The sequence below is a fragment of the Geobacillus jurassicus NBRC 107829 genome (assembly GCF_001544315.1).
GTDB classification, from domain to species: Bacteria; Bacillota; Bacilli; order Bacillales; family Anoxybacillaceae; genus Geobacillus; species Geobacillus jurassicus.
The window spans coordinates 1-53939 of the sequence record NZ_BCQG01000013.1; the positions used below are offsets into that span (position 1 = coordinate 1).

Annotated in this window: 67 protein-coding genes and 1 other RNA gene (1 of these 68 running past the window's edge); 15 read left to right on the plus strand and 53 right to left on the minus strand. The window is 54.6% G+C overall.

Annotation, left to right across the window (positions count from 1 at the left end; all coding sequences use genetic code 11):
• The first annotated feature begins 85 nt into the window (after positions 1-85).
• Positions 86-1378 carry a sensor histidine kinase gene (locus GJ1_RS04940; protein WP_066229289.1) on the plus strand — a complete coding sequence of 431 codons (1293 nt, stop codon included), beginning with the start codon at positions 86-88 and terminating at the stop codon, positions 1376-1378.
• Between the two features lie 56 nt (positions 1379-1434).
• Here GJ1_RS04940 and GJ1_RS04945 read toward each other — a convergent pair whose 3' ends face one another.
• Entirely contained in the window at positions 1435-1641 is a 207-nt protein-coding gene (locus tag GJ1_RS04945; protein ID WP_011231108.1) for a DUF6501 family protein, read from the minus strand.
• Between the two features lie 171 nt (positions 1642-1812).
• On the opposite strand from GJ1_RS04945, the gene GJ1_RS04950 reads away from it, so the two are divergent.
• The gene (locus tag GJ1_RS04950; RefSeq protein ID WP_011231107.1) at positions 1813-2586 is read left to right on the plus strand and encodes an SDR family NAD(P)-dependent oxidoreductase; all 774 of its coding nucleotides are present in this window, start codon (positions 1813-1815) and stop codon (positions 2584-2586) included.
• Positions 2587-2652: 66 nt separating this feature from the next.
• A complete protein-coding gene (locus tag GJ1_RS04955) occupies positions 2653-2829 on the plus strand; it encodes a hypothetical protein (RefSeq protein WP_173400022.1) in 177 nt (58 codons plus the stop codon).
• A 182-nt stretch (positions 2830-3011) separates the two neighbouring features.
• Here GJ1_RS04955 and GJ1_RS04960 read toward each other — a convergent pair whose 3' ends face one another.
• The 15 genes from GJ1_RS04960 to GJ1_RS05025 form a co-directional block, all read right to left on the minus strand.
• Entirely contained in the window at positions 3012-3206 is a 195-nt protein-coding gene (locus GJ1_RS04960) for an NETI motif-containing protein (protein ID WP_015374752.1), read from the minus strand.
• A 124-nt stretch (positions 3207-3330) separates the two neighbouring features.
• Complete coding sequence (locus GJ1_RS17655) at positions 3331-3480, minus strand: YflJ family protein (protein ID WP_011231104.1); 150 nt, start codon at positions 3478-3480, stop codon at positions 3331-3333.
• An 82-nt stretch (positions 3481-3562) separates the two neighbouring features.
• Positions 3563-5587: a transglycosylase domain-containing protein gene (locus GJ1_RS04965; protein ID WP_231584426.1), complete on the minus strand. Its 2025-nt coding sequence runs from the start codon at positions 5585-5587 to the stop codon at positions 3563-3565.
• Between the two features lie 141 nt (positions 5588-5728).
• Entirely contained in the window at positions 5729-7441 is a 1713-nt protein-coding gene (locus GJ1_RS04970; protein ID WP_066229292.1) for a DHA2 family efflux MFS transporter permease subunit, read from the minus strand.
• Between the two features lie 10 nt (positions 7442-7451).
• The gene (locus tag GJ1_RS04975) at positions 7452-8090 is read right to left on the minus strand and encodes an HlyD family secretion protein (protein WP_066229297.1); all 639 of its coding nucleotides are present in this window, start codon (positions 8088-8090) and stop codon (positions 7452-7454) included.
• Between the two features lie 3 nt (positions 8091-8093).
• Entirely contained in the window at positions 8094-8534 is a 441-nt protein-coding gene (locus GJ1_RS04980; RefSeq protein ID WP_066229300.1) for a MarR family winged helix-turn-helix transcriptional regulator, read from the minus strand.
• A 192-nt stretch (positions 8535-8726) separates the two neighbouring features.
• A non-coding RNA gene (gene ssrS / locus GJ1_RS04985) (6S RNA) lies at positions 8727-8916 on the minus strand.
• A gap of 62 nt (positions 8917-8978) precedes the next feature.
• Positions 8979-10532, minus strand: a complete 1554-nt coding sequence (locus GJ1_RS04990) for an acyl-CoA carboxylase subunit beta (RefSeq protein WP_066229303.1) — start codon at positions 10530-10532, stop codon at positions 8979-8981.
• Positions 10533-10720: 188 nt separating this feature from the next.
• Positions 10721-11503, minus strand: coding sequence for an enoyl-CoA hydratase (locus GJ1_RS04995; RefSeq protein ID WP_066229306.1), 783 nt, complete (start codon positions 11501-11503; stop codon positions 10721-10723).
• A 17-nt stretch (positions 11504-11520) separates the two neighbouring features.
• Positions 11521-12420: a hydroxymethylglutaryl-CoA lyase gene (locus tag GJ1_RS05000; RefSeq protein WP_066229308.1), complete on the minus strand. Its 900-nt coding sequence runs from the start codon at positions 12418-12420 to the stop codon at positions 11521-11523.
• A 15-nt stretch (positions 12421-12435) separates the two neighbouring features.
• A complete protein-coding gene (locus GJ1_RS18985; protein WP_066229311.1) occupies positions 12436-12648 on the minus strand; it encodes an acetyl-CoA carboxylase biotin carboxyl carrier protein subunit in 213 nt (70 codons plus the stop codon).
• A 15-nt stretch (positions 12649-12663) separates the two neighbouring features.
• On the minus strand, positions 12664-14016 hold the full coding sequence (gene accC / locus GJ1_RS05010; protein WP_066229314.1) for an acetyl-CoA carboxylase biotin carboxylase subunit: 1353 nt from the start codon (positions 14014-14016) through the stop codon (positions 12664-12666).
• Positions 14017-14081: 65 nt separating this feature from the next.
• Positions 14082-15716 (minus strand): AMP-binding protein, encoded by a 1635-nt coding sequence (locus tag GJ1_RS05015; RefSeq protein WP_066229316.1) that lies wholly within the window; start codon positions 15714-15716, stop codon positions 14082-14084.
• A 59-nt stretch (positions 15717-15775) separates the two neighbouring features.
• Positions 15776-16918: an acyl-CoA dehydrogenase gene (locus GJ1_RS05020; protein ID WP_066229319.1), complete on the minus strand. Its 1143-nt coding sequence runs from the start codon at positions 16916-16918 to the stop codon at positions 15776-15778.
• Positions 16919-17036: 118 nt separating this feature from the next.
• Positions 17037-17663, minus strand: coding sequence for a TetR/AcrR family transcriptional regulator (locus GJ1_RS05025; RefSeq protein WP_066229321.1), 627 nt, complete (start codon positions 17661-17663; stop codon positions 17037-17039).
• Positions 17664-17922: 259 nt separating this feature from the next.
• On the opposite strand from GJ1_RS05025, the gene GJ1_RS05030 reads away from it, so the two are divergent.
• On the plus strand, positions 17923-18171 hold the full coding sequence (locus GJ1_RS05030) for a DNA alkylation repair protein (protein WP_066229326.1): 249 nt from the start codon (positions 17923-17925) through the stop codon (positions 18169-18171).
• Between the two features lie 5 nt (positions 18172-18176).
• Positions 18177-18311: a hypothetical protein gene (locus tag GJ1_RS19235; protein WP_281176913.1), complete on the plus strand. Its 135-nt coding sequence runs from the start codon at positions 18177-18179 to the stop codon at positions 18309-18311.
• Positions 18312-18397: 86 nt separating this feature from the next.
• Here GJ1_RS19235 and GJ1_RS05035 read toward each other — a convergent pair whose 3' ends face one another.
• Positions 18398-19186 carry a GNAT family N-acetyltransferase gene (locus GJ1_RS05035; RefSeq protein ID WP_066229329.1) on the minus strand — a complete coding sequence of 263 codons (789 nt, stop codon included), beginning with the start codon at positions 19184-19186 and terminating at the stop codon, positions 18398-18400.
• A 165-nt stretch (positions 19187-19351) separates the two neighbouring features.
• Between GJ1_RS05035 and GJ1_RS05040 the strand changes: the two genes are divergently transcribed.
• Positions 19352-19609, plus strand: coding sequence for a DUF6154 family protein (locus GJ1_RS05040; protein ID WP_083509946.1), 258 nt, complete (start codon positions 19352-19354; stop codon positions 19607-19609).
• Between the two features lie 270 nt (positions 19610-19879).
• Here GJ1_RS05040 and GJ1_RS05045 read toward each other — a convergent pair whose 3' ends face one another.
• Positions 19880-20296: a Uma2 family endonuclease gene (locus GJ1_RS05045; RefSeq protein ID WP_306302405.1), complete on the minus strand. Its 417-nt coding sequence runs from the start codon at positions 20294-20296 to the stop codon at positions 19880-19882.
• Between the two features lie 119 nt (positions 20297-20415).
• Positions 20416-21624, minus strand: coding sequence for a threonine ammonia-lyase (gene ilvA / locus GJ1_RS05050; protein WP_066229332.1), 1209 nt, complete (start codon positions 21622-21624; stop codon positions 20416-20418).
• Positions 21625-21992: 368 nt separating this feature from the next.
• On the opposite strand from ilvA, the gene GJ1_RS05055 reads away from it, so the two are divergent.
• From GJ1_RS05055 to GJ1_RS05065, 3 genes are all read left to right on the plus strand, one after another.
• The gene (locus GJ1_RS05055) at positions 21993-23174 is read left to right on the plus strand and encodes an alanyl-tRNA editing protein (protein WP_066229446.1); all 1182 of its coding nucleotides are present in this window, start codon (positions 21993-21995) and stop codon (positions 23172-23174) included.
• A 131-nt stretch (positions 23175-23305) separates the two neighbouring features.
• The gene (locus GJ1_RS05060) at positions 23306-24568 is read left to right on the plus strand and encodes a two-component system sensor histidine kinase NtrB (RefSeq protein ID WP_066229334.1); all 1263 of its coding nucleotides are present in this window, start codon (positions 23306-23308) and stop codon (positions 24566-24568) included.
• 99 nt (positions 24569-24667) lie between these two features.
• Positions 24668-26035, plus strand: a complete 1368-nt coding sequence (locus GJ1_RS05065; RefSeq protein ID WP_066229336.1) for an MATE family efflux transporter — start codon at positions 24668-24670, stop codon at positions 26033-26035.
• A gap of 126 nt (positions 26036-26161) precedes the next feature.
• Here the strand turns inward: GJ1_RS05065 and GJ1_RS05070 are convergent, their stop codons facing one another.
• From GJ1_RS05070 to GJ1_RS05085, 7 genes are all read right to left on the minus strand, one after another.
• Positions 26162-27055, minus strand: coding sequence for a DUF1028 domain-containing protein (locus GJ1_RS05070; RefSeq protein WP_066229449.1), 894 nt, complete (start codon positions 27053-27055; stop codon positions 26162-26164).
• 140 nt (positions 27056-27195) lie between these two features.
• The gene (locus GJ1_RS17660) at positions 27196-27333 is read right to left on the minus strand and encodes a YjcZ family sporulation protein (RefSeq protein ID WP_083509945.1); all 138 of its coding nucleotides are present in this window, start codon (positions 27331-27333) and stop codon (positions 27196-27198) included.
• 33 nt (positions 27334-27366) lie between these two features.
• Positions 27367-27465 carry a YjcZ family sporulation protein gene (locus tag GJ1_RS17665; protein WP_013145429.1) on the minus strand — a complete coding sequence of 33 codons (99 nt, stop codon included), beginning with the start codon at positions 27463-27465 and terminating at the stop codon, positions 27367-27369.
• A 131-nt stretch (positions 27466-27596) separates the two neighbouring features.
• On the minus strand, positions 27597-28526 hold the full coding sequence (gene rarD / locus GJ1_RS05075; protein ID WP_066229339.1) for an EamA family transporter RarD: 930 nt from the start codon (positions 28524-28526) through the stop codon (positions 27597-27599).
• 179 nt (positions 28527-28705) lie between these two features.
• Positions 28706-28795, minus strand: coding sequence for a sporulation protein YjcZ (yjcZ, locus tag GJ1_RS17670; RefSeq protein WP_245629336.1), 90 nt, complete (start codon positions 28793-28795; stop codon positions 28706-28708).
• 90 nt (positions 28796-28885) lie between these two features.
• On the minus strand, positions 28886-29842 hold the full coding sequence (corA, locus tag GJ1_RS05080) for a magnesium/cobalt transporter CorA (RefSeq protein ID WP_066229342.1): 957 nt from the start codon (positions 29840-29842) through the stop codon (positions 28886-28888).
• A 209-nt stretch (positions 29843-30051) separates the two neighbouring features.
• Positions 30052-30939, minus strand: a complete 888-nt coding sequence (locus GJ1_RS05085) for a cation diffusion facilitator family transporter (RefSeq protein ID WP_066229345.1) — start codon at positions 30937-30939, stop codon at positions 30052-30054.
• Between the two features lie 168 nt (positions 30940-31107).
• Here GJ1_RS05085 and GJ1_RS05090 point away from each other — a divergent pair, with 168 nt between their 5' ends.
• Positions 31108-31806: a class I SAM-dependent methyltransferase gene (locus GJ1_RS05090; RefSeq protein ID WP_066229348.1), complete on the plus strand. Its 699-nt coding sequence runs from the start codon at positions 31108-31110 to the stop codon at positions 31804-31806.
• Positions 31807-31843: 37 nt separating this feature from the next.
• On the opposite strand, the gene GJ1_RS05095 is transcribed toward GJ1_RS05090, so the two are convergent.
• The 3 genes from GJ1_RS05095 to GJ1_RS05105 all read right to left on the minus strand — a co-directional run bounded on the left by GJ1_RS05095 (position 31844) and on the right by GJ1_RS05105 (position 34115).
• Positions 31844-32662 (minus strand): M15 family metallopeptidase, encoded by an 819-nt coding sequence (locus tag GJ1_RS05095; protein WP_066229353.1) that lies wholly within the window; start codon positions 32660-32662, stop codon positions 31844-31846.
• Between the two features lie 49 nt (positions 32663-32711).
• A complete protein-coding gene (gene deoD, locus GJ1_RS05100; RefSeq protein WP_066229355.1) occupies positions 32712-33422 on the minus strand; it encodes a purine-nucleoside phosphorylase in 711 nt (236 codons plus the stop codon).
• 285 nt (positions 33423-33707) lie between these two features.
• Positions 33708-34115, minus strand: a complete 408-nt coding sequence (locus GJ1_RS05105; protein ID WP_066229453.1) for a hypothetical protein — start codon at positions 34113-34115, stop codon at positions 33708-33710.
• Positions 34116-34242: 127 nt separating this feature from the next.
• On the opposite strand from GJ1_RS05105, the gene yoyE reads away from it, so the two are divergent.
• The gene (gene yoyE / locus GJ1_RS18580) at positions 34243-34401 is read left to right on the plus strand and encodes a protein YoyE (RefSeq protein WP_008879283.1); all 159 of its coding nucleotides are present in this window, start codon (positions 34243-34245) and stop codon (positions 34399-34401) included.
• 35 nt (positions 34402-34436) lie between these two features.
• On the opposite strand, the gene GJ1_RS18585 is transcribed toward yoyE, so the two are convergent.
• Both GJ1_RS18585 and GJ1_RS05110 read right to left on the minus strand, forming a co-directional pair.
• Positions 34437-34601 carry a hypothetical protein gene (locus tag GJ1_RS18585; RefSeq protein WP_167346090.1) on the minus strand — a complete coding sequence of 55 codons (165 nt, stop codon included), beginning with the start codon at positions 34599-34601 and terminating at the stop codon, positions 34437-34439.
• A 107-nt stretch (positions 34602-34708) separates the two neighbouring features.
• The gene (locus tag GJ1_RS05110; protein WP_066229357.1) at positions 34709-35026 is read right to left on the minus strand and encodes a hypothetical protein; all 318 of its coding nucleotides are present in this window, start codon (positions 35024-35026) and stop codon (positions 34709-34711) included.
• Positions 35027-35253: 227 nt separating this feature from the next.
• Here GJ1_RS05110 and GJ1_RS05115 point away from each other — a divergent pair, with 227 nt between their 5' ends.
• Entirely contained in the window at positions 35254-36375 is a 1122-nt protein-coding gene (locus GJ1_RS05115) for a DUF2515 domain-containing protein (protein ID WP_066229359.1), read from the plus strand.
• An 11-nt stretch (positions 36376-36386) separates the two neighbouring features.
• Here GJ1_RS05115 and GJ1_RS05120 read toward each other — a convergent pair whose 3' ends face one another.
• The gene (locus tag GJ1_RS05120) at positions 36387-36566 is read right to left on the minus strand and encodes a YozD family protein (protein WP_066229361.1); all 180 of its coding nucleotides are present in this window, start codon (positions 36564-36566) and stop codon (positions 36387-36389) included.
• 129 nt (positions 36567-36695) lie between these two features.
• Between GJ1_RS05120 and GJ1_RS18590 the strand changes: the two genes are divergently transcribed.
• Entirely contained in the window at positions 36696-36818 is a 123-nt protein-coding gene (locus GJ1_RS18590) for a DUF3930 family protein (RefSeq protein ID WP_167346091.1), read from the plus strand.
• Here the strand turns inward: GJ1_RS18590 and yodN are convergent.
• From yodN to GJ1_RS05140, 4 genes are all read right to left on the minus strand, one after another.
• Positions 36800-37444 (minus strand): germination protein YodN, encoded by a 645-nt coding sequence (gene yodN, locus GJ1_RS05125; RefSeq protein WP_066229363.1) that lies wholly within the window; start codon positions 37442-37444, stop codon positions 36800-36802. The genes GJ1_RS18590 and yodN overlap by 19 nt on opposite strands.
• Before the next feature lie 131 nt (positions 37445-37575).
• Entirely contained in the window at positions 37576-37794 is a 219-nt protein-coding gene (locus tag GJ1_RS05130) for a YozE family protein (protein ID WP_066229456.1), read from the minus strand.
• A gap of 343 nt (positions 37795-38137) precedes the next feature.
• Positions 38138-39136 carry a biotin synthase BioB gene (gene bioB / locus GJ1_RS05135; RefSeq protein ID WP_066229365.1) on the minus strand — a complete coding sequence of 333 codons (999 nt, stop codon included), beginning with the start codon at positions 39134-39136 and terminating at the stop codon, positions 38138-38140.
• Positions 39137-39292: 156 nt separating this feature from the next.
• On the minus strand, positions 39293-40732 hold the full coding sequence (locus tag GJ1_RS05140) for an NAD(P)/FAD-dependent oxidoreductase (protein WP_066229367.1): 1440 nt from the start codon (positions 40730-40732) through the stop codon (positions 39293-39295).
• Positions 40733-40914: 182 nt separating this feature from the next.
• Between GJ1_RS05140 and GJ1_RS05145 the strand changes: the two genes are divergently transcribed.
• Positions 40915-41508 carry a DUF502 domain-containing protein gene (locus GJ1_RS05145; protein ID WP_066229370.1) on the plus strand — a complete coding sequence of 198 codons (594 nt, stop codon included), beginning with the start codon at positions 40915-40917 and terminating at the stop codon, positions 41506-41508.
• A 44-nt stretch (positions 41509-41552) separates the two neighbouring features.
• Here the strand turns inward: GJ1_RS05145 and GJ1_RS05150 are convergent, their stop codons facing one another.
• Both GJ1_RS05150 and GJ1_RS18595 read right to left on the minus strand, forming a co-directional pair.
• Positions 41553-42491 (minus strand): magnesium transporter CorA family protein, encoded by a 939-nt coding sequence (locus GJ1_RS05150; protein WP_066229373.1) that lies wholly within the window; start codon positions 42489-42491, stop codon positions 41553-41555.
• Positions 42492-42754: 263 nt separating this feature from the next.
• Positions 42755-42907, minus strand: a complete 153-nt coding sequence (locus GJ1_RS18595) for a hypothetical protein (RefSeq protein ID WP_167346092.1) — start codon at positions 42905-42907, stop codon at positions 42755-42757.
• 182 nt (positions 42908-43089) lie between these two features.
• Here GJ1_RS18595 and GJ1_RS05155 point away from each other — a divergent pair, with 182 nt between their 5' ends.
• Positions 43090-43380, plus strand: a complete 291-nt coding sequence (locus GJ1_RS05155) for a HesB/YadR/YfhF family protein (protein ID WP_066229376.1) — start codon at positions 43090-43092, stop codon at positions 43378-43380.
• Positions 43381-43415: 35 nt separating this feature from the next.
• On the opposite strand, the gene GJ1_RS05160 is transcribed toward GJ1_RS05155, so the two are convergent.
• The 15 genes from GJ1_RS05160 to GJ1_RS05220 all read right to left on the minus strand — a co-directional run.
• Entirely contained in the window at positions 43416-43823 is a 408-nt protein-coding gene (locus GJ1_RS05160; RefSeq protein ID WP_066229459.1) for a hotdog fold thioesterase, read from the minus strand.
• Complete coding sequence (locus GJ1_RS05165) at positions 43823-44137, minus strand: hypothetical protein (RefSeq protein WP_066229379.1); 315 nt, start codon at positions 44135-44137, stop codon at positions 43823-43825. Before GJ1_RS05165 ends, GJ1_RS05160 begins: the two co-directional genes overlap by 1 nt.
• Positions 44138-44151: 14 nt before the next feature.
• Positions 44152-44568, minus strand: a complete 417-nt coding sequence (locus GJ1_RS05170) for an acyl-CoA thioesterase (protein ID WP_066229382.1) — start codon at positions 44566-44568, stop codon at positions 44152-44154.
• 123 nt (positions 44569-44691) lie between these two features.
• Positions 44692-44919, minus strand: coding sequence for a small acid-soluble spore protein Tlp (gene tlp, locus GJ1_RS05175; RefSeq protein ID WP_013523665.1), 228 nt, complete (start codon positions 44917-44919; stop codon positions 44692-44694).
• Positions 44920-44949: 30 nt separating this feature from the next.
• Positions 44950-45093: an acid-soluble spore protein N gene (locus tag GJ1_RS05180; protein ID WP_011231056.1), complete on the minus strand. Its 144-nt coding sequence runs from the start codon at positions 45091-45093 to the stop codon at positions 44950-44952.
• A 55-nt stretch (positions 45094-45148) separates the two neighbouring features.
• Positions 45149-45280 carry an FbpB family small basic protein gene (locus tag GJ1_RS17675; protein ID WP_011231055.1) on the minus strand — a complete coding sequence of 44 codons (132 nt, stop codon included), beginning with the start codon at positions 45278-45280 and terminating at the stop codon, positions 45149-45151.
• A gap of 120 nt (positions 45281-45400) precedes the next feature.
• On the minus strand, positions 45401-45922 hold the full coding sequence (locus tag GJ1_RS05185) for a TlpA family protein disulfide reductase (protein WP_066229385.1): 522 nt from the start codon (positions 45920-45922) through the stop codon (positions 45401-45403).
• Positions 45923-46036: 114 nt separating this feature from the next.
• A complete protein-coding gene (gene ypzF, locus GJ1_RS18600) occupies positions 46037-46186 on the minus strand; it encodes a protein YpzF (RefSeq protein ID WP_008879304.1) in 150 nt (49 codons plus the stop codon).
• A gap of 268 nt (positions 46187-46454) precedes the next feature.
• Positions 46455-47303 carry a sulfurtransferase gene (locus tag GJ1_RS05190; RefSeq protein WP_066229387.1) on the minus strand — a complete coding sequence of 283 codons (849 nt, stop codon included), beginning with the start codon at positions 47301-47303 and terminating at the stop codon, positions 46455-46457.
• Positions 47304-47422: 119 nt separating this feature from the next.
• Entirely contained in the window at positions 47423-47698 is a 276-nt protein-coding gene (locus tag GJ1_RS05195) for a YpbS family protein (protein WP_066229390.1), read from the minus strand.
• A complete protein-coding gene (locus GJ1_RS05200) occupies positions 47695-47883 on the minus strand; it encodes a hypothetical protein (RefSeq protein ID WP_066229393.1) in 189 nt (62 codons plus the stop codon). The genes GJ1_RS05195 and GJ1_RS05200 overlap by 4 nt, the downstream gene beginning before the upstream one ends.
• Positions 47880-51632 (minus strand): dynamin family protein, encoded by a 3753-nt coding sequence (locus GJ1_RS05205; RefSeq protein WP_066229396.1) that lies wholly within the window; start codon positions 51630-51632, stop codon positions 47880-47882. Before GJ1_RS05205 ends, GJ1_RS05200 begins: the two co-directional genes overlap by 4 nt.
• Positions 51633-51821: 189 nt before the next feature.
• Entirely contained in the window at positions 51822-52412 is a 591-nt protein-coding gene (locus GJ1_RS05210) for an isoprenylcysteine carboxyl methyltransferase family protein (protein ID WP_066229399.1), read from the minus strand.
• Positions 52357-53475: a type III polyketide synthase gene (locus GJ1_RS05215; protein WP_066229401.1), complete on the minus strand. Its 1119-nt coding sequence runs from the start codon at positions 53473-53475 to the stop codon at positions 52357-52359. Before GJ1_RS05215 ends, GJ1_RS05210 begins: the two co-directional genes overlap by 56 nt.
• A 231-nt stretch (positions 53476-53706) precedes the next feature.
• On the minus strand, positions 53707-53939 hold the final stretch of the coding sequence (locus GJ1_RS05220) for a hypothetical protein (RefSeq protein WP_066229403.1). 235 nt of this gene lie beyond the right edge of the window; 233 of the gene's 468 nt are visible here — the last part of the coding sequence; its start codon lies beyond the right edge, outside the window; its stop codon occupies positions 53707-53709.

Genomic DNA, 53939 nt, shown 5'->3' on the forward strand with positions numbered 1-53939 from the left:
CTAAGCAACAAATCTATTTTTCTTTCAACCTTTTCCGAGTTATAATGGAAAACGATGATGTTCATTTAATTAGGAGATTTTTTGTATGGCGGGTTTATACATTAACCAGCACGTCCTAAACAACTTATTTTATATTTTAGTCACTATCTTTGCCTTTTCCTTTATTTATGACCATAGTCGAGCGATCCGGCAGCGCCCGCTCTATGGCCAGGCGCTGCTTGGGGCTTGTTTGGCGTTGGCGGCCGTTTTGTGCATGAAATTTCCGATTTACATTGATCCGCTGTGCGTCCATGATTTCCGGCAAATTCCGTTTTTGCTTGGGACATTGTATGGCGGCGGCGCGGTCGGGGCGGTGCTGTTTGTTGTCTTGATGCTGGCACGCACCGTTTTGTACGGATTTCAGCCGCTCACGTTGATCGTTTACGCCATCATGTTTGCCATAGCGGCGGCCGCTTCGCCGCTGTTTCGCAAGCTGCCGCGGCCAAGCAAGCTCGTTATGTCGCTTTGGCTGACGTTTTTGCTCGCAGTGCTTACGACGTTTGCGGCCATCATCGTCGCTGATTTTCCAGTGACAAGACCGTATATCGTGTATTTTCTTCTCATGCCGCCGTTTGTCATGATGTTCGCTGTCTATTTGATGGAGACGCTTCATGAGGCGCAGCTCGCTCGGGCAGAGCTGATGAAGATGGAAAAAATGCAGATCGTCAGCCAAATGGCAGCCAGCATTTCCCATGAAATCCGCAACCCGCTCACCGTCGTCAAAGGATTCATCCAGCTGCTGCAAACTGGTCGGCTGCCGCGCGAAACCGAAGAGCGGTACATTCGCATCGCCTTAGAGGAACTCGAGCGGGCGGAAGCCATCATCCGCGACTATTTGACGTTTGCCAAACCGGCGCCAAAAGAGACCGAGCCGATTGATGTCGCCACCCAGCTTCAGAAAGTGCTGCAAATGATTACGCCAATGGCGCATATGCATTCGATCCATGTATCCTCTTCCCTCGAACATGGCGTTGTCATCGGAAACGCACAATATTTCCAACAGTGTTTTCTCAACTTGTTGAAAAACAGCATTGAGGCAATGCCAAACGGCGGCACGCTCCATGTTGCGGCCGAGAACCGGGGAACATCAGTCGTCATCACCATTTCCGACAACGGCGTTGGCATGACGAAAGAACAAGTGCGCCGCTTCGGCGAGCCATACTTCAGCACAAAAGAAAAAGGCACCGGGCTTGGTGCGATGGTCGCCGTCAAAATCATCGAACAAATGGGAGGAACGTGGACGATCGAAAGCACCGTACAAAAAGGGACGACGTTGACGATCACGCTGCCGGCAAGCCGGGTGCGGCCGCCGACGGCAGAACAAAGCGCCGTCGGCTGAACGAAAAAACGGATGCCCTGTTTTGGACATCCGTTTTTTCTTGGTGATTGGCGCGATCATTTGACTTCCTCAAAATAATCTTTGTAAAACCCGCCGACTTTTCCGCTGTTGTCGATGACAAAATAAAACTCGTCCGTTTCGCTTTTCACTTCATATACTTTGCCCGGCGTCAACACATTGCTGACCATGTACTTTTCCGCGTTCGTGTGAACGCACTTTACTTTTTTGATCGTCGGCCGGGTCGCCCATGTGTGATGAATCATGGCGTCATCCCCTTATCTAGATGGTGTTCTCTTTTTTATTGTAGCGGGACGGCGCGCCGGCTGCAACTTGGAATTCCCGCTTCCTGCCAAACAGCGATGCCAATGATTGGCTGCAACAGGGGATCATGCTATCATGAGGATGTACCGACGATTCTGAAAGGGGAGATTTCGATGTTTTTGCCTTCGTTTCGCTTGGACGGAAAAACGGCGTTAGTGACGGGAGCCGGACGCGGCATCGGCCGGGCGATCGCGATCGGGTTCGCTGAAGCCGGGGCCGATGTGGCGCTCATCGCCCGCACGGAAGCTGATTTGCAAGAAACGGCAAGCCATATCGAACAGTTCGGCCGGAAAGCGTACATATATCCGCTTGATGTCATCGACCGGAAAGCCGTGCATGACGCCGTCGCCAATGTCAAACAACAAGCCGGATCACTTGATATCGTTGTCAACAACGCTGGCATGAACATCCGCACCCCGGCTTTGGATGTGACGGATCATGAGTGGGAAACGATTATGAACACCAACTTAAAGTCGGCGTTTCTCGTCTCACAAGAAGCCGGTCGCGTCATGAAAGAACAAAAGCAAGGCGGAAACATCATCAACATCGCTTCCGTCGCCGGCCATGTCGCCTTGCGCACCGGGGTTGTGTATGCGGCGACAAAAGCGGCGCTCATCCAAATGACGAAAGTGCTGGCGTTTGAGTGGGGGCGCTACGGCATACGCGTCAACGCGATCGGCCCATGGTATTTCCGGACGCCGCTCACCAAAACGCTGCTTGAGGACGAAGCGTATGTGAACGACATTTTGGCCGTCACGCCGCTCAAGCGGATTGGCGAGCTGCCTGAGCTCGTCGGCCCGGCTGTGTTCCTCGCCTCCGATGCGTCAAGCTATATAACCGGCCAAACGCTATTCGTCGATGGCGGCATGACGATCCACGGCTTTTGAGTAAAACACGCCTTGATGACGCACCCTATAAACGCAGCAGTCCATATCCACAAGGGGGTACCAATGATGGATGAGCAAGAAAGCAAACGGCAATTTCAAGACGATCTGGACCAATACCGAATGGACAACGTCATACACGCCCCGAAGCACTATGTGTACCAAGTCGGCTACGAAGCATCAAGCGGCAACCCGACCGGCGGCCATCGAGACGCGAAAAAAACGCGCGAATGGCCGCACAGCTAGACCGGGAAGGAACTCCCTTTCCGGTTTTTTTGGCTGGCCGATCTCCCCGCTTTGTATAGGCGGCGATCGTTGGGAAAAGAACTTCCTTCGCAATTTTTTGATGAATTCTCTTGCCCCTATAACCAGAGCCCGTCGAATCTGCGGCCGCGCCTTCAGCCTAAGGTGGAGCCAACAACCGCCCGTTATGGCTCATCGCGCACACCCTCAAATTCGATGATGCGCCCGCACGGCTCAACCATCGTTTCGCCGTTCGTTTCCACTTCGCGGAAAATCGGCTGCTCGATGCGGCGGACAGGGCGGTAGCCTTCCTGTTTCATTCGCGCTAAACAGGCGGCGATCGTTTCCCCTTCCGCTACAGTAAACCGTTTTTTCTTCATCGCTTTCCTGGCCAAAGAGGCGCGCCCTCCCTCCTCCCACTAGAAATGTTGACATATCAAGGCTTCACGGCCTTTCCTTATAACTATTGTACCCCAAAAAAGAAGCCGGATCGCTTCATCCGGTTCAGCATGTTTTCTGCACATATTTTCGGTACAGCCCGTACAGCTCCGCCGCCTTGTACGTTTCAATTTTTTTCCGTCCAACCGGATGACGGGCGATGCCCGCCTTTTTCAACTCAGCCACAAGCCATCCTTTCGAGCCGAAATGCGCCATGGGCGCTCCCCCTCCTTTTTCGTGCGGCTTGTCTTTATATATATGCGCCTAAACAGGGGATAAGAACGCCTTTGGCAACAGCTTATTCATGCTTGCCGCCATGCCCTTTTCCGTGCTTTTTTTCTTTTTTCTCTTTTTTGTTTTTTCCTTTTTCATGGCCGGGCGTACGCGGTTTTTCCTTCACCTTTGGCGGCACGGATTCAGGCGCCTTTGGCTCACGTTTTTTGTGTTCTCGTTCCGCTTGTTTCACAAGCGGCAGCGAGAAGCGGACGACAGGCTCGTCGGCCAGCGCTTTTTCCATCATATGGCGGAAAATGATGGCCGCCGTTTCCCCGCTCGTCGTCGTCAAATAATGTGTTTCGTCCGGCCGGTCATAGCCGAGCCAAAGCGCACCGACCAGCTGCGGCGTATAGCCGACCATCCATTGGTCTTTCACCCCGTCGATGCCGGGGATCGTCATTTCGGTCGACCCGGTTTTGCCCGCAAGCTCCCGCCCCGGGATGGCAGCGCGCTTCCCGGTCCCTTCGCGGATGACGCCTTCGAGCAAAAACGTCATTTGCTGCGCCACTTTCTTGGACGTGACAACCGTTCGCCGCGGCTTCCACTCCGCTACCTTGCGGCCGTAAGCATCAACGATTTTTGTAATGAGATGGCCGTCCAAACGGACGCCGTCATTGGCGAATACGGCGTACGCTTCCGCCATCTCGAGCGGCGAGACGCCGCGGGACATGCCGCCGAGCGCGATGCCGAGCTGGCGGTCCTCTTTTTCCAACGGCAAACCAAACCGGTGCAGCGCCTCCATCCCTTTGTCAAGGCCGATTTCGTTTAACAGCCAGACGGCCGGCACATTGAGCGAATGGATGATCGCCTCATACATCGTCACCGTGCCGCGGTGCGTGTGGTCGTAGTTTTGCGGGCGGTAGCCGCCGAGATTAAGCGGCTCGTCTTTGAGCAGCGAAAACGGCCCGTACCCTTGTTCGAGCGCCGGCGTGTACACGGCGAGCGGCTTGAGCGTTGACCCCGGTTGACGCCTGAGCTCTGTGGCGCGATTGAAACCGCGGAACACATGGCGGCCGCGGCCGCCGACAAGCGCCTTCACCCCGCCCGTTTTCGGGTCGAGCAGCACTGCTCCGCTTTGGACAGGCACACCGTCCGGGCTTGATGGAAACAGCGAATCATTCGCATACACGGCTTCAAGCGCTTGTTGCATGTTCGGGTCAAGCTCCGTGTAAATGCGGAGCCCCCCGGAAAGGACATCGCTTTGCGTCAGGCCGTATTGTGCAATCGCTTCGTGGATTAGTTCATCGACGTAGTACGGATATTTTCCGGCATACGGGTCGCGTTTTGGTTCCTGTTGAATGGCAATGTGCTCGTTTTTCGCGGCGATCCACTCTTGATCATCGATATAGCCTTGTTCTTTCATGAGCGACAAGACGACATTGCGCCGGGCGACCGCCTTATCGTAATGACGGACCGGCGATAAAGCGGACGGTGCTTTGATGAGACCAGCCAACATGGCGGATTCGCTTAGCGTCAACTCAGAAACGTCTTTGCCAAAGTACGTTTTCGCCGCGCTGGCCACCCCCCACGCCCCCGCACCGAAATAAATGCGATTGATGTACATTTCTAAAATTTCTTGTTTGCTGTACGTGCGCTCAATTTTTTGTGCGATCAACCATTCCTTCCATTTGCGTGTCAACGTTTTTTCATTCGTTAAAAAGACGTTTTTCGCCAGCTGTTGAGTGATCGTGCTGCCGCCCTCGACCCACGCCCCGGCGCGAATGTTGCGCCACATCGCGCGCAAAAGCCCATAATAATCGACGCCATCATGCTCGTAAAAGCGGCGGTCTTCCGTCGCGACGATGGCCTCAAGAAAATAGTTGGGCACCCTGTCGATCGGCACTTCTTCGATGTTTGCCGCCGCGAGCTTGCTCGCGATGCGGCCGTGTTCATCATAAATGATTGTCGCTGCCGGCAACGGTGTTTCCAAGGCGGCAATGTTTTGTCGATCAATCGCCCACTCGAGCGCAGCAACAACGGCGGCCAAAGCCAAGGCGGCGACAACGAGCGCCTGCAGCCAACACCGTCTTCGTCTTGTTTGTCTCATTTGCTGCCTGCTTTGCGCCTCCACAATGTTCCCCCCTGTCTCTTCGTCACGATTATACGATTCGCAGCCGGCCGCCCGTTTTCGTCTCTTTTCCATGGCTCAAAACAAAAAAGAAGCGGCCGTGTGCGCCGCTTCCCTTGTTTACGCCGATGGCGATTTCTGCTTTTTTCCTTTTAAGAAAAACGCCATGACGAGCGCCACCACCGTTAAGCCAGTAGCGACGAAAAAGGCGTCGTTGATCCCCTCGACCGTTGACCGTTGCTGCACAAGTCCATACAACAGCTGAGCGATCGCCTCATCACTTGGGATGGCCTGTTTCAGTTGGCCGACAAGGCTCATGAACAACGGATTGTTTTCCGTCATTTCATTGCGATAAGCTTCCACATGGAATTTCGTCCGGTTGGACATGATCGTCACCAAGAACGCCGTCCCGAGCGAAGCAGCCACTTGACGAATCGTATTCGACATCGCCGTGCCGTGGCTGTACAAATGGCGCGGCAAGGCGTTTAACCCTTCGGTCATAATCGGCATTCCGAGCATCGACATGCCGAACATGCGGAAAATGTAAAGCCAAATTAAATGGCTATACGGGGTGTCAAGTGTCAGCTTGCTGAACTCCCATGTCGTCACAGCGGTGATGATCAAACCGACAATAGCGAGCATCCGCGCGCCGATGCGGTCAAACACCCAACCAGAGATCGGCGACATGACCGCCATCACAATCGCCCCCGGCAGCAACAGCAAACCGGCATCGAGCGGCGTAAAGCCGCGCAAGTTTTGCAAATACACCGGAAGCAAGACCATGGCGGCAAACATCGCCATGTTAATGACCGAACCGATGACGGTCGCCAACGTAAACACTGGGTAGCGGAACACACGGAAATTGAGCACCGGATGCTCCGAGCGCAGCGAACGCCATGTGAACATGATGAGGAACAAGGCGCCGATGACAAGCGAAACAACCACTTCCGTCTCGCCCCATCCTTTGCTTCCGGCCTCGCTGAAGCCATACAGAACGCCGCCAAACCCGATCGTGGAGTAGACCGCCCCTTGCACGTCCAGCACTGGATTGCCTTTACGCGGCGTATGTTTCAGCCAGACGGAGGCAAGCACAATGTCTAAAATCGCGATCGGCAACACGACGTAAAACAACAGCCGCCATGTATAATGTTCAACGATCCAGCCAGACAGCGTCGGCCCGACCGCCGGCGCAAACATCATGGCGATTCCGACCGTTCCCATGGCCACCCCGCGGCGTTCCGGCGGGAAAATCGACAACATAATGACCATCATCAGCTGCATAATAATGCCGGCCCCGACCGCTTGCGTCAGCCGCCCTGTGAGCATGACGGCAAACGACGGAGCGATCGAGCAGACAAACGCGCCGATGGCGAAAAACGACATGCCCGATAAAAACAACCGTTTCGCTGGAAACTTGGCGATTAAAAACGGGCTGATCGGGATGAGCACCCCGTTGACGAGCATATAGCCGGTCACGAGCCATTGAATCGTCGACGTTTCCACGTTGAAATCTTGCATCATATGCGGCAAGGCGACGTTGATCAACGTTTGATTCAAAATGGCGACAAACGCGCCCAGCATGACCGTCGCCACAACCTTGCCGCGGCTGCCGATATCCCCAAGGCCGCCTTGACCGGCCGGAGCGGCCGGACGCCCATCCGTTCCTGTCGACGGCTCTGCTTTCGTTTCCGCTAACGGTTGAGCGTTGGCTTCCGCCGCTTCATCCGCCGCCTTCCCTGCGGCTGAAGCCGGCTTGCGGCGGCGCAGCGCGATGTTGACCGCCGCCAAAACCAAAACGGCAAACACAATATAACCAATGACAAATGTTGTCATCTTCCATCACCTACTTATGGATGCGGACGGTGACGTTCATGCCCGGTACAAGTCCGGTTCCGCTGTAATTGTCAATCGAAATCGTCACCGGAATGACTTGAGTGACTTTCGTGTAGTTGCCGGTCGCATTGGAGCTTGGCAACAGGCTGAACGTATTCGCTGTCGCATTGCCAATCTTTTCGACTTTGCCGCTGAATTTCCGGTCCGGATACGCATCGACATAAATGTCAACATCTTGCCCAACTTTGACGTCTTCAATATCCGTCTCTTCAATATTCGCCGTCACCCACAAATCGTTCAAATCAAACCCGCGGGCCAGCGGCATCCCCGCGGCGACAAACGAGTCCTTGACTGCGTTTTGCTGCACGATCGTCATCCGATGCGGCACCGTCACCGGCACCGTCGTTTTGCCGTCAAACACCTCGCCGATTTCTTCCCCGGCTGAGAAGGTTTTTCCCGTGTCGCCCCGCCAAGACGTCAGTTTTCCGGACAGCGGCGCAGCAACGGAGATGACCTGGCCGTCGATGCGGGCGTTGTCCGTTTTAATGTAGTTCGTCGCTTCATTGACGTAGTAGTAGGCGGCAAATCCTCCGCCGACAAGCAAAATAAGCACGATGATGTTCAATGCAAGCAAACGTTTCACGTTCACTGTCTATTCCTCCCCAAGCAAAATCGTTTTGATTTTTTCATGAAGCCGCAAAAATTGTTCAATGTCTTCAGGAGAGACAAGTTCTTGGATGCGGCGAAGCCGACGGCGCAGCACCGACTGTTCGCCAAACGCTTCAAACACCGTCTCTTTTCCCTTTTCCGTCAAACTTAAAATGACCGCGCGCCGGTCTTGCTTCGACGGCTCGCGGACGACAAGACCGGCGCCAACGAGCCGGTCGACTGTGCCGCTGACGTTGCTGTTGCTTAAGTTTAATTTTTCCGCCAAGTCGTTCAGGCGAATATGCTCTTTTTTCAGCAGCGTGTATAAGACGATCAGCTGCACTTCCGTAATCCCGACGCGGGCGGCATCCTCGCGGATGAGACGGTACAGCGCCTTTTGCGTCCGGAAGACGGCGTACATAATGTCCCGGCTGATTCCTTCCATTCATCCCCCCTCCTTACATCATTCTCATTCGAATAGTTTCAATACGAATTATTTCTACACGAAATATGATTATAGCATGCAAACAGGGAAAATCAACTATATTGTTTCGTTTTTTTTTTTACGAAACATGCGCCGCCGGCGGCAAATGAAAAAGGCGCCCATTTGGACGCCTTTTTGGTGTAAAATTCGAGAATCCGCGCCGCGGTTGCCGTCGGCTGAATGCAGTTTCTCAACCACACTCCACCAGGTGGGTGTTCGCAGAAGCGTTCCTGCCGTCCTCCATGGCGAAAATTGAGGCATGACATTCCCGCTTCGATGTAGAACTCCCTTTCTATTGCCATCGGTTGAAACTTCATTCTACAACGCACAACGCAGCAGCGGATTGGTGATTATTATGATACATGATGTTCTGCGCCTTGGCAAGAGGGACAGCCATCCATTTTTTCAAACCGGATACACCCCATGCTTCCGCTCGGAAAAGACCATATACTTGGACATATAGGCCTCAAACCGCCGGATGAGTTCACTGCGCAAGTCGTTCGGCGCGACGATCCCATCGATGACAAGCTCGGAGGCAAGGCGGTAAATATCGATGTCGCGCCGATATTCCTCGCGTTTTTGCTCGACAAACGCCGCCCGCTCTTCCGGCGGCAGCTCGGCGATTTTGTTGGCGTAAACGGCATTGACGGCCGCTTCCGGCCCCATGACGGCGATTTGCGCGTTCGGAAGCGCCAAGCAGCAGTCCGGTTCAAACGCAGGTCCGGCCATGGCGTATAGTCCGGCGCCGTACGCTTTGCGAACGATGACCGAGATTTTCGGCACCGTCGCTTCCGACATCGCAGCGATCATTTTCGCCCCATGGCGGATGATGCCAGCCCGCTCGACTTTCGTGCCGATCATAAAGCCAGGGACGTCGGCCAAAAACAAAAGCGGGATATGGAACGCATCGCAGAGGGTGATGAATTTCGCCGCTTTATCGGCCGAGTCATGGAACAATACGCCGCCTTTGACGCGCGGCTGATTGGCGATAATGCCGATCGGCTGGCCGGCAAGACGCGCCAGTCCGGTGATGATTTCCGGCGCAAACAATTTTTTGATTTCACAAAACGATCCTTCGTCAATGATCCGCTCAATCAAATCATACATATTGAACGGCGCATTTTGGTTGACCGGCAAAATGTCCTCGATCGTTTTGTCAAACGATTTCGGCGGCTTCGCTTCGGCAACTGGCGGCTTTTCGCTGTAATTGGACGGAAAATACGATAAATAACGGCGCGCATAGGCAATCGCTTCTTCTTCAGTTTTCACGAGCACGTCGCCGCAGCCGGAGACGGTGCAATGCATGCGGGCGCCGCCCATCTCTTCGAGCGTCACTTTTTCGCCGATCACCATTTCTGCCATGCGCGGCGAACCTAAGTACATCGATGCATTGCCTTCGACCATGATGACGATGTCGCAAAATGCCGGAATGTAGGCGCCGCCGGCCGCTGATGGACCGAACAATAAGCACACTTGCGGCACTTTGCCGGACAGCTTCACTTCATTGTAAAAGATACGCCCCGCCCCGCGCCGGCCGGGAAACATTTCAATTTGGTCGGTGATGCGGGCGCCGGCCGAGTCAACCAAATAAATGAGTGGGCAGCGCAGTTTTTCCGCTGTCTCTTGAATGCGGATGATTTTTTCGACCGTGCGCGCCCCCCACGATCCGGCTTTGACAGTCGAATCGTTCGCCATCACGCAGACGGTGCGGCCATTGATTTTGCCGATGCCAGTCACAACCCCATCAGCCGGCAAATCGCCCGCCAAACAGTTGGCAAACAGTCCGTCTTCCACTTCCAGGCCGTTATCGAGCAATAAGTTCAGCCGCTCGCGAACAAATAATTTCCCTTGGGCGGCGTTTTTTTCATGATATTTCGGCGCTCCACCTTTTTTGATGTCGGCCGCCCTTTTCTCCAGCTCCGCCACTAGCGTGTCTTGTTGATTGGCTGTTTCCTTCATCCCTTGTTTGCCTCCCCCTTGTTTTGATCGGTCTTGCCATGCTGATCTCACGTGTTCGATAGAAACGGACGCCGCAGCGAGCCGTTGGACGCGGCTTTTTGTTGCCTCACAAATGCTGCTTCGGCACAGCGCTTCGCCCGCACAGCCGCTTCCATTCAGAAACGTGCGCCTCGTCTCGTCCAAACGGCTTACTCGCCTTTATACACCGGCTTCCGTTTTTCTTTAAACGCCTGCAATCCTTCCAGCCGGTCTTTCGTCGGAATTGTCGCCTCATAGGCGAGCTGTTCAATCGCCAGGCCGGTCTCCAAATCGACGTTGAATACGCTTTGCACCGCCCGTTTCGCCTGGCGGACGGCAATCGGCGCGTTTTCGGCGATTTGCCGCGCGAGGCGAAGCGCTCGCTCCATCAACTCGGCGCGCGGCACAGCATATTCAACGAGGCCGATTCGCTCCGCCTCTTTGGCAGTGATGCGCTTCGCGGCAAAAATCAATTCTTTCGCCTTTCCGATGCCCACAAGACGCGGCAGCCGTTGCGTTCCTCCCGCTCCCGGAATGATGCCGAGCGACGTTTCCGTCAGCCCAAGCTGGATATCGTCGGCGGCAAACCGGATGTCGCATGCCAAGGCGAGCTCCAACCCGCCGCCAAACGCCGAACCGTTTAAAGCGGCGATGACCGGCTGCGGCACTTTCTCGACCTCGTTGATCGTTTTGCTGATTAAGGCGACGGCCTGCCGCACTTCCGTTTCATTCATCCCCGCCCGCTCTTTCAAATCAGCGCCGGCGCAAAACACTTTTTCTCCCGCCCCAGTCAAAATGACGACGCGCACATCTTTTCGAAATTTGATCTCTTGCAAGAGCGCGCCGAGCTCTAAAAGAAGCGCTCTTGACAGCGCGTTGGCCGCTTCCGGGCGGTTTAATGTCACAATCGCGATGCCATTTTCTTGTGTTTCAAACGATACGAGCGTTCCCACGTTTTCTTCCTCCCCTTTTATGATGAAACAGTTTGCAAGTAGCGGCTCGGAAGCGGGCGGTCGATTTTGTCGCGGATAAACAAAGCCGCTTTCGTCAACCGCTCGACATTGATGCCGGTTTCAATCCCCATGCCGTGCAACATATACACTAAATCATCGGTGGCGACGTTTCCCGACGCTCCGGGGGCGTACGGGCAGCCGCCAAGGCCGCCAAGCGAGCTGTCGAACGTCGTAATTCCCATTTCCATCGACACTAAAATATTGGCAAGCGCCGTTCCTCTCGTGTCATGGAAATGCATGGCGATCCGAGCAGCCGGAAAACGGCGGAGCACGATAGCGAGCACCTCTTCGACTTGTTTGGGCGTCGCTACGCCGATCGTATCGCCGAGCGACAGTTCATCGACTCCCATCGCAAACAACCGGTCCGCCACCATCAGCACTTGATCGACGGAAATGCGCCCTTCATACGGACAGCCAAATACGGTCGAGACGTACCCACGTACGGTTTTTCCTGCTTGCTTCGCCGTTTTCACAACATCTTCAAGCACGGGAAACGTCGCGGCGATCGATTTGTTAATGTTTTTTTGGTTGTGCGTTTCGCTCGCTGACATAAAGACGCCGACTTCATCGACTCCGGCGGCAAGCGCCCGCTCAAGCCCCTTTTCGTTTGGGACGAGCGCCGCATATGTGACGCCGGCTTTTCGGCGGATACCGGCTGCGACTTCGGCGGCGTCCGCAAGCTGCGGAATCCATTTCGGATGGACGAAGGAGGTCACCTCAATGTACGACAACCCAGTTTCTGACAATAGGTTGATCCAGGCGATTTTATCGGCGGTCGCGATCGGCGTTGCTTCGTTTTGCAGGCCATCGCGCGGGCCAACTTCTTTGATCGTCACGTTCGCCGGCCATCGGCTCATGCTCTGCTCCCCCTTTTACTCAATCTCGACAAGCACGTCGCCTTCGTTCACGAAATCTCCTTCCTGCACGTGGATGTGCTTCACGACGCCGGACGTTTCCGCGGCGATCGGAATCTCCATTTTCATCGATTCCAAAATGATGACATCTTGCCCTTCTTCCACACGGTCACCGACGGCGACGACGATTTTCCAGACGCTTCCCGCCATCGTTGCAGTCACTTGGTTCATCGTTTCTTCCCCCATTCATTTCGTTTTTATTGGTTTCCAATGTTTCGAAAGGAAATCGGTCGTCGTATCCCCTGCTTGAAACGCCGGATGGGACAATACAGCTTCCAGCAGCGGAATGTTCGTTTTAATCCCTTCAACGCGATAGTCTCGAAGCGCTTCGAGCAAGCGTTCAATCGCCGTTTGCCGATCCGGTCCTTTCGCGATCAACTTCGCGATCATCGGATCATAAAACGGCGTGACCGTGATGCCGCCTTGGACCGCCGTTTCATGGCGAATCCCTTCGCCTTGCGGGGCGGAAAACGCGGTGATGCGGCCGGGAGACGGATAAAACGTGTTCGGGTCTTCAGCATAAATGCGCACTTCAATGGCGTGCCCATCGCGGCGGATGTCCTCTTGCTGATAACGAAGCGGCTCGCCGGCGGCAATGCGCAGCTGCTCTTCGACGATGTCGATGCCGGTGATTTCTTCGGTCACCGGGTGCTCGACTTGCAGCCGGGTGTTCATCTCAAGAAAATAAAAGTTTTTCTGTTCATCGACGAGAAATTCAATTGTACCGGCATTCGCATAGCCGATATAACGTGCAGCCCGCACGGCCGCTTCCCCCATCTTCCGCCGCGTCTCTTCATCTAAAAACGGCGACGGCGCCTCTTCGACCACTTTTTGGTGGCGGCGCTGGATTGAGCATTCACGCTCCCATAAGTAGACGCAGTGGCCGTTTTGGTCGGCAAGGAGCTGAATTTCAATATGGCGTGGACGTTCAATATATTTTTCAATGTACATCGTCCCGTCGCCGAAAAATGAAGCGGCCCGCTTTTGGCTCCCTTCAAACGCTTGGCGCAGCTCCGCTTCGTCGCGAGCGATATGCATGCCGATGCCGCCGCCGCCGGCGGATGCTTTGAGCATGACCGGATACCCGATCGAAGCCGCCGCTTTGGCCGCTTCATCGGCGCTATCAAGCGCAAAGGAGACGCCCGGGACGATCGGCACTCCAGCTTTTTCCATCGTCCGCCGCGCTTCGATTTTGCTGCCCATCGCCGCAATGACGTCAGCCTTTGGACCGATGAAGACGATTCCTTCTTCCTCGCAGCGGCGGGCAAATGACGGGTTTTCCGAGAGCAGCCCGTAACCGGGATGGATCGCCTCCGCTTTAGCTGCTTTCGCGACCTCGATGATTTTCTCGATATTCAAATAGCTTTCGGCAACACGCGGCTTGCCGATCAAATGCGCTTCATCCGCGAGCGCAACATGGAGCGAATCGGCGTCCGCTTCGGAATAAACGGCAACCGTTTGAATGCCAAGGCGTTGGCACGTGCGGATGACGCGGACGGCGATTTCGCCGCGGTTGGCAATCAACACTTTCGAAAACATCATCTCACCCTTTCTGAAAAGTGCAGGTGCCGGCGCCGGACGGTTCGTCCGTCCGGCGCGGCGGGTTAGGTTGTTAAACCGAGTCGCTGTTTTGCCATTTCCCGTAATTTGAATTTCTGAATTTTTCCAGACGCTGTCATCGGGTATGAGTCGGTAAATTCGATATATCGCGGGATTTTATGCCGGGAAATGTTGCCGCGGCAAAACTCGCGAATTTCCTCGGCGGTCGCCGTTTCGCCGTCTTTTAAGATGATCCACGCCATCACTTCTTCGCCGTATACCTCATCCGGCACGCCGACGACTTGCACATCCAAAATTTTCGGATGTTTGTACAAAAACTCTTCGATTTCACGCGGATAAATGTTCTCCCCGCCGCGGATGATCATATCTTTCAACCGACCGGTGATGCGGCAGTAACCGCTTTCATCCATCGTCGCCAAATCGCCGGTATGCAGCCAGCCGTCTTCATCGATCGCTTCCTTCGTCGCTTCGGGGTTGTTGTAATAGCCTTTCATGACATGGTAGCCGCGCGTGCACAACTCGCCTTGCACTCCCCGGGGCACTTCCTTGTTCGTGCCCGGCTCCACAATTTTCACCTCGACACCCGGCAGCGCCCGGCCGACCGTCTCAACGCGCAGCTCCAGCGGATCGTCGGTGCGCGTTTGCGTGATGACTGGCGACGCCTCGGTCTGCCCGTAGGCGATCGTAATATCCGTCATGCCCATTTTCTCGATGACCGCCTTCATCACTTCGACCGGGCAGGGAGAGCCGGCCATAATGCCCGTGCGCAGCGACGATAAATTGTATTTGGCGAAATCTGGATCATTGAGCTCAGCGATAAACATCGTCGGCACGCCATGAAGCGCCGTGCACTGTTCCGCTTCCACCGTCTCGAGCACCCGCTTCGGATGGAACTCGACAACCGGCACCATCGTCGCGCCGACCGTCACACATGCAAGCGTGCTCATGACGCAGCCGAAGCAATGGAAAAACGGCACCGGAATGCACAATCGATCGCCTTCGCCAAGTCCCATGCATTGCGCCACTTGGTGGGCGTTGTTGACAATGTTGTAATGCGTCAGCATGACCCCTTTCGGGAATCCAGTCGTCCCCGATGTGTATTGCATGTTGATGACATCGTGCGGGTCGAGGCTCTCCATCCGTTCATCGAGTTCTTCTTCCGATACGTCTTGCGCCATCGCCAAGATGTCGTTCCATGTGAACATGCCCGGGTATCGTTTGTCGCCTAGAAAGATTACGTTTTTCAGCTTTGGCAGCCGTTTGGATTGCAGCTGTCCGGGCGCCGATGTACGCAACTCGGGAACGATTTCGTACAAAATATCGATGTATGACGAATCGCGATATTGCTCGATCAAAAAGAGCGTCGTCGAATCCGATTGCTTAAGCAAATACTCAAGCTCCGCCGCCCGGTAGTTCGTATTGACCGTCACGAGGACGGCTCCCATTTTGCCGGTCGCAAACTGGCAGGCGATCCATTCCGGAACGTTCGTCGCCCAAATGGCGACATGCTCCCCTTTTTCGATGCCAAGCCGCATCAACCCGCGCGCAACGAGGCGGCAATAATCGTTAAACTGCCGATACGTCAGACGCAATCCACGGTCGGCATACACGACCGCCTCGTGATCCGCATATTGCTTGGCTCGCTCTTCCAACAATTTCCCCACAGTCACCGTCAACATCGGCCGTTTCCTCCCCTTTGTCCGAATTCATTGTTATGGATATGCAGGCATTTCCGCTTTTAGCATCCGAGTTGGCGGGCGATGACGAGCCGTTGGATTTCCGATGTGCCCTCGCCGATTTCCATGAGCTTGACGTCCCGCAAATGGCGCTCAACGCCATACTCTTTCATATAGCCGTAGCCGCCGTGAATTTGAATCGCTTGGTTGCAGACGCGGAACCCCATTTCCGATGCGAACAATTTGGCGAACGACGCTTCTTTTGTAAACGGTTTCCCTTGGTCTTTCAACCAAGCCGCCTTGTACACCATATTGCGGGCGAGCTCAATTTCCATCGCCATATCGGCGAGTTTAAACTGGATCGCTTGAAACTTAGAAATCGGTTGGCCAAACTGAACGCGTTCTTTCGCATATTGAAGCGCTTTCTCAAACGCCGCTTGGGCGATGCCGACGGCTAAAGCAGCGATGGAAATGCGGCCGCCATCAAGCGTGTACAAAAACTGTTTAAACCCTTTTTGCGGGTCGCCTAAGACGTTTTCTTTCGGCACGCGGACGTTCTCGAAAACAAGCTCGCACGTATTGGACGCGCGGACACCCATCTTGTCGTAATTCGAACGGATCGTAAATCCTGGGGAGTCAGTTGGCACGATGAGAGCGGTGATGATGTTTTTGCCGCGCGCATCTTTGCCCGTGACGGCGGTGACAATGACTTGCCGCGCGTATTGGGCGTTCGTGATCCAGCATTTTTCGCCGTTGATGACATACTCATCGCCATCGAGCACCGCGGTTGTGCGCGTGCCGCCGGCATCGGACCCGGCGTTCGGCTCCGTGAGCCCAAAAGCGCCAAGCGTCTCTCCTTTCGCCATCGGCACGAGCCATTTTTGTTTTTGTTCCTCTGTCCCGAAGTAGTAGATCGGGCTCGCTCCGAGCGACACAGCGGCCGCATAGCTTAACCCGGTGCCGCCGCAGGCGCGGCCGATTTCTTCAACGGCAATGGCATACGAAATCGTATCGCCCCCAGCGCCGCCGTATTTTTCCGGAAACGGCAAGCCTAACAGCCCGAGTTCGCCCATTTTGCGGAAGACATCCAGCGGAAAATGCGCCTCTTCATCCCATTTCGCCGCGTAAGGGGCAATTTCCTTCTCGGCGAAGTCGCGAACCATCTCTTTAATCATTTGTTGTTCTTTTGTCAACGAAAAGTCCATGTTCTCCCTCTCCCCCGTTTAAAAAATGATTTATACTAAAACCGACCAGTCGGTTTCCAACCGTCATAAATAATCCGATATCCAAGACCGACTGGTTGGTCTGTGAACAGCAAACCGCTTATTCGGCGGCCGGCCGCAACAAAAACCGCATGGCCGCCGCATGTTCCGTTTGGCGAAGCACCGCGTGCAAAATGAAATCAGCGAAATACGCTGCAATTTCCTCGATGGACAACGGACCGTCCGGATTGTACCATTTATACGTCCAGTTCACCATGCCGATGATCGACATACCGGCGATCTCCACCGATAACTCCGGACGAAACTCCCCGGCCTCGATCCCTTCGCGGATGACGCGGAAAATGATTTGTTTAAATTCCTCACGCTTTTCATTGATCGGCTCCGCGTATTCCGGTTTTAAGTACGTGCTCTCTTGGTAAAATACGGTGATGTGCGGTTTGTACAAGTGAAACACTTTGACAAACGACTGAACGATGGCATACAAGCGCTCAGTCGGCGTCGAAAAGCTTTCATACGCTTCCTGTGCTTTCGTAAGCGCGTAGGTAATAAAAACGTCATGAATATGGTAAAGCAACTCATCTTTCGATTTGAAATTATGGTAAAAACCGCCTTTCGACGTACCGCTTTCGGCGACGATGCGATCGACCGTCACGCCGTGGTAGCCATATTTTTCGAATAAGTGAAGAGCAGCATCGATAATGCGGTCTCTAAGCGGTTTGTCAGCCATAATGATCTCCTTCGTCGTTGATCGTATAGCATTTTCAGAAAAAAAGGAATATTTCTCTTATCCATTAAGATACTCGATTGCTGGCAGCATTGTCAATAAAAACTGTTCTGCTGCCTGAAAAAACGAGGGGGGATTTTAACATGCACCGTCTGGCGCTTCTCCCCGGCCGGCTCTTGCCTGATATAAACCGCTGCGGACATACAAATCATACATAATAGCGGCCGTTTTTCCAAAAAATAATGATCGGAGGTGGCTTCTGTTGGAACCGATGTTATGCCCAAGCTGCAAAACGAACCGGACGCGGTTTCACCTCATCGAGCAGCATCCGCGCGCAGTGAAGATCGACCCGTACACCGGCGAGATTGAACAGGAATATACAAACGACGCGCTTGAACCGTTCCATCTTCCGTACCGCGGTCCGAGCTACCGCGTCCAATGCGGCGTCTGCGGGCTCATCGAAGATGCGGACATGTTCATTCAGCGCGCCAAATCTTCCCCATTGAAGTGATCCATATGGCCAACAAAAAACAAACACCGTCTCCGCTCATCGATCAAAAACAACTCGTCAACGACAAGGCAAAAGCGATGCGGGAGCACGGCGATCAGCACATTCGCCGCGTCACGCCAAACGGCGCGGACGGGCAATAAGAGCAAGGCTTGCTTCCACAACGAAGCAAGCCCCTTTTGCATCAGCATGGCGGCCAGCGCGGCGCTAGTGTTGCGATAGACTGCTTCTACCCATACATCGCCCACAGCCCGATATCGCGAAAACCAAGGCGGCGGTAGATGCGGCCGGCGTCCGGGTTGTCGTAAAACAGGCAAGGCATCTTCCCTTCAGCAAGCAAATCGCAAACGAGCTTCGCCACAATGGCGCTCGCATACCCTTTCCCTCGGTGCTCCTGATCCGTGCAGACGCCGACGATCATCGCCGACAGCGAATTTTCCGCCGATGTCGATGCCGTTGCTACCATCCGGCCGTCTTGTTCAATATAATACGTTCTTGCTGAATTTGTTTCCATCCCTTTCACCAGCATATCGCGGGACGACGGCCTCGTCTCAAATTCGGGAATGCGGCGCCGCAAGTCAAGAATCCGGTCGACATCCGCCAATCCGGCTTGTTTGACGGCAAAAGATCCGTTTTCTTGACGGGCATATTCATCCGTTTGGCATTCGCAAAAGTAAAGCGTCCGTTTCCGCCCGAGCGGCAGCCGCCCTTCGAACTGCTTGGCAATTTCCGCCTTGCCGGACAGCTGGATGGACGATGAGCGGGCTGTCTCGCGGATGAGACGGGCAACGCCATCGGCATCAAAATCGTCAGGCGCGTACGGAATGAAGGAATCGTAATAGCGAAGCAGCACCGCCTTCAACGAGCCGGCATCGTCAAACTGCCCCCAAACATCCTGGAAATCGGCGTCATAGCCAAACGACTCAATATCGCCGATGATAAATAAGTTGAACGACGGATCTTGCCGCAAAAACGAAAATACTTGTTGGTGGTCTTCGGCCGTTAACCGGCGAATCATGGAGCTCCCCCGCTTTTCGGATGATATTTTTTTCATTATACTATGAATAATCACTGCTGCCAATGGCATTTGTGGCGCCAAAGTGAGAGACTGCCGATGCCGCCAGTCCGCATCGGCCAACTGCAAAGAAAGGAGGAAGCCCGCTCTCAAAAAAGCGAGGCGACTATGCCGATGAAGTTTATTGACGAGCTGTACGAATACTACAAAGATCGACTGACCGGAGATGAAGAAGACGCCGAAGCGGTGGCGATGTCGATTTTAGACGAGCTTGACCGCCGCGATGTGCTCAAGCTGATCAATGAGATGACGGATGAAGAGCTGCTTGGCATGTTTGGCTTGTACGTATTTGAAAGCTTGAAAGCGAAAATGGCCCGCGAAGGCCTCGGCGCGACGAGGCCGCAAGATGCGCCGCGCGTGCATTGACAAAAAAAGCCTTTGCCCGTCACGAAAGAGATGGGCAAAGGCGCTGATCGTTTCGAGCTAGAAGTTCCATATGAACTTCATACCATTGTTCTGCCGCTTCATCATCGTTCTTCAAGCTGTTGCCATGAAAAAATGGGCGCGAGCGGAATCGCCAACCCTTTAAATTGCACAGAGCGCACCCTCGTCATTGGCTCCGTACGTGGCGATGCGTTCATAGGAGCCATCCCGCAGCGAATAGACATGCAGCATTTGGTTGAACGTGTCGACAATTCAATACTCGTTCACTCTATAATGCTCGTACGCATAAAACTTTTCGCTGTAATCTTTTAAAGCCGTTGATGGCGACAACACTTCCACAACAAGTGCAGTCGGTCCGAAGCACCCTTTATCGGTGATTTGTTTTTGGTCACAAATAACAGCTATATCCGGTTGCACAATGTCGTCAGGCGTCTCATACGCTCCTTGTTCACTAAGAAAAACATCAAATGGAGCCATAAAGACAAAGCAGCGCTGATTTTGGAAAAAGCGGCGCAGCGCAAAATACAATTCGCCAACCACAAATTGATGCCGAGAAGACGGAGCAGGCGTCATGTTGTATGCTTTCCCGCCAATCAGCTCCCAACGTCCTTCCCACGTTTTCCAATCGTCATACGTATACGTTTTTTCCGGATCGGGAATATTGGCCACCATCCCACCCCATTCCGCCACTCGTTTACTTTTAGCTTATCAAAAAAAGCAGGAAAAAAGGAAGGGAGAAGGAGCTGAACTGCAGCCTCTTAGACGAAAAAACATTTTCCAGTCGCCGCTTATCGGTAAAATTGAACGTCATACCCTTCTTTCAGCAACACTTGGTAAATTTGCTGGATATGGTCTTCATTTTTCGTCTCGAGCGAAAAATGAATTTCCGCCTGGCCCGGCAGCACTTTAGCGCCGATGCGCTGATGGTGGATCGACATGACGTTCGCCTCAAGCTCGGCGATGATGCGGAGCAGTTTGTTCAACTGGCCCGGCTTGTCGGAAATGACGGTCGTAAACGTCACAAACCGGCCGGCTTCGACAAGCCCTCGCTCAATGATGCGGGAAATGAGCGTCACATCGACGTTGCCGCCGCTCAACACGGCAGCGACCTTTTTGCCGCGAAACGGGAGCTTTTGATACAACAGCGCCGCCAGCGGGCAAGCCGCCGCTCCTTCGACCAACAGCTTGTTCCGTTCCAACAAATACAGCATCGTCCGCGAAATTTCCGCTTCCTCAACGCAAACGACGCCATCGACATATTGCTCAATGTATTGGTACGTAATGTTGCCCGGCTTTTTCACCGCGATGCCATCCGCAATCGTTTCCGACGCGGCGATGGCCACCGGCTGTTTATGGCGCAAAGCGGCCGTCATGCCAGGGCAAGCTGACGATTCGACGCCGTATACTTCGACCGACGGTTTTAGCTGTTTTAAGGTGAAAGCCAGCCCGGCCAGCAGCCCACCGCCGCCGACAGGGCAAAGGACGACGTCGACATCGGGAAGCTGTTCCATCAACTCCAAGCCGATCGTCCCTTGGCCGGCCATGACAGCCAAGTCATCAAACGGATGCACAAACGTCATCGCCCGTTCGCGCTGCAGCTCAAGCGCATGCTCGAGCGACTCATCAAACACATCGCCATATAGCACGACTTCCGCTCCGTAGCTTTTCGTCGCCTCAATTTTGCTGAGCGGCGCCCCTTTCGGCATGACGATCGTGCACGGAATGCCAAGCATGCCGCTTGCATAGGCGACCCCTTGGGCGTGATTGCCGGCTGAGGCGGCGATAACGCCGCGCGCTCGCTCTTCGTCGGTCAACGACATAATTTTATTGAATGACCCTCTTACTTTAAACGAACCTGTTTTTTGCAAGTTTTCAAGTTTCATATATACATCATTGCCGGACAGCCGGCTGAACGTTTGCGAATGTTCAAGCGGCGTTTCATGAACAACGCCTTTCATTTTCATCCGCGCTTGTTCAATGTCTGTCAACGTCAACATCACCAAACCACCCTTTCTGATCAAGGCGACCAATTCTTTTGTGCCCCGTTTTATTATATACAAAACGTTTTGCCGCCGACAAATTGTTGCCTGCTCAGGACTGTATTGGTTGTTTGCCGCCCGCAGTCGAGCAGGCTGTTCGTTTCTTCTGACCTGCTGTTGTGTTAGATTTTAGTTGATTATTTAGCACATAGTTCTGTAATAAAATTCTCATGATGAAGGTTCAACTCGAATTAAGCGGCTCTTGTTGAGGTTTTTTATTTAGAATATAGTTCTTTGAATGCAAAACAAGTTCGGAATAGGCAAATATGAATGTATTTGCTAATATGTAAAGAAAAGAATTCGGAACGCGAAAGGATGAAGCTGTGGTGACCAAAAAGTTGTACTATACAGCGCCGGACGTCGCGGCGTGGACGACGACGGTGACAGGTATCCGCCAAGACGGCGAAACGTATGTCGTCACATTGGCGGAAACCGGGTTTTACCCGGAAGGCGGCGGCCAACCGTCTGACGCCGGCACGATCGCCGGGCTGCCGGTGCTCGAAGTGTTTGAAGAAAACGAGGAAGTGTACCATCGCCTTCCCGCTCCCCCGGGAACGGGCGCTGTTTCGTGCGCCATCGATATGGCCCGGCGCCGCGACCATACGCAGCAGCATAGCGGCCAACATCTGCTGTCCGCTGTCTTCATCGAGCAGCTCGGCGCGGAAACAGTCAGTTTTCACCTCGGACGCGATGTCGTCACGATCGATTTGGCGATCGAAGCGCTGTCTGAACAAGAGCTGTTGGCGGCGGAAAACCGAGCCAACGAGCTCATTTACGCTAATCTTCCGGTTGAGACGTACTGGGTGACGCCTGAGAAAGCGGAACGGATGCCGTTTCGCAAACGGCCGGATGTGAGCGGCAATGTACGTGTCGTTGAGATCAAAGGCATCGATTTATCGGCTTGCTGCGGCACCCATGTGAAACGGACGGGCGAAATCGGCCTCATCAAATTGCTAAAAGCCGAGCGTCATCGCGGCATGACGCGCCTCTCTTTCCTTTGCGGCCAGCGGGCGCTTGCTGATTACCAACAGTCCCACCGCATCGTGCAGGCGGCCGCCGGACGGTTCGGGACGAGCCGCGGCCAGCTGCTTGAGGTGATCGCGAAATGGGAACACGAGAAAAAGGAGCTGGAAAAACGGCTGCGCCAATACGAAGGGATCGTCTTTGCGGTCGAAGGGGAACGTGCCGCTGCCAAGCCAGGGCGGATGGTCATCGGCCGCTACAGTCAGTATGGGGCGAAAGAGCTGCAAACAATCGCCCGCCTCATCGCCGACCGCTACGGCAAAACATCGCTGCTCGCCTCTTTGACGGATTGGCGCGCCGTCATTGTCAAAGCTCCATCTTCCCCGCTCCATGCGGGAAACTGGCTGAAAGAACAAGCCGCTCCGTTTGGCGGCAAAGGGGGAGGCAATGAACGGCAAGCTCAAGCGTTTTTTCCATCTCTTGAGTCGCTTGAGCAATTTCTCGCCCGCGTGGAGACGGCAAACATCGATGACCGTTCCTATTAATGCCGGTTGGGGGCATGGCCATTCCACATTGGGCGCCCGAGCGCCGGCCAATAGGACATTCGCCGTAGCCAATGGCCGGCGGTTTTTGTAAAAAATGAGAAACGGGATGTGCAGCTAAGGAGTTGGGAAAGATGGATGACCGATTGGTACAACCGCAAACCGAAGAGCTTGAGCGAAAGCTGCGCGCCTATGAGCGGCTTATTGAAAGACTTCCGTTTCCGTTCACCTTTGCCGATTACGAAAGTGGAATCGCCATCGAAAAAAAGCGCGGCGACGTCCGGCCGCACCTTCGCGCCATTCCGCCGTCCCTTGAAAAGGAAGCGGAATGGCAGTGGGATATTGACTTGTATCGCGACGTGCCGTTTGAAAAAGTAGAAGCCTTTTTGACGCCGTTGCTCGATCTTGTTCCACACCATATCGTCTTTGTCGACGCCCAAGGGATCATCACACTTTGCAATTTGCAGGCGGCTGTTGACACCGGCGTGGATCGCGACGCCATCATTGGCAAGCATATTCGCGAGCTGCTGAAGCTCCCTGATGAACTGATCGCGACGCTCCAGTCGCTCGAAAAAGGCGAGCCGCTTTATAATCACGAGGTGCTTGACCGGTTTTACGGCATCGTCAACACCCGCTTTATTTACAACGATGATGGATCGGTCAAACGGGTCATCAGTATGTTTCAGTCGCTCAACATGATGAAAGAAACGGAAAAGCTGGCGGTCGCCGGCCGCATCGCCGCCGGCATCGCCCATGAAATCCGCAATCCGCTGACGACGGTGCGCGGGTATTTGCAACTGTTGAAAAGCGACTTGCCGGATCGCATCGCCTCGCTCGTTGAGCGGCTTTTAATTCCTGAGCTCGACCGGGCGAACGACATCATCACTGATTTTTTGAATATCGCCAAGCCAGCCGACGTCAAACTGGAGACGTTCAACTTGCACCGCTTTTTGCGCGACGATGTCGGCGTCCTATTGCAGAGCGAGGCGCTGTTGCATAACGTTGACGTCCATTTTGACCTTGATGGCCAGCTTGACGATTACGAAATGAACGGCGACCGCAGCCAGCTTTTGCAAGTGTTTTTAAACTTATTTCGCAACGCCGTGGAAGCGAAAGTGGCGAAAACGATGACGGTGTCGATCTGCAGCCGAAAAATCAACCATCTCGTTCAGCTTCGCTTCTGCGACGATGGGCCCGGCATTCCGCCGTCGGTCATCGACCATGTTTTCGATCCGTTTTTTTCAACGAAGGAAACGGGAACCGGGCTCGGCCTGTCATTATCGAAAAAAATCGTCGAACTGCATCGCGGGACGATGAAAGTGCAAAGCGACACGTGCGGTACGTGTTTTTTGATCGAATTTCCACTTTGCATCCAGCCGCCGTTTCTTTCGTCATAAACCGCTTCCGAAGAGGGGGGAGGCCATCCCGGCTTCGGAAGCGGAGAAATTGATGATTTAGAACAATGTGTAACTTTATCACGGAAAAGGAGGGCCATTATGGCAACGACCGCTCCGCCCAACGGCAAATGGCGGCGCCTGTTCGCCTTGTTTCTTCCCATTTTTGTTTCGCAAACCGGCCAATATGCCATGAACTTTGTTGATGTCGCCATGTCCGGTCATGCGAGCGCCGAAGACCTCGCTGGCGTGGCGATTGGCTCAAGCTTATGGGTGCCGATATTCACAGGGGTCGGCGGCATTTTGCTCGCCCTGTCTCCAATCGTCTCCCATCATTTCGGCGCCGGACGGCATGAGGACATCGCCCGCACCGTCACCCAAGCGCTTTATTTGGCTGTTGCGATCGCCCTCGCCATCATCGCAGCCGGCGCCGCCGCCTTGCCGTTCATTTTGGGCCGGATGCAGTTGGAAGAAGGCGTCCGCCATATCGCCTTTCATTACTTGTTCGCGTTGTCGTTCGGGATCATCCCACTGTTCCTTTATTCCGTGCTCCGCTATTTCATCGATGCGCTCGGGCAGACAAAAGTGACGATGTGGATTACGCTGACCGCCTTGCCGGTCAACGTGCTGTTCAACTGGCTGTTGATTTACGGTCACGGCGGGTTTCCACGCCTTGGCGGCATCGGCACTGGTTATGCGACGGCGATCACGTATGCGTACTGCTTCGCGGCCGCTGCCTTTGCCGCCTTGAAATTTCGCCGCTTGGCTCCATATCGCGTGCTCGTCCGTTTTTACCGTCCGTCATGGGCCGCATGGAAAGAGCTGCTGAAAACCGGGGTGCCGATCGGGTCGGCCATCTTTTTTGAAACGAGCATTTTTGCCGCCGTCACGTTGCTTGTCGGCCGGTTTGGAGCGGAAACAGTGGCCGCCCATCAAAGCGCCCTCAACTTCGCTTCGCTGTTGTATATGATTCCGCTTAGCTTATCGATGGCGCTGACAATCGCGGTCGGTTTCGAGGCGGGAGCCAACCGTTATGAAGATGCGAAACAATATTGCTTGATCGGCATCACCCTCGCCTTGGCCGTCGCGGCGGCTGCCGCGCTGTTCCTTTTCGCCTTCCGCGGCCATATCGCCCGGCTGTATACAAACGATCCGGACGTGGCGGCGCTGACCGGGAAGTTTTTGTTGTATGCAATCTTTTTCCAGTTTTCCGACGCCATCGCCGCTCCGATTCAAGGGGCGCTGCGCGGCTATAAAGAGGTGAACGCCGTTTTTTGGGCCGCCCTTGTCGCTTATTGGGGCGTCGGGCTTCCGCTTGGTTGCGCGCTCGCGCTATGGACGAATGCTGAAGCGTTCGGCTATTGGATCGGCCTGATCGCCGGATTGGCAGCGGGCGCACTGTTTCTCAGCTTTCGCCTGCGGGCCGTTTGGCGCAGGCATGGCAGCGGGCGCGCGCCGCTCGCCTCTTAAGGCGGATCGGCCCGGGCAGCATCCATAAACAAAAAGGGGACATCCCGAGCATGACGGGATCCCCTTCCTCCTTCAAGCATTGAAACGATTGATCCGGGGCGTTCCGGTTTGACAACCGACGGCCGCTTAGTCCGCCGCCTTTGGCGACGGCTGCTGCTTCATATAATCCAACACATCGAGGTCGATTTTTCCTTTTTCCACTTCGCGCTCCTCAAAGTTTTCTGTATGTATATACACGGTCAGCGCCTCATGAAGCGCCTCGCTGTCTGCCGCGCGCTCTTTCGACAAATAACCGAGGCGGACCAACTGGGCGGCCACCTCTTCCTTGACGGCGCCTTCCATCGCCGCCACCTTTTCAGGACGAGGCTTCTCGAAATACAGCTGGCGCAATTGATACAAGCGAATGAGTTCCTCGATCGGCTGCGGATGATCATCAACGCGCAAGTCGATATAACGGTCATTGAAGCCGCCATATCCCCCACCTTCCTTCACGACGAGCAAGGCAGCCGACTGTTGCCCGCGACGGTCTCCCCCTGCCGCCTGGCCGGCTTGAAGCGCCTTTAACAACCGCTCGGCGAGCGGGCCTTTTGTCTGCTCAAATGTTCTTCCCATCGCCAGCACCGTTTCCCCGCCGGCTAAAATATTGCCTTGAGCCGCGTAGTTCGGGCCGGTGATGCCGCCCGCCCACGGATAACATTTTTCTCCGGTGAATGTCGCCGCCCGTCCTTTCGCATCAACGATGCCGACTTGGCGCAAATCGCGCTCGCTGTCGTCGCCAATGAGCAACTCGAGTGTTTCTTGCGCCGATTTCCCTTTCGCCATCCATTCTAGGCCGCGCGGTCCGTACGACGTATTGGCGTACGACTGCGTCGCCACTGCTCCGACGCCCGCTTTCGCCCACGGCACGACCGCACCAACGCCTAAAAATTTCGATTGAACAGCGATGCCAAGCTCCCCAGTCGCCGGATCGAACGCGACGATCGAAAACGTCGCGACGATGTCTTTCGAAATGTGCTTCATTTTCTCGTCCCTCCATGCGTTTTCCATTGCCGTTTCTTTTATTATTTCCCCGTTCCCCTTCACTGTTCCTGCCTGTTCACAAAAAAACGCGGGGGAAACCGCCGTCGCCTGGCCGTTTCCCCCGCTTGGCCCATCACTGTTTAGCACCATGTCGCCCCAACGATGATGAGCAAAATAAACAAGACGACGATCAGCACGAAGCCGTAGCCGTAGCCGCCCCAGCCCGGATAACCGAAGCCATAGCCGCCCCAGCCCCAGCCGTACAAGCCATATGGCATATTCGTCACCTCCTTGCTAGCAAGTAAGAGGCATCAGTACACCCAACCACCGACACATGCGCATCCGACAATAATCAACAAGATGAACAGAACGACGATCAACGCAAATCCGCCGCCGTAAGCTGCACCCATTTGCCAGCACCTCCTTCGTTGTTGTACTAGTAAACTATTCAGAAGACGAAGAAATGGTTAGATGTTTCGGCAAAAATGGGTATTTGCCGCGCAGATGACAAAAAAAAAGCGGCTCGTCCCTCGGACCGCCGCTACGCCTGCAGCGAGTTTCGCTTCCATTTTTTTCGCCCCGGCGCCCGCTTGATTTGGACGGCAGAAAACAAAATAAGCGCCGCCCAAATGCAGCTAAATGCATAAATATGTGCTTTCGTAAACGGCTCGCCGAACAAAAAGACACCGAGAAGAAGGCTGATCGTCGGCGAAATGTATTGCAAAAAGCCGAGTGTCGTCATCGACACGCGCTTCGCCCCTTTGGCGAAATATAAAAGCGGCACAGCTGTCGCTGGACCAGCCCCAGCCAGCAGCGCCCATTGCCACCACGCCGCCGTCTCGACGAGGGCTGGCGTTTCGTTGTACACCCATAATAAGTAAACGGCTGAAAGCGGCATGACGGCCATCGTTTCGAGTGTCAAGCCGATGGCTGAGTCAACGTTGGCCAGTTTTTTCACTAACCCGTAAAACCCGAACGTCAGCGCGAGCGATATGGCGACCCATGGAAACGAGCCGTATTCTGCCGTCATCGCCGCCACGCCGGCAGCGGCAAGAAAAACAGCGGCCCACTGCCCAACGCTCAGCCGCTCGCGCAATATGATCGTTCCGAGCGCCACGCTGACGAGCGGGTTGATATAATAGCCGAGGCTGGTCTCAACAATATGATGATGGTTCACCGCCCATATGTAAATAAACCAATTGGCGCTGATGAGCACAGCGGCGGCGACGATCCCCCACACCATGGCCGGCTGGCGGTGCATCCCCCGAAGCTCCTGGCGAAAGGCGCCAAGCTGTCCGGTCGCCGCCAAAAGGATGGCCATAAATGCGAACGACCAAACGATGCGGTGCGCCAAAATTTCAAGTGCCGGACGTTCTTCCAGCAACTTCCAGTAAAGCGGCAATACTCCCCATAATAAATACGAAGCAGCAGTATACAAGATGCCTTGCTTTTCTTCGCTCCAATGCCCCACGTCGTCTTCCCCTTTTCTCTTGGATCATTTCTGTTCCATTATACCGCCGCAGCTTTACTTTATCCATCAAAAAACACGCTCGCATCGTTCGACGCGGCGGCCAATGAAGAAAGGGGCGCAACTGAATACGATCCGCCCGTCCCCTTCGCGGCCCGGTTGGCCGCCGCTTATTTTTCCGCTCACCAAGCGACACAGGCACAGCCAACAATAATCAGTAAAATGAACAGGGCGATGACAACCGTATAACCGTTGCTGACGAAACTGCTCACGGCGGGCACCTCCTTCATCGGTTCACGGGCCATCATATGCGCCCGCCCGCCCAAACGGCTGGGCGAATGCCTAAATTTCTGGAAAAACGCCTATTTTTCTTTCGTTCCCGTCTCTCCCCACCAGCCTTTTCGCTTAAAGTAGAGAGCGATGAGCATAGCGACGGCTGCCATGAGCAGCAAAGCAAACGGATAGCCGTATCTCCATTTCAGCTCCGGCATGAAGGCAAAGTTCATGCCATATACACCGGCGATAAACGTCATCGGCAAAAAGATGACGCTTACTAATGTCAACGTCTTCATAATGACGTTCATATGGTCCGATTTGAGCGACAACTGCAAATCGAAAATGGCGGACAACGATTCTTTAAACGCATCGAGCGCAGCCGTCACGCGCCCAAATCGCGACGCCACTTCCTCAATGTACGGATTCGTCTCTTCGTTGATATACGGCAAATCCGCGTGGCGGATCGTTTTTATTGCCTCTTCCTGCGCCTCGGCGATTTGGCGCAGCTCATGAAGATGCGTTTTCATCCGATAAATCTCGCGCCCGATTTCGTTGGCAAACGGGGTCGCAAACACTTGACGTTCAAGCGCCTGAATGCGGTCGGCGATTTGGTCGATGACTTGCAAAAACCGGATGGCGGCCAAGTCTAAAAAATGATACAGCACATACCCGGGATAGAGCGCCTGATCGCGATGATCCAACAACCGTTCTTTCACATGGCCGATCAGCGGATCGTCTTCATCCATATAACTGATCATATACCGGTCGGCAGCAAGCAGACGGACGTTTGCCGTCCAACCGGACGGGCGGACGATGAACAACGATAAGAAGAAACTTCCTTCGTATTCGTCAAACGCCGGAATGTCCGTCCCGTTCATCAGCCGCTGTTGGGCAAGCGGGTGAACGGACAGCGAAGAAAGAAGCCGCTCCAAATCCGGCTTGGCGGCGGCGGTGAAATGGAGCCAGCACGACTGGCTGCCCGCCGGCGCATGGCGTTTGTACGTTCCGTCAACCGTTAAACGAAAGTTCTGCTCGATGGCCATAGACTGACGTCCTTTCCATGCAAACGATTTTAATTGTTATTGTTTGCTGTTTGCCGCAAAACTACTCCCCACCCGCCGCCAAAAACAAGCCAGTGGCAACGGTTTGTTGGCTGAAAAACATCTCCTTCTCGCCGCATAGCTCCACGCTCCGACAAAGCCGTTATTGGCCGCGCAAAGCGAGACAGCCCCGCCGAGGCGCCCAAAGCTGGTCAGCGCGCCGCTTCCGGTTCCACGTGGACGTGCGTCGCCTGGATGTTATGCCGGTTTCGCATCAAACGCTCGACTTCATCGGCGATTTCATGGCTTTTTGCCACTGTCAAATGCGAGTCGACGCGAATCGTGACTTCCAGCACGATGTCGTTGCCTAACATGCGCGCTTTAATGTCGGCGACATCGCGCACGCCGCTCACCGCCGCGATTTCGTCTTTGTAAACAGCAAGCTGCTGTTCGTCAAAGCCGTCGGTCAGCGTATGCGCCGTTTCCATAAACACTTCCCATGCCGTCTTGCAAATGAGTGCGCCGATAACAAGCGCCGCCAGCGGATCAAGCCATGGCCACTCGAGCCGCGCACCGACGATGCCGATGGCGGCGCCTATGCTCACGAGCGCATCCGATAAATTGTCTTTGGCCACGGCCGCCAACGCCATGCTATTTGTCCGCCGCGCCAGCCGGCGGTTGACCGCATAAATGACAATCATAACGGCCGCCGAGGCGAGCGCAACGACAGCCGCTAAAACGTCGGGAGCCGCTGCCTTTTCCTTGACGAACAGCGACCGGACGCCTCCCGTGATCACGTCAATGCCAATGGATATCATCAAAAAGGCGGCCAACAGCGAGGAAATGTTCTCCGCGCGCGAATGTCCGTACGGGTGGTTGTCATCCCGCGGTTTTTTAGCGATTTTCATGCCGATATAGACTGCCAAGGAAGCGATAATATCACTCAAATTATTCCAACCGTCCGCCTTCACGGCATCCGAGCTGAACGCCGCCCCAGCCAGCAGCTTGCCGGCTGAGAGAAGAAGATAGACGAAAATGCTCAGCAGCGCGCCCGCCTCGGCCCTTTGTTTCCAATTCACGTTCTTCACCAACCTAGCCATCACATTCTTGCACGTATCAGTGTATCAGCTTAAGGCCGGTTGGGTCTACAGCAAGAAAATTTCCTCTCTTCATAAGTATAGGGATAAGCAAATTTTTTTGTCTAAAGGCAAAATTGAGCGTGTTTGCGTATGATAAAGCAAATCGGAGCAAAAAAAGGAGAGGAACATATGTCTGCATATTTAGACTGGTTAGCGGACATGGGGATCGATGGCGCTCATCCAGGCGGCTTTGAGTTGACAAAACAAATCTTACGTAAACTCCAGATTGATCACTCGACGACTGTGCTTGACGTCGGCTGCGGCACTGGGCAGACGGCGGCTTATATCGCTGAACGGTACGGAGCCGATGTCACCGCCATTGACATTCACCCGACGATGATCGCCAAAGCAAGGCAGCGCTTTGCCGCCATGGTTGCCCCGGTCCGCCTGCACCGCGCCTCAGTCGAAGCGCTGCCATTTCCCACTGCGACGTTTGACGTCGTGATTTCTGAATCAGTGCTCGCTTTCGTTTCACTGCCGAACGCGCTCGCCGAAATCCATCGCGTGCTCAAAAAAGGCGGCCTGTTCATCGGCATTGAAGCGTGCCATGAGCGATTGACCGCCGCCGAGCAAAAGAGAGTCGCCGCCTTTTACGGCTTCCAGAGATTGATGACGCCGGCCGAGTGGAAAGAGGCGCTGGAACAAAACGGCTTCCGCTGCCGCCAGTTTTCCTACACAGCCGCAGTCGAAGCGCCAAGCTACGGAACACCTGTCATCCTCGTCTTTCCGCCGACACCGGAGATGGAAAATATGTGGAAGATTCACCAAGAGATGACGGCGCAATTCGGCGACCACCTTGGCTATTGCGTCTTTTGCTGCGAAACATAGCCAGAAAGAAAACGGCGCTCACAACGAGGCGCCGTTTTTACACTTTTTTCACCACTTTGAAATATTCTTCAAGCGTCAAACTGCGCTTTTTCATCACCGCGGCTGCCTTCCGTCCGACGTAGCGGAGATGCCACGGCTCATACTTGTATCCGGTCACCGCTTCCTTCCCTTTCGGGTAGCGGATGATGAATCCGTACTCGTGTGCATGGGCGGCCACCCATTGCCCTTCCTTCGTGGCGCCAAATGCTTCCGTCAGCTGATATCCGGCCGAACGGCTGCTGATGTCGACCGCCAGCCCCGTCTGGTGCTCGCTTTGCCCTGGATGAGCGACCGCTTGAACGGCTTTTTCCTCCCCTTTTTGCCGCACTTCTTCGGCAAAAAGAGCCTGCTGCCGCTCGTATGACCGATAAGCGGACACCGCCACAAGCTCAACGCCGTCGCGGCGGGCGGCGGCAAACATCTCCTCAAGCGCCGCAGCCGCCTCGGCCCGCATATGCCGCTTTTCCGCCTTCGGGTCGGTAAACGAAAACGGCACGCGCGGAACGACTAGATCTGCCGGCTTATAGCCGGGCGGAAGCGATTGTTCTTTATTGACAAGCACCAAAATGTTGTCAGGGTTCATAATCAGTTTTTGCCCATTTTGCACTTCGATGATGTTCCAATACTTCGCCTCAAGTTGCAAATCGGGATCGACCGGACTTGGGGCGGGTTTTTCCGATTCAGAACCGCTAGCCGGCGCCGTCCGTTCCGGCGGCTGTTCGGATGGACCGGGCGCACCGCTGCCGCCGCTTTCCCCTATTTGGCAGCCTGCGAGCAGCAAGCATACGAACAACGCCGCTTGCCATCGCTGTTTCATGTTCCTTCCCCTTTTCTGTTTTCCCAGGTCCAAGCGTCCGGCAGCACAATCACGCGCCATTGCGGATCGCTGTTTCAAGCGCCACTTCAATCATCTCGTTAAACGTCGTTTGCCGTTCCTCAGCCGTCGTTTCTTCTCCGGTGAGAATATGGTCGCTGACTGTCAGTACCGACAGCGCCCGGCAGCCGAATTTCGCTGCCAGCGTATAAAGCGCCGCCGTTTCCATTTCAACAGCCAATACACCGTAGCGCGCCCACACATCCCAGTTCGGCTCATCGTTATAAAACATGTCGGCGGTGAACACATTGCCGACTTTCGGCGCCAGCCCTTTTTCCAACCCTACTTCATACGCCGTCCGCAACAGATGGAAATCAGCGGTTGGCGCGTAATCGCGGCCGCGGAAAATGAGCCGGTTCATGTTGGAGTCGGTCGACGCGCTCATCGCCAAAATAACGTCGCGGACGCGCACCTCGGGCTGAATCGCCCCGCACGTTCCAACGCGGATGAGCGTCTTTACGCCGTAGCTTTGAATCAATTCGTTCACATAAATCGAAATGGACGGCACGCCCATGCCGGTCCCTTGCACGGAAATGCGCTCCCCTTTGTACGTCCCGGTAAACCCGAGCATGCCGCGCACTTCGTTGTAGCATACCGCTCCTTCCAAAAACGTTTCGGCAATGTATTTGGCGCGCAGCGGATCACCCGGCAGCAAAATGCGCTCCGCGATCTCCCCTGCCTTCGCTCCGATATGTACGCTCAACGGGATTCCTCCTTTCGTTTGAACGATCGTTGTCGGGCCATGCCCTCGTTTATCATATCATATGTTTGCGGAAAATGGCAGTCTTCCTTCGAGTAGCTAGGGCGGCGAACGGGCATACTATTTGTGCCCGCACCACGGGGAAAGGAGGAAAAGGCTCATGAAAAAGAAACTCGAACAAGCGGTCGAATACGCCAACAAAACAAATCCGTCGTCCAAATCGAACAACCAACCGTCCACATCGAAAAAGGAAAAGACAAAATTTTAAGGGAGAGCGTCTCTCCCTTTTTATGACGTCTTGGAGCGACGATCATCGCTCCGATGGCGGCGCGCCAAATACCGCTCATTGATATACAGCACCTTTTTGTCTTTGCTGCGCGTATATTTTTTCTCACGCTCGCGCCGCCTGTTGATGAGCCAACAGGAAAACAAATACAACGGCAAGACGAGCTGCATCGCGCCGACAAAGACGTACCAAAACCCGTTGATGTCGGCCAAATCGCGCAAGTACACGTCGATGCCGCTAAGCCGATAGTACGCAGCGGCGACGATGGCAGCGACGGCGGCGACGTTGATTGCATGGAGAAACGGAACGCTCCTCCAACGGAACAAGAGCCGCTCAACTTGCCCTTTGAGCCAAAGCAATACAGCGATCGAGATAACGCATAAGAGCAGCGATAACGCCAGTGCGGCCATCGTTTCGCTCCCTTCCCCCTTTTTCTTCTTCTGCATTCGCCCGATGCCGCCTGCAAACATTTTCCGCCGATGAACCGCCGCCAAACCTCATACACTAACGACGACAACGGTTCAAGGAGGGAAAACGATGGGCAAAAAACACCGCAACCGCATTAACGGGCAGAAAAAGAACAACCATATTCCAAAAGAAGCATTGATCGCGGAAGATGAGGCGCATGCCAAAGAATATTCCGCCGCCGGCGGCCGGAAAAACGGTCCGGGCCACCACGACAATCCAGAATCGTGACAAACTGCAGAAACCCTTGTGCTATACAAGGGTTTCTATCGCGAGGCCGACGGCTCGGCTTCGTCCCAAGCGAGCGTGACGACTCTCGTATACTCCCCGCGCTCAATTTCCTCTTTCGTCGCCTTCTCGTTCAGCTCCTCATCATCGTCGATGCCCGGCGCCACCGTTGGCATGTCGCGCTGCCTGTCGTCATGTTCCATCGAATCCGCCCCCCTTTCCTTTCTTATCCGTTCCCTAAACCGCCGGGCTTTATTCATATTATACCATCTCCTCCCGCCAGCCGGCGACTATGTTTTTGAATATTCCGTCAACAGACTAGCTGGCGTTCGACCCGTTTCCAGCCATCCGGACAAAGGCGATAGTACGTCTGCCCTCTGCGACCCTCGTCAATCAGCACAATGTCCCCTGTTCCCATAAACCGGGCTTGGCAGTTTTTCGGCATCAAGTCAGCTATATTGAACATTCGATACAACATCGCGAGCGCCTCATCGTGGCCAGCCGCTGTCACCGTCAACCGGCATACTTGCCGGTAGCCTCTCGTTTCCCCAAGGCGCGGCGTTTGAAAAACGACCGCCTCATACGCACGTTTTGTCATCCACATCCGTTTTCCCCATAAACGAACCATTGTTTTCCTCTCCCTTCCCCCAAATAAATCGGCCCTAGACATCCCATACTATGGTTGATTTCGAATTCGATCACGAATTGTCTTCAGGGCCGAGACAAACGTGTCGTGTATTTTATTATTGGTGATTCCGTTTGTCGATTCCTTCAGCAAATGAGCACACCTTTTGTCGAAACGATCGTGGTCGTTTGACAAAAACCCGCAAATGACAGCAAAGGAGAGACAGCCTGATGCCAACTCGCCCGCTCGCTTGGCTGCGCCATCCGCTCCAGTATGCCTATCGCTCCTTTTTGTACCGCCGATCGGTCCGCCTCGCCGATGGCCGCTTGCTCCTCCGGATGGCCGCCCGCGTCGCCGCTCCGGCTGATGGACCGCTCAGCGCAGAAGAAGAGGCCATTGTTGCCGCCATTCGGTGGAAAACTGCGGAACAAAACCGCAACAACGTGACGCGTACGGCCGCTTATTTGACGTTTTTTGAGCGCCACCCGGAAATCCATTGGGCGTTTTTGGCCCATCTCGTCTCGCGCAACGGCGGCTGGAACATGACCGATTTGCGCGGCGGCCTTCTTCCATTTTTGCTGCCAAAACAAACCATTGCGCCGCTTTTTTTGTTTTTGGAGTGCGCCAATGCCTTCATTTTTCATGACGCCTATCCGCAGCTTTTGCTGTATGAAGAAAGCAAACGGAGAGGGATGCCGCTGTTTCATTTGCTTCCTCGTTTTTCCGTTTCTTCGTTTATGAAACCGCTTTGGGAATATTTTTGGGAAACGGGCGACGCAGCCCTGCTTACGGTCGCCTTAATCATTAACGAGCAGCAATACATCCAGCTTCGTGTCATCGAACATCCGTTTTTTCGAACCCGCGTGCTGTCGAGTTGGCCGTTTGTCGCCGAGCAATGGCTCGGGTTCAACGATGTGCTCATCCCATATGCCAAAGGCCGCCGCGTGGCGCTTGCCGGAACGACGGTGCGCGATTTCGCTGACGTCCACCACCGCATCCATATCGGCAAAACGCTATATAGTTTGCTGCTGTTTGACGCCAAGCTGTTTCGCAGCGCCTGCCGCTTTGCCCGGCGCATCCCCCACAGCGGCTCGCGCGCCGACTTTTGGCCGCAGTCGTTCACCGAAACGCCTGACGGGCGCCGCCTGTACAGCCCTCGCCTTGAGGCGGCTTGGCCGGATCTTGCCCACTCTTTCTGTGACCGGCGCGATTGGTTTACTGATGAGGCGGTCATGCAGGCGCTTGAAATGCTCCCGCTTCCGGCCTCAGGCGACATGACCAACCGCTATGTGCGGCATTTGACCATGATGAAAACGGCCGCCATCGCGGCGGCCAAATCAGCTCCATCATAAAACGACGAAGACTACTTCTCGTCGATGTCAACCTCTTCATCGATGATGCATTTTTCAAGCAAATAGTCAAACGTAATATCCGCGAGCTCCTCAAGCTCCTCTTGCGTTGGCACAAAGCCGCGGCGGATGAGTTCTTGGTAAAAAAACTCGGCGATTTCTTCCGTATCGATAATCACTTCAATTTCCTTCACCGCATCTCGCCCCCTTTGTAATGTTGTATGTCGCCGCCTTCCGTTTTATGTCAAAAATCATGTTGTACTATTTTTTCGCTCTCCCCCATACATATGTACCAACAAAACCAAAACACGGAGGCGGACAAAATGGACAAGCTCACTGCGATCGATAAAATGATGGAAACAGTTGTAAATGGGTTGAGCACGTTCGTCATCTTTGTCGGCATTCCTTATTTTCTCTTTATTCTTTATCAATTTCTATCTTGGTGATCGGCGATTGCCTGCAAACGTTTGACAACCGTTTCCATCATCCGTTTATACTGTTCATCGCCGAACCACTCATATAATGCTTTATAATCGTTGTACATGTCAAGGAGCTCGTCGACCGACGGCCCTTTCTCTCCGCTGTCGGCCGGCGGCAATCGAAGCGACGCTTTCACCGGCGCGGCGATGACAATATCTTGCACGATCGTGACGGACGTCTCCTCTCCGTCGGCAAGCGGAACAATGTCTTCCAGATGGACTTCAATCTCCCAACCGTCCGTCAGCCGTTTCAATTCGTAAATCGTCTCTTCCCATCCTTCTCCGTAGTAGCGGTAAATTTCCGTCCGCACCCCGACGACTTTGAACAAATGGCTGCCATAATCGCGGACGCGGACAATTTCGCCGAGAAAAAACGGCAGCTCAATTTCAATCTCTTCCGCGATCCATAAATCGCCCGCAAACTCAGACAATAAAACGAGCGCTTGCTCGGCAAACAAGCTATGGCCATGGTTGATTTCGTATAAAAACGTGCCGTCGATCTGCTGAATATCGGTGACGGTTCCGACCGTTCCGTACAATGTATTGACGACGATATCGCCGACGGAAAATTTCGGGCGTTTCGGCGCGCTCATTGGCATCTCCCACCCTTTTGAACAAATGGTTAGTATAGTATATGCATGCAGAGAAGGGTGGACACCTTCAGCCGCGCGGAAAAAGCAGTTTGAAAGCGCTTCCAATTCATAAAATAGGAACGCTTACATAGTTACGCTTCATGCAAAAATTGCTCCCATAGTTCATCAAAAACAACCATGCTTTCCAAATAGTCACCGTTAAGCTCCAAATAGCCGCTCAGTTCTTCATAGTCCGTCGACCCTTTTGGAAAGCTGTGGTCTTCATACGCTCCGTTCGCAAACCGGACGACCGGATCTTCCTGGCGTCCATGGCGGAAGCGCAGCAAGTAACGGTAGAATGATTTGGCCATGTCCCCCATCCTCTTCCTTTCCTTTTATTGCTATTATAATGAGGTTTGGGCTGTTTGTGAAGCCCTTTTTCGCCGCTCGTATTGCCATCGTACGCGTCGGATTGGCTTTTCATGCCAAAAAAGCGCGTTGAACGGCGCAAAGGAGGGCAATCCGCTTTCTCGTCAGAGCACAATGGAAAGCCACGTCCACCAGCCATGCGTGCGCTCCGCTTCTCGCCAAGGCTTGCTATGCACCATCGAGACGCCCCATCTGAAACGGCATGGGGCTGCCATGCCTCCGCTTCGCTGCACCTTGCCCACGGCGCACATACAAAAAGCCGCCATTTTCCGGCGGCATCGTTCATTATACGACTCCAGCCCGCGGAGCCGGGGCAAATTCGATCTCAAACCCAAGATCCTCAAGCATTTGATAATCGGCTGACTTTTCTTGCCCGGCGGTCGTCAAATAGTCGCCGACAAAAATCGAGTTGGCGGCATACAGCCCGAGCGGCTGGAGCGAGCGCAAATTCACTTCCCGACCGCCAGCGATGCGAATTTCTTTTGTCGGATTCATATAGCGGAACAACGCCAGCACTTTCAAGCAGTAACGCGGGTTTAATTCGTTCGTGCCCGCCAACGGCGTTCCGTCGATCGCATGCAAAAAGTTGACCGGAATAGAGTCGGCGTCAAGCGCCCGCAAGCTGCGCGCCATATCGATGACATCCCGCTTCGTTTCTTTCATGCCGATGATGACGCCGGAACAAGGCGAAAGGCCGGCGTCTTTCACCGTTTCCACTGTCCGCACCCGATCGTCGTATGTATGAGACGTCGTAATGTTCGGATGGTGCTGCTTCGACGTGTTGATGTTATGATTGTAGCGGTCCACCCCCGCCTCTTTCAGCCGCGCTACCTGCTCCGGCTTTAATATCCCGAGGCAGGCGCACACTTTCAGCCCGAACCGCTCTTTAATTTCCTTGACCGCAGACACAACGGTGTCGATCTCTTTATCGCTCGGGCCGCGGCCGCTGGCGACGATGCAGTACGTCCCAATGCGCAAACGGTGCGCTTCTTCCGCCCCGCGCAAGAGCGTCTCTTTGTCGACCATTTTATACGTTTTCACCGGCGCCGTCGACACGGCGGACTGCGAACAGTAGCCGCAGTTTTCTGGGCAGAGGCCGGATTTGGCGTTGATGATCATGTTCAGCTTCACTTTGTTTCCATAATAGGCGGAACGAATCCGGTACGCCCCTTGCAGCAAAAGGAGCAGCTCCTCGTCCGGACATTCCAATATCGCCAACGCTTCCTCATCGGTCAACTCGTGGCCCCCCAATACTTGCTCAGCCAAGGCCAGCCAGTTTGCCATCTCTCCTCTCCCCTTTCCATATCATTACATTTATCGTAACGGATTGGCCGCATATTTGTCAACTATATTTTCATTTAAGTTTACTTTTTAATCCGTCCCAGGCAGACAGCAAAAAAACAGGCCCCCGTTTGAAGGGGCCTGCCCTCGGTTCCTCACCTAATGCGTCAATTTCTCGACGATGTCGCGGGCGATCCAGACGCCGCAGGCGCTCGCCTGCGCCAGCCCGCGCGTAATGCCGGCGCCGTCGCCGCCGACATACAGCCCGGCGATTTCTGTTTCAAAACGGTCGTTCAGTTTCGGGCGCGCTGAATAAAACTTCGCTTCCACCCCATAAAAGAGCGTATGCTCAGAGGCAAGCCCCGGAGTGACGTGGTTGAGCGCCTCCGTCATTTCAATCAAGCTTTTCATCGTGTTGTACGGCAAGACGAGGCCTAAATCGCCCGGCACCGCTTCTTTTAGCGTCGGTTCGATGAACCCTTCTTTAATCCGCTTTTCCGTCGACCGCCGTCCTTTTAAAATGTCGCCGTATTTTTGCACGATGATGCCGCCGTTGGACAAGGCGTTGGCCAACCGTGAAATTTCATGGGCGTACTCGTTCGGCTTGTCAAATGGGTCGGAAAATTTATGCGAGACAAGGAGGGCAAAGTTTGTGTTGTTGCTGCCGAGCTTTGGGTCTTTATAGGCATGGCCGTTCGCGAGCATAATGCCGGAATGGTTTTCGACGACGACATGCCCGGACGGGTTGCTGCAAAACGTGCGCACTTGCGTCCCAACCGATGTGTTGAAAATGAATTTCCCTTCATACAGATGTTCGTTAATTTCTTGCATGACGATGTTCGATGTTTCCACACGCACTCCGATGTCGACCTGGTTGTTGATCATCCGCAAACGGCGCTTGCGCAGCACTTTGCTCAGCCAAACTGATCCATCGCGCCCCGGAGCGATGACGACTTTTTCCGCTGTCAACGTTTCGCCGTTTTTCAGCACAACACCTTTCACTCGATGGCCGCTATCCGTCCGCTCGGTCACGATATCATCCACTTCCGTTGTAAAACGCATCGCAATCCGTTCGCGCAAATATTCAAAAATGCTTTTCAAAATTTCCAAGTTTTGCTCTGTGCCCAAATGGCGGACATAGGCGCGCAACAGCTTCAGCCCGGCGGCATAGGCGCGCCGCTCGATCTCTTTCACTTTGTCGGTCATCGGATCGGTGATCGATGTCGTCGCTCCGTGTTTTAAGTTGATCTCATCGACATATCGGATGAGCTCAAGCACGGTCGACGCCGGCAAATAGTCGGTCATCCAGCCGCCGAATTCGCTTGTGATGTTGAATTTGCCGTCCGAATACGCCCCGGCTCCGCCGAAGCCGTTCGTGATCGAACAAGCCGGCACGCATCCAGCATAGTCCTTTTTGCCGGCTGGCGGTGGGCATTTCTCAATTTTTTTCTGCAAAATCGGACAGTTGCGTTTATATATATCATGCCCTTTATCAATTAGGAGCACGTTCGCTCCAGGCAGTTTGAGCGTCAGTTCGTAACACGTGAAAATGCCGGCCGGCCCGGCACCGACCACAATCACATCGTAATGATTGTTCATGATCCATCCCCCATTTCTTTAGCTCCATCCGGAAGTATACGGGACATCCGCCGGTTCGTCAAGATAAAACACGAACTTTTTGTAGATAAATTACAAAAAATGTTCGAAATTATTACTGGTTGTGCGGAACGAAAAAAATTGGTATGGTAGGTAGGGAATGAACGAAAGCGAGGAGAAGGCACATGCGTTTTTTCGTCAAAAACTTCCTGAACGGCATGCTGACAATCGTACCGATTTGGCTGGCGATTTACGTGTGCTACAAAGTGTTCGCCGTTTTGGACGGGCTGCTCGGCCAATACGTCCGCCCATATCTGGACGGCCGCTACGTCCCCGGCCTAGGCCTATTGGCGACAGTCGCGCTGATTACCGTCTGCGGCTGGCTGTCGACGCAATACGTGAGCGGCCGCCTCATCCGGCTCATCGACCGGTTGCTTGAAAGCATTCCCTTGATGAAAACGGTCTATTCGGTCGCGAAAGATACGATCGCTTCATTTGTTGGGGAAAAACGGTCGTTTTCGCAAGTTGTGCTCATCACGATGCCGGAGAGCGGCTGGAAATGCCTCGGCTTCATTACGATGGACGAGGTCGGCGCCTGGCATGACCCGCTCGCCGACTATGTGGCTGTCTACATTCCGCAGACATTTCAAGTCGCAGGGCTTACGCTGCTTGTCCCAAAAGAGCAAGTGGAAGTCGTCGACATCTCACCAGAAGAGGCGATGAAATTCATCCTCTCCGGCGGCGTGGCCGCCCGAAAGTCAAAACGGCTGCCCGAGTGACAACGGGCAGCCGTTCGCATGGCCATCCAAAACGCGCTTGGCCGTCAAAAGTATCGCTTTTTCCAAAAGATGTACGCCGTCGCCGCTGACAGTGAACCGGCGAGCGCCATGGCGATCAAAAAGGCATACGGGGAGTGCTGGAACGGAATCGGCACGTTCATGCCGTAGAAGCTGGCCACCATCGTCGGCAGCGAAATGACGATCGTAATCGCCGTCAAAAATTTCATCACAATGTTTAAGTTGTTCGAAATGACCGAAGCGAACGCGTCCATCATGCCGCTTAAAATGCTGCTGTACACTTCCGCCATTTCAATCGCCTGCTTGTTTTCAATAATGACGTCCTGCAGCAAATCTTGGTCATCTTCGTACATGCGCAAATAGTTGAGGCGCAAAAGCCGCTCCATGACGATGTTGTTCGCTTTGAGCGACGTCATGAAATACACTAAGCTTTTTTCCATGCTGAGAAGCGAAAACAGCTCTTTGTTTTTCATCGATTGGTGCAATTCTTTTTCGATTTCGCTCGTCCGCCGATTGATTTGCTTCAAGTAGCGCAAATAATACGTGGAAATCATGTACAACATTTGCAAGGCGAACCGCGTTTTCATAAACGTATAAAAGTTTTTGATTTTGTTTTTTGAAAACTCTTCAAAAATAGGATTTTCTTGCAAGCAGACAGTAATAAAACACGTATTCGTAATGATCATGCCGATCGGGATCGTCTCGTACATCGGGCCGTCGACTTCATCGTGGGCGACAATCGGAATGTCAACGATAATGAGCACATGGTTGTCTTCCTTTTCGACGCGCGACCGCTCTTCATCGTCCAACGCGTCTTTGATCGAATCGATCGGAATGTCTAAGTGATGGGCGATGTAGCGAATTTCGTCTTCCGTCGGGGCGACGAGATTGATCCAGCAGCCGTTTTCAATACGGTCAATTTCACGCATTTTGCCGCTGGCATCCGACAAATACATTTTCATCATTTGGCATCCTTCCTCCTTTTTGCGCGAGGAAGGCGGCGCCTCTTCCTTTCCGTCCGGAGCTCGTTTTCGTATGATGAGCAGCGGGCCGGAGAAGGAACAGGCCGCGTTCCCCGCTATATTCCGGTTCCGGTTCGTTCGGACTTGAACTACTCATATACGAAAACGCCACTCCTTTCAAAAAAGATGTCCCTCAAGTAATGATAGCGCGGACCGGCCCGTTTGTATAGTGGGTGCCATGAAAAAAAAGCAGCCTACTGGCTGCTTTATTCACTCGATGGCGTCGTGTTGAAAAAATCAGGTGCTTGTTTGCCGGCTGACTGGTCATGATTCGAACGGCGCGGGGGCTTGTTTTTGCTTTTCACCCCCATCACCTCATCGGATTCATAGCTTGGCGCAAATGAACGCTTTTTGTTCACCGCCTTCACCCCCTTCATTTTTACTGTTTGCCGCCGGCCGACGTTTTACTCGAGCCAGTCACGGTTAGGGGATTACACTTTCTGGAAAACACTTCACCTTCAAATGTCAGCCAATGTTCACACAATCATTTTTCTAGCTGCTTTCGCTTCGCTTATAATTACGAAATGAGGAGGGGAACGCAATGAACATTACGATTACGAAAAAGGCGTTGAATTGGTACAAACGGGAGCTCGGGCTGAAACCGGGCGATGCGATCCGCTTTTTTGCCCGCTACGGCGGGTGCAGCACCGTGCAAAAAGGGTTTTCGCTTGGCATGACCAAAGACGAACCGACAGACAAGCCGGCGGCGCAGACGACGGTCGACGGTGTCACCTTTTTTGTTGAAGATGGCGACCAATGGTTTTTTGACGGACGCGATTTGACTGTGGATTTGGATGAAAAAAGCGATGAGCCGGTTTTTCTCGTCCATTGAACGTCCCCTGGCGGTTGAAAAAGCTAGCCTTGGCGCTAGCTTTTTCGAATGATGGCGATCGTACAGCGGGAAATGCAGACAAGCTCCCCTTGTTCATTAGTGATGCGCACATCCCACACCATCGTCGTCCGGCCGCGGTGCAACACCGTGCCCGTTGCCGTCACCGTCCCGCTGCGAACGGCGCGGACGTGGTTAGCATTAATCTCCAACCCAACGACATTTTCCGTATGCGGATCGACAAGCGCGTACGCGCCGATGCTGGCGACCGTTTCCGCCAAGGCGACCGAGGCGCCGCCATGCAGCAGCCCAGCCGGCTGGTGCGTGCGGCGATCGACCGGCATCGTCGCGACGACGCGGCCTTCCCCAATCTCGACAATTTCGATGCCGAGCGTATCGATCAACGTATGTTTCGCCATTTCCTTCACAACGGCTAAATCGATCATCATTCCTTCTTCCCCCGTTTCGTGAATCGTTCCAACTCAAAAAGCCGTCCTTCCTGTTGCAAAATGCGTGTTTGTGTATCACCGAGCAAATCAAAATGCGGAAACTCACCGCGCCGGTCGATCCATTCTTCCTTCAGCCCGTACTGCCGCCCCCACTCGGCGAGTTTTTCGACATCGGCGCAGCCGACTTTCGTCACCGTCGTGCAATGCGGAAAACGTTCGTCGTACCAATAGTGGGTCAAAAAGGCGATTTCGCCGCGCTTCACTTTCTCTTTCCACGCCGCGAGTTCATGTCGGCGGATGCCAAACGCCATCGCACCGCTCCCCTTTATCGCTTCGCCCGCTCATACGCTTCGTGCCAATCGGGAAAATATTTGCGAATAACGATCGGCCGAAACGTATCGCGCTTGACGCAAACGTGCTGCGACTTTCCGGTCACCGCCACCTCGCCATCCGGAGCGAGGATTTCATAGCCGTATGTCACGCGAATGCCGTCATAGGCGTCAATCCACGTGCGAACGATCGCCGTTTCCCCATAACGGAGCGGCTTTTTGTACGACACTTGCAAATCGACAACGGGTGAAATGATACCTTCTTTCTCCATGTCAGCATAATGAAAGCCGAGCTGTTTGATCAATTCCGTGCGCCCGACCTCCATCCACACTAAATAATTTGCGTGGTAGACGACGCCCATTTGGTCTGTTTCCGCATAGCGTACTTCAATTTGTTTTTCTGCCACTTTCACGTTCGTTCTCCCTCCATTTTTTGCCGGACCTCCCCTTTTATGTTACCATTTGCCCGTTGGCTCGCTCAAGCAGCAGATAAAAAAAAAAACGAAGCCGCCCCCCCACATGAGGGCCGCTTCGTTTTACTGGTAGCCGTGTTCCCGTGCAGCTGCTTCGTCTCGGATTTCCGCACGCATCGCAGCGATCGCTTCTTCGCGGCGGCGGTTTTTCGCACGAATCTTCTCCTGTTCCTCCGGCGACGCAAACTGCATCGTTTCCTCGGCCTTTTCTATGTTCTCAATTGTATTTTGCACCATTTCTTGCAGCTTTTCCACATTGTCGCTGCGGTCATCCGGTTTCGGACGCGGCATGGATGCTTCCTCCTTTGCGCGAGTTTCCGGCTATTCGCCTTTCGTTTGGATGACTTGGGCGTGCTGGCCGGACTGGTCTTGCATTTGTTTGCCCTTGTTTCCTCCTGCGGCGCGAGGCTGTGTACCGATATGGTTCGGCACGAAATGTTTCCGGCTTCCTTTCGGATTGCTCATTGTCTTCGCCTCCTCGCCATCTAGTCTGTCCGCCCGGAGGACCGCTATGCATGGGTTATTCTGCTTTCTTGAGCATCCGCTCTTCCAGCTTTTTCTCAATTTTTTCGAGCGCTTCCCGATCGTTCAACAATTGCCGTTTGTTCTCGCTGATCAGTTCTTGGAGAGTCATTTTGCGGGATCGTCTCATCGCTTCAACCTCCCCTCACTTTTATTGTAATCTTATTCATGCCCAAAAAAGATAAAAATTATGACAACTTTTTGAAAAATAACAAACCATGAAGAAAGCGCTTTTCGCTGCAGCCATCGCTCAACGAAAAAGCGCTGTTTCCTGCTCGAGCCGTTTCGCCGTCACGGGACCGACGATCTTCCGTCGGATGACGCCATTCGGATCGATAATATAAGTCGTTGGAATCGTTTGGATTCGATATTGACGCAATGCTTCGCCGCGCACATCGAGACCGATCGGGAACGCAAGCTTGTTCGCTTTCGCAAACCGCTCGGCGTTGTCCAACGTATCTTGCGTCGTCAAATGAACGGCAAGGAGCGCGACTTCGCGGCCATGCCGCTCGTAAAACTCAGCAAGCTCCGGCATTTCCTTTTTGCACGGCGGGCACCATGACGTCCAAAAGTTGAGGACGACCGGTTTGCCGCGCAACACCGACAGCTTGACCGATTGACCTCCAAGCACCGGCAAGGTCAAGTCAGGAGCCGTCTGGCCAACTTCCGGGCCGGATTCGTTTGCTTCATTCGGTTTGTCGGCCGCCATCGCATTCCAAAGGCCATAGCCGGCCACAGCTAAAAACAAAAGAACGACCAGCCATTTCCGCACGTTGTTCCCTCCTCGCCGGCGCCTTCGCCGTTCTGTTCGCAATTATAGCACATATGTTTGTTTTTTGCCAACAATCACGCTTGAAACGAAAAAACGAGGGCGCGCCCTCGTTCGTTACCGAATGTTTTTATGGTCGTTCTTCATTTTCTCCGCTTCGACTTCCGCGTAAGAAGCGAATTCGCTCGTCCATTCGTTGAAGCCGTTCTTCTTCTTCGCGTTGTTGTTTCGTTGGGCATTGGCATTGCCGAGTTTTGTCCGGCCCATGCTTCTCCTCCTCTGCTTCCGTCGGTTCACCCATAGTATCGCCGACCGGAGAAAAACTATGCATGCAGCGCTTCGGGCGCCGGCCGAAAAAATGGGAACGATGAAAAAAGCTCCATGTTGAAGAAAAGGGAAACAAACACCAAGCGAAAACCGCCGAAAATCAACATCGCTTCGAGCCCATGCGGACCGAAGAAAAACGAAAAGAAAGCGGCGGTTTCATCCAACAACAGCCGGGCGTCAAATGATGTTTCACCATGGGCCGGGGAAACTAGGCATCGGATGACGGATCGCCCGTTTCGATCGGGTGGTCCGGATAGGAAATCCAGTCGCTGAAACTGCCGACATACAGCCGGACGTTGCGATAACCGGCTTCGCGGAGCGCCAACACGTTCGGGCAGGCGGTGACGCCGGAGCCGCAATAGACGATCAGCGGCTTCCCACGGTCAAAATCGGCAAACCGCGCCGCCTGCTCAGCGGCGCTTTTCCAGTAGCCGCCTTCACCTACTCCGTCCTTCCAAAACCGGTGCACCGCTCCTGGGATGCGGCCGGCTAGGCGGTCAATCGGTTCTTCCAAGCCGGCGTACCGCTTCCACTCGCGCGAATCAATGAGCACGGCTGAGCGGTCGCGGACGGCGGCGCGCACATCATCGACCGTCGCCAGCCATGACCGATCCGGGCGCGGCCGAAACAGCCGAGGCGCCACGGCGGGAACAGCGTTCGTCACCGGATGCCCTTGTTTTTTCCATTCGCTGTAGTTGCCATCAAGCACATAAACGCGCTCATGGCCGAAGTAACGAAGAAGCCACCAGCAGCGCGCGGCCATCGCCCCGTCTTGGTCGTCGTAAGCGACAACCGCCACCGTTTCGTCGATGCCGGCTCGGCCAAACACGGCCGCCGCCTGATCCGCCGATGGGAGCGGATGGCGGCCGCCATGCTCTCCGACCGGGCCTGACAGGTCACGTTCTAAGTCCATGTAGACTGCCCCAGGAATGTGATCTTCCCGGTAAGCGGCCGCTCCCTTGGCCGGGTCGCCGAGCCAAAAGCGGCAGTCAAGAATGCGCGTGTTTTCGTCGTACAAATGGCGAAGGAGCCATTCATGGGAAACAAGCGACGCCATATTTTCTCCCCCCCCTCTTCGTTTTGCCGCCGCCAAGCGGCGCTTCAGCGGCGGAACCGAAAGCAGCCCATCGGCAGGACACCGGCGGCCCCGCCGATGGGCTTACGCCGGCGCCATCGTCACGGCCGCTCCTTCCCTTCGAGCCGGCTCACGTACTCATGCACCATCTCCGGCGTCACATAGCGGCGCGCCGGCACGAGGCCGCTTTTGGCCAGCTCGTTCATCTGCTTCGTCACTTCATTGATCCCATCGACCGTAAACGGCTCGCCGCGGCGGCATCGTTCGACCGCCTCAGCGATATGCCGTTCCCGCTCAGCGTCAAGCGCGGCAAACCGTTTTAACATGACATGCTGTTTTTGCACATGGGCAGTGATCGCGTGATGCACTTCGCTCAATGGTCCTCGTCCTTTCCTGCTTCTTTTTCCATTAAACGCCGGACATTCGGTTTCGGCGTCCAGCAGTTGAACCGATAGTTCGGTTTCGTCGCATAGCCGAGCCGGCAGCAATACGTGTACAGCCCGTCGGCTCGCTTTTCCATGCCGTAGTGAATGCACGTGGCGCAGGCGTGAAACCGGTTCATCGACGCACCTCCCCGCCTCGGCCGGAAAGAAGGCCGCAAAGCGCCGCTTCGATCCGGCTGAGCGCCTCATGGTCCGCCGTCTCAGCGAGCGCGGCAAGCAAACCGTCCGTATAGCTGTCAACTTGTTCCGCCAGCGCAGCTGAAAGCGCAGCGACAGCAGCACTGTATTGTTCAGCATACGCCGCTACAAGCCGCTCCTTTTGCTCGGCTAAATAGCGATCGACCGGCTCAACAAGCGCCGCCTCAATTTCTTCTTTCATCCGCCGCTTTTCATCGCGCTCAAAAAACGATTTCGCGTTTTTGTACAGCGCAAGCGCCTTGGCAAACCGCGCCCGGTCCACATCACCAAGGGCGTTGGCAAACTCCGGAGCCGAAAAGGCAAATGGCTCGGGCGGCGTGAGCGCAAGCGCGTCATCTAGGCGGCGAAGCTCACGGAACAGGCGCGAGAACTGTTCGGCCAGCTGCTTGTGCAAAAACGACTCAACGCGCAAGCTCGTCGCCCGCAGTTCTTGAGCCAAATCAAAACCGACCGATGCGAGCAGCTCATCGAGGCAGCGCTCAAGCGCCCGGCGCGCTGGGCCTTGGTCGTCGCGGAGCACCGCCGGGTTAAACGCCTCCTTAAACACATCGTTGAGGCGGAAAAAGACGCGCTGCTTCACGTAATAGAGCAATTCGTCGACTTCCTGGCGGAGCGCCTGCCGGCCGTAGACGTCATCAATGCCGGCAAGCACGGCGTGCATCTTTGTTTTCGCCGCCTCAAGCGCCTGCCGTTTCGCTGCTTTTTCCGCCTCACTTTGCCCGGCGGCGCGCGCAAATTCCTCCGCCGTCCGCCGCACCCGCTCAAGCTCAGCATACGCGCTCTCGATGGCGACCTCCGCCAGCTCCTCCGTTAAGAAGCGGAAAAAGTCGGCTTCAAAAGCGGACAGGCCGGAATCGGTCAGGACGCTGTGCGGGCCGGTTTCCATCCCTGTTTTTTCCGCCAGAGCCAAGCGGCTTGAGAGCGCATAAAGGCGCGGGAAGCGGATGCCGAAGCGGGCGAGCTCGCCGTTCATATAGGAAACGACAGCCTCAAGCTCTTCTTTCGACTGGGCCAAATCGGCCGCATTGATGATGAAAAACATTTTATCAAGAGCAAACGCGTCTTTGACGCGCCCAAGCTGAAGCAAAAACTCGCGGTCTGCTTTTGAGAACGCATGGTTATAATACGTCACAAACAAGAGCGCATCGGCGTGCTTCATGTAATGGAACGCCACTCCCGTATGTCGGGCGTTCAGCGAGTCCACCCCCGGCGTGTCAACAAGCGTCACCCCCTGGCGGGTGAGCGGACAGTCAGCGTACAGCACGACCTCATCTAAGAAGCAGGACACCGCCTCAACGGCGACGTACGTCTCGAGCTCTTCCCAACCGATGGAAACCACTGCCCCGAATCGGCCGTTCATCCGCTCATAGCCGGCCGCAACGGCCGCCAAGAAAGCGACATGCGGCTTTTGCGCCGGATGTTCGGCCCCGGATTCGGCAAGGCGGGCGCAAAGGCGAAGCGCTTCATCCCACGTATTTGCCTCATGGCCGCACTGCCGAAGCGACGATTGCACATCCGCCCAAATTTGTGGTTCGCTTTTCACTTTCACGACCGCAGTGCCGTGCGGGTGCTCTTGATCGGGCGGTGCGATTTTGCTGATGGCGGCGGTTGTCGGGTTGGGCGACGACGGCAAAAGCGGCGCGCCGAGCAAGGCGTTCGCAAGCGATGATTTGCCGGCGCTGAAGGCGCCAAATAGAGCGACGGTAAACGACCGGTCGCGAAGCCGGCGCGCCTTGTCGCGCAGCGGTCCGGCGAAGCGGCTGAGCATTTTGGACCGTTCAAGCCAAGCCGCCGCTTCCTCAAGCCGCTCGGCCGCCTCTTCGCTCCGCTGCTTTCCGCCGCTTGAAGGCGTCCGAACTCCGTCCGCCCTTTCGCTCGCTCCGTCGCAGACCGTCTCCTGACCGAGCGCTTGCTCTTTGGCGGAAAAACGGTTCGTTGCCGCCGGCTCGGATGCGGCTTGCGGTTTTGCCGCCTCAGCGTGGCGCGCTTTCCGGAAAACCGGCGGCGCCGTCAATGCAACGAGACGGCTTTCATCAAGCAATGCGGACTCGCTAGGGGCGGCGATCAGCTGTTCAAGCGCACGCTGGCGCTCGTCCCGCTCGTCTCTGAGGCGGGCGAGGCGGGCGAGGAGCTCCGCTTTTTCGCGCGCAGCCGAAAGCTGTCCACTCAATGTTTCCGTTTGGGCGGCTGCCCGTTTGGCGATTTGTTCCTTCAATCCAGCGAATAAGGCGAGCGCCGAATCGCGGTAGCGCTTTTTCAGCGCCGCCGCCACGTCGTCTGTATAGTTGAGCAGCGCCGCGCCGCTTGACTCCGCCCCTTGTTTGACGAGGACGGCAAGCAGCGTCTCATCCCACTCCGCCGCCCATCGCTGGCACTCGCCGAGCCAGGCATCATCAGCATGCCATTCCTTTCCACACTGAACGAGCAGCTGGCGGACGTGCCACTCGATTTGCGCCGCCGCCTGCGCCTTCACGCTTTCGTAAAACGCCTCAAGCCGCCGCTTGCGCTCTTGCTCCGTTTTTGCCTTTGCAAACAACAGCCCGACTTTGAAATTCGGCTGCATCGCCTGCAAGTACGCCTCAGCGCGCGCCCTCGTCTCAAACGGCATCAAGTACGCGTTTTGCAGCACGCGCTCAAGCTCAGCGCGAAACGCCTCTTCCGCCCGCGCCGGCGCCGTTTGCCAATCGACAAGCTCCGCCTCGAGGCGTTCAAACTCTGCGACGGCCGCCGCCTCGTCATTGGCGCCGCCAAGCGCCTCGAGGCGCGCCTCTATCTCTTGCTCAATCGGCTCGTGCCGCGCGCGGAGCTGTTCAAGATGGCGGGCGGCAATCCGCTTTAACGCCGACTCAGCGCCGCGGATGATCCATTCCTCTTTGTCGGCAAACAACCGGTGCAAACAAGCTACAAGCTCATGCCATTCATTGTGCGGATGCGAAGGAGCTTTCAGCGACAGGAAAAACAAACGGGCCGCCTCAACTCCCCAGCGCCGAAACGCCTCGATGGCCGAAGCGCGGAATTCGGTGAACGGAAGCTCACCCTCGCGATGTTTATCGATTTGGTTGATGACCAAATAGACTGTTTTCCCTTCATCTATCAATTGTTTTGTAAATTGGAAGTTTAATTCCGCCTGCACATGGTTATAATCCATGACGTAAAAGACGACATCAGCCAAATGAAGCGCCGATTCCGTCGCCAGCCGGTGGGCGTCATCGGTCGAATCGATGCCCGGAGTATCTAGGATAGCGACTCCCGGCGGAATGGCGTCCGTTTTTCGGCTGATTTCAATCCATTCGATCGTCTCCCCGTCCCGGCATTGGGCGCGAATCAAATCCGGGTCGTACGGCGGTTCATACTCGACCGGCTCATCGTGATGGAAAAAGACGCGCACATAGTCTGGGCCGGCTTTCACTTTAACGAGGTTGGCGCTCGTCGGAATCGGGCTCGACGGCAAAAGCGGCTCGCCGAGCAGCGCGTTGATCAAACTTGACTTTCCAGCGGAAAAATGGCCGCAAAACGCGACAACAAGCTCGCCGGACGCTGCCTTTTCGATCAACTGCTTCACTTTGTCCGCATGCTCCTGGTCATCCGCGGACTGAAGTTGTTCGTGCATGTCGATCATTTTCGAAAGCCACGGCCGCAATGACGGCCGCTCAATCGCAATATACCCCATGGCCAAAACCCCTTTGTTTCCGTCAATATCATTTACATTCATTTTACTGCATTTCGTCCCGTTTCCCAATAGAAAAAAAGAAAAATCCCGCCGTAACCGGGCAGGATCACATAGAGAAAGAGACAAGCCCCCCAGCACCGTCTGTTAACACATAGATGGCTCGCAGCTTGGTTTTCGTTGTCCGCTGCTTTAAGCTTGCGGCCTCTTGCCGACGGCATTTCCTCTTAACCGGGGCAGAAAACGCGGCCGCATCCGAAACGCCTCCCGGTAATCGGTGAGCGCCGCCAGCGCTCTTTCCTCAACCGCGATGCGAATCGACAGCAAAAATGCGTTCAAAAGCGAAAAGACAAGTGCGGTGATCGGCGCTTGAAACAAAAGCGGCAACAGCGCGATCTCTAAGGCGACAACCACATAGTTCGGATGGCGAATCCATCGATACGGCCCTTTTTTCACTACTTGGCCGTTTGGCACGATCAAAATTTTCGTATTCCAAAAACGGCCGAGCGACGAAATCGTCCATATGCGCAACCCTTGCACGAAAAGAAAGAGCGGAAACAAAAGCGGCCAGCGCCGCGACGGGCGCGCGCCTTTTCGAAGCGCCTCAACGGCCAACGACAAAAAGAAACCGACATGCATCAACACGATCCACGGGTAATGGCGGGCGCCGAACTCCTGCGCCCCGAGCGCCTTCACGTACCGTTCGTTTCGTTTCGCAAGTCGAAGCTCAATGATGCGGATCGTGACAACGGCCAAAAACACGAACAGAAACCGCACGATCATCCCCCCATTGAAGCAGCACCATTTCCGCACTAAAGCCCGGGCCGAGAGCGATAAGCAGGCCGTGCCCGGGCGAAAGCGGCTGCCGCATCATCTGCTCGAGCACAAAATACACGGTGGCCGACGACATGTTGCCGTAGCGGGCGAGTACGTCCCTAGCCGCTTTCGTCTGCTCCGGCCCGAATCTGAACGCCTCTTCATACACTTCCAGCACCTTTCTCCCGCCTGGGTGGGCGATGAAATAACGAATATCTCCAAGTCTCAGACCATGTTCTTGCAAAAACGACTCGACTTGCGGACGCAGCCATGTGCGGACGATCGTCGGAATGTCTTTTGAAAAAATGACAAACAGGCCTTCGTCGCGAATGTCCCAGCCCATCACGTCTTCCGAACGGGGCATAAGCGCCGACCGAGAGGCAATGATGCGCGGCGCGCCGTTTGCCGGCGCCGCTTCGTCGCCGGCGACAAGGACACACGCCACACCGTCGGAAAAAAGCGACGTGCCTATCACATTGCTTTTGGACAAATCGTTCATCTGAAACGTTAGGCTGCAAAACTCCGCGGCGATCACAAGCACCTTGGCGTTTGGAAACGCACGGCAATAGTCGGCCGCTCGGGCGAGCCCCGCCGCCCCACCCGCACAGCCGAGCCCCCACATCGGCAAACGCACAGCATGTCGGGAAAACGGCAATCGATTCATCAGCCGCGCCTCGATGCTCGGCGTCGACAGCCCAGTCGTTGAGATGTAAAACAGCGCGTCGATCTCCTCATGCAAAATGGGGTCGAACGAAGCCTTGCGCAAACAGTCGTCGACTGCCTCAGCGCTGTAGCGAACAGCGCAGTCGATGTACACTTCATTTTTCTCCCCGAACCCGCGCGGCACGCTGTACCAAGCAAGCGGCTGGACAAAAGTGCGCGTACGGATGCCGCTGTTGTCAAACGCCTGCAGCAGCCGCTCAGCGCGCGCCATTCGCCCGGCGAACAGCCCGGTGACATGCTGCTTCACCTCGTCTTGGGCGGCCGTATACGGCATCCTTGCTGTGCCGACAGATAAAAGAACCGGCATACAAACACCTCGGTCTGTTCCTCTTTTTCTATTAGGGTGCGCAACAAGCCAATCGGTATGCAGAGGAAAGTGTGTTTGTGCACCAATTTTTTTCGGGAACAGCTGATCGATCCCTTGTTTTTTGCGGCCAAAAAACAGCATGCGGCAATCAAAAAACAGGCGCGGACAAAGCCGGCCTGTTTTTGAAGGAAAATGGTCATGAGCGAGGATGTACATAGAGATGTTTGTCGTTTACCTAGCTTTTAGCGCGCGGATTTCGCTTTCATGCTCAAGCAAGTGCAAAGCGAGGGATTGAAGCACGAGCTCTTGCCGGGCTTGTCCGGCAATGGCTTCATTGACTTTTTGTTGCATTTCTGTGAGGGTTTGTTTCATCGCCGAAATTTCATTGAGCGTTTCTAACGTTTCCACGACAGCTTGCCGAATAAACGGCAATTCGGCAACGTCCTCTTTCGTCGCCATCGTTT

Excerpts from the sequence above, each read along its gene's own strand:
- GJ1_RS04940 (WP_066229289.1), top strand. The coding sequence starts at position 86 with ATGGCGGGTTTATACATTAACCAGCACGTCCTAAACAACTTATTTTAT.
- GJ1_RS04945 (WP_011231108.1), bottom strand. The coding sequence starts at position 1,641 with ATGATTCATCACACATGGGCGACCCGGCCGACGATCAAAAAAGTAAAG.
- GJ1_RS04950 (WP_011231107.1), top strand. The coding sequence starts at position 1,813 with ATGTTTTTGCCTTCGTTTCGCTTGGACGGAAAAACGGCGTTAGTGACG.
- GJ1_RS04955 (WP_173400022.1), top strand. The coding sequence starts at position 2,653 with ATGGATGAGCAAGAAAGCAAACGGCAATTTCAAGACGATCTGGACCAA.
- GJ1_RS04960 (WP_015374752.1), bottom strand. The coding sequence starts at position 3,206 with ATGAAGAAAAAACGGTTTACTGTAGCGGAAGGGGAAACGATCGCCGCC.
- GJ1_RS17655 (WP_011231104.1), bottom strand. The coding sequence starts at position 3,480 with ATGGCGCATTTCGGCTCGAAAGGATGGCTTGTGGCTGAGTTGAAAAAG.
- GJ1_RS04965 (WP_231584426.1), bottom strand. The coding sequence starts at position 5,587 with ATGAGACAAACAAGACGAAGACGGTGTTGGCTGCAGGCGCTCGTTGTC.
- GJ1_RS04970 (WP_066229292.1), bottom strand. The coding sequence starts at position 7,441 with ATGACAACATTTGTCATTGGTTATATTGTGTTTGCCGTTTTGGTTTTG.
- GJ1_RS04980 (WP_066229300.1), bottom strand. The coding sequence starts at position 8,534 with ATGGAAGGAATCAGCCGGGACATTATGTACGCCGTCTTCCGGACGCAA.
- GJ1_RS04990 (WP_066229303.1), bottom strand. The coding sequence starts at position 10,532 with ATGAAGGAAACAGCCAATCAACAAGACACGCTAGTGGCGGAGCTGGAG.
- GJ1_RS05000 (WP_066229308.1), bottom strand. The coding sequence starts at position 12,420 with ATGAGCCGATGGCCGGCGAACGTGACGATCAAAGAAGTTGGCCCGCGC.
- GJ1_RS18985 (WP_066229311.1), bottom strand. The coding sequence starts at position 12,648 with ATGAACCAAGTGACTGCAACGATGGCGGGAAGCGTCTGGAAAATCGTC.
- accC (WP_066229314.1), bottom strand. The coding sequence starts at position 14,016 with ATGTTTTCGAAAGTGTTGATTGCCAACCGCGGCGAAATCGCCGTCCGC.
- GJ1_RS05015 (WP_066229316.1), bottom strand. The coding sequence starts at position 15,716 with ATGTTGACGGTGACTGTGGGGAAATTGTTGGAAGAGCGAGCCAAGCAA.
- GJ1_RS05020 (WP_066229319.1), bottom strand. The coding sequence starts at position 16,918 with ATGGACTTTTCGTTGACAAAAGAACAACAAATGATTAAAGAGATGGTT.
- GJ1_RS05025 (WP_066229321.1), bottom strand. The coding sequence starts at position 17,663 with ATGGCTGACAAACCGCTTAGAGACCGCATTATCGATGCTGCTCTTCAC.
- GJ1_RS19235 (WP_281176913.1), top strand. The coding sequence starts at position 18,177 with ATGGCCAACAAAAAACAAACACCGTCTCCGCTCATCGATCAAAAACAA.
- GJ1_RS05035 (WP_066229329.1), bottom strand. The coding sequence starts at position 19,186 with ATGATTCGCCGGTTAACGGCCGAAGACCACCAACAAGTATTTTCGTTT.
- GJ1_RS05040 (WP_083509946.1), top strand. The coding sequence starts at position 19,352 with ATGCCGATGAAGTTTATTGACGAGCTGTACGAATACTACAAAGATCGA.
- ilvA (WP_066229332.1), bottom strand. The coding sequence starts at position 21,624 with ATGTTGACGTTGACAGACATTGAACAAGCGCGGATGAAAATGAAAGGC.
- GJ1_RS05060 (WP_066229334.1), top strand. The coding sequence starts at position 23,306 with ATGGATGACCGATTGGTACAACCGCAAACCGAAGAGCTTGAGCGAAAG.
- GJ1_RS05065 (WP_066229336.1), top strand. The coding sequence starts at position 24,668 with ATGGCAACGACCGCTCCGCCCAACGGCAAATGGCGGCGCCTGTTCGCC.
- GJ1_RS05070 (WP_066229449.1), bottom strand. The coding sequence starts at position 27,055 with ATGAAGCACATTTCGAAAGACATCGTCGCGACGTTTTCGATCGTCGCG.
- GJ1_RS17660 (WP_083509945.1), bottom strand. The coding sequence starts at position 27,333 with ATGCCATATGGCTTGTACGGCTGGGGCTGGGGCGGCTATGGCTTCGGT.
- GJ1_RS17665 (WP_013145429.1), bottom strand. The coding sequence starts at position 27,465 with ATGGGTGCAGCTTACGGCGGCGGATTTGCGTTGATCGTCGTTCTGTTC.
- corA (WP_066229342.1), bottom strand. The coding sequence starts at position 29,842 with ATGGCCATCGAGCAGAACTTTCGTTTAACGGTTGACGGAACGTACAAA.
- GJ1_RS05085 (WP_066229345.1), bottom strand. The coding sequence starts at position 30,939 with ATGGCTAGGTTGGTGAAGAACGTGAATTGGAAACAAAGGGCCGAGGCG.
- GJ1_RS05090 (WP_066229348.1), top strand. The coding sequence starts at position 31,108 with ATGTCTGCATATTTAGACTGGTTAGCGGACATGGGGATCGATGGCGCT.
- GJ1_RS05095 (WP_066229353.1), bottom strand. The coding sequence starts at position 32,662 with ATGAAACAGCGATGGCAAGCGGCGTTGTTCGTATGCTTGCTGCTCGCA.
- GJ1_RS05105 (WP_066229453.1), bottom strand. The coding sequence starts at position 34,115 with ATGGCCGCACTGGCGTTATCGCTGCTCTTATGCGTTATCTCGATCGCT.
- yoyE (WP_008879283.1), top strand. The coding sequence starts at position 34,243 with ATGGGCAAAAAACACCGCAACCGCATTAACGGGCAGAAAAAGAACAAC.
- GJ1_RS18585 (WP_167346090.1), bottom strand. The coding sequence starts at position 34,601 with ATGGAACATGACGACAGGCAGCGCGACATGCCAACGGTGGCGCCGGGC.
- GJ1_RS05110 (WP_066229357.1), bottom strand. The coding sequence starts at position 35,026 with ATGGTTCGTTTATGGGGAAAACGGATGTGGATGACAAAACGTGCGTAT.
- GJ1_RS05115 (WP_066229359.1), top strand. The coding sequence starts at position 35,254 with ATGCCAACTCGCCCGCTCGCTTGGCTGCGCCATCCGCTCCAGTATGCC.
- GJ1_RS18590 (WP_167346091.1), top strand. The coding sequence starts at position 36,696 with ATGGACAAGCTCACTGCGATCGATAAAATGATGGAAACAGTTGTAAAT.
- yodN (WP_066229363.1), bottom strand. The coding sequence starts at position 37,444 with ATGAGCGCGCCGAAACGCCCGAAATTTTCCGTCGGCGATATCGTCGTC.
- GJ1_RS05130 (WP_066229456.1), bottom strand. The coding sequence starts at position 37,794 with ATGGCCAAATCATTCTACCGTTACTTGCTGCGCTTCCGCCATGGACGC.
- bioB (WP_066229365.1), bottom strand. The coding sequence starts at position 39,136 with ATGGCAAACTGGCTGGCCTTGGCTGAGCAAGTATTGGGGGGCCACGAG.
- GJ1_RS05140 (WP_066229367.1), bottom strand. The coding sequence starts at position 40,732 with ATGAACAATCATTACGATGTGATTGTGGTCGGTGCCGGGCCGGCCGGC.
- GJ1_RS05145 (WP_066229370.1), top strand. The coding sequence starts at position 40,915 with ATGCGTTTTTTCGTCAAAAACTTCCTGAACGGCATGCTGACAATCGTA.
- GJ1_RS05150 (WP_066229373.1), bottom strand. The coding sequence starts at position 42,491 with ATGATGAAAATGTATTTGTCGGATGCCAGCGGCAAAATGCGTGAAATT.
- GJ1_RS05155 (WP_066229376.1), top strand. The coding sequence starts at position 43,090 with ATGAACATTACGATTACGAAAAAGGCGTTGAATTGGTACAAACGGGAG.
- GJ1_RS05160 (WP_066229459.1), bottom strand. The coding sequence starts at position 43,823 with ATGATCGATTTAGCCGTTGTGAAGGAAATGGCGAAACATACGTTGATC.
- GJ1_RS05165 (WP_066229379.1), bottom strand. The coding sequence starts at position 44,137 with ATGGCGTTTGGCATCCGCCGACATGAACTCGCGGCGTGGAAAGAGAAA.
- tlp (WP_013523665.1), bottom strand. The coding sequence starts at position 44,919 with ATGCCGCGTCCGAAACCGGATGACCGCAGCGACAATGTGGAAAAGCTG.
- GJ1_RS05180 (WP_011231056.1), bottom strand. The coding sequence starts at position 45,093 with ATGAGCAATCCGAAAGGAAGCCGGAAACATTTCGTGCCGAACCATATC.
- GJ1_RS17675 (WP_011231055.1), bottom strand. The coding sequence starts at position 45,280 with ATGAGACGATCCCGCAAAATGACTCTCCAAGAACTGATCAGCGAGAAC.
- ypzF (WP_008879304.1), bottom strand. The coding sequence starts at position 46,186 with ATGGGCCGGACAAAACTCGGCAATGCCAATGCCCAACGAAACAACAAC.
- GJ1_RS05190 (WP_066229387.1), bottom strand. The coding sequence starts at position 47,303 with ATGGCGTCGCTTGTTTCCCATGAATGGCTCCTTCGCCATTTGTACGAC.
- GJ1_RS05200 (WP_066229393.1), bottom strand. The coding sequence starts at position 47,883 with ATGAACCGGTTTCACGCCTGCGCCACGTGCATTCACTACGGCATGGAA.
- GJ1_RS05205 (WP_066229396.1), bottom strand. The coding sequence starts at position 51,632 with ATGGGGTATATTGCGATTGAGCGGCCGTCATTGCGGCCGTGGCTTTCG.
- GJ1_RS05210 (WP_066229399.1), bottom strand. The coding sequence starts at position 52,412 with ATGATCGTGCGGTTTCTGTTCGTGTTTTTGGCCGTTGTCACGATCCGC.
- GJ1_RS05215 (WP_066229401.1), bottom strand. The coding sequence starts at position 53,475 with ATGCCGGTTCTTTTATCTGTCGGCACAGCAAGGATGCCGTATACGGCC.